This is a genomic window from Rugamonas sp. FW305-51 (genome assembly GCF_058786935.1).
This window is the reverse complement of record NZ_JBYSZG010000027.1, coordinates 1-56,786: the sequence shown is the minus strand read 5'-3', so window position 1 is coordinate 56,786 and position 56,786 is coordinate 1. Positions and strand designations below refer to the sequence as shown.

The 56,786-nt window shown below is 63.9% G+C and carries 50 protein-coding genes and 2 pseudogenes (1 of these 52 running past the window's edge); 16 read left to right on the top strand and 36 right to left on the bottom strand.

Going from position 1 to position 56,786, the window contains the following annotated elements; all coding sequences use genetic code 11:
- The 6 genes from AC3WOS_RS18315 to AC3WOS_RS18290 all read right to left on the bottom strand — a co-directional run.
- Nucleotides 1-33, bottom strand: partial view of a helix-turn-helix domain-containing protein gene (locus tag AC3WOS_RS18315; RefSeq protein WP_492717453.1) — the beginning only. The gene continues 177 nt to the left of window position 1, outside the view; only the first 33 of its 210 coding nucleotides appear in the window; the start codon lies at nucleotides 31-33; the stop codon falls past the left edge of the window.
- Nucleotides 34-125: 92 nt separating this feature from the next.
- A complete protein-coding gene (locus AC3WOS_RS18310; protein ID WP_492717452.1) occupies nucleotides 126-581 on the bottom strand; it encodes a DUF2846 domain-containing protein in 456 nt (151 codons plus the stop codon).
- A 178-nt stretch (nucleotides 582-759) separates the two neighbouring features.
- On the bottom strand, nucleotides 760-1,608 hold the full coding sequence (locus AC3WOS_RS18305; RefSeq protein WP_492717451.1) for an alpha/beta fold hydrolase: 849 nt from the start codon (nucleotides 1,606-1,608) through the stop codon (nucleotides 760-762).
- 19 nt (nucleotides 1,609-1,627) lie between these two features.
- Nucleotides 1,628-1,849 carry a SlyX family protein gene (locus AC3WOS_RS18300; protein WP_492717476.1) on the bottom strand — a complete coding sequence of 74 codons (222 nt, stop codon included), beginning with the start codon at nucleotides 1,847-1,849 and terminating at the stop codon, nucleotides 1,628-1,630.
- A gap of 29 nt (nucleotides 1,850-1,878) precedes the next feature.
- The gene (locus tag AC3WOS_RS18295; RefSeq protein ID WP_492717450.1) at nucleotides 1,879-2,343 is read right to left on the bottom strand and encodes a cache domain-containing protein; all 465 of its coding nucleotides are present in this window, start codon (nucleotides 2,341-2,343) and stop codon (nucleotides 1,879-1,881) included.
- A 123-nt stretch (nucleotides 2,344-2,466) separates the two neighbouring features.
- The gene (locus tag AC3WOS_RS18290; RefSeq protein ID WP_492717449.1) at nucleotides 2,467-4,527 is read right to left on the bottom strand and encodes a UvrD-helicase domain-containing protein; all 2,061 of its coding nucleotides are present in this window, start codon (nucleotides 4,525-4,527) and stop codon (nucleotides 2,467-2,469) included.
- Between the two features lie 142 nt (nucleotides 4,528-4,669).
- Here AC3WOS_RS18290 and AC3WOS_RS18285 point away from each other — a divergent pair, with 142 nt between their 5' ends.
- A complete protein-coding gene (locus tag AC3WOS_RS18285) occupies nucleotides 4,670-5,152 on the top strand; it encodes an SRPBCC family protein (RefSeq protein WP_492717448.1) in 483 nt (160 codons plus the stop codon).
- Nucleotides 5,153-5,239: 87 nt separating this feature from the next.
- Here the strand turns inward: AC3WOS_RS18285 and AC3WOS_RS18280 are convergent, their stop codons facing one another.
- Nucleotides 5,240-6,376: an HD-GYP domain-containing protein gene (locus AC3WOS_RS18280; protein WP_492717447.1), complete on the bottom strand. Its 1,137-nt coding sequence runs from the start codon at nucleotides 6,374-6,376 to the stop codon at nucleotides 5,240-5,242.
- A gap of 209 nt (nucleotides 6,377-6,585) precedes the next feature.
- Nucleotides 6,586-8,028, bottom strand: coding sequence for a dihydrolipoyl dehydrogenase (locus AC3WOS_RS18275; RefSeq protein WP_492717446.1), 1,443 nt, complete (start codon nucleotides 8,026-8,028; stop codon nucleotides 6,586-6,588).
- Between the two features lie 177 nt (nucleotides 8,029-8,205).
- Between AC3WOS_RS18275 and AC3WOS_RS18270 the strand changes: the two genes are divergently transcribed.
- A complete protein-coding gene (locus AC3WOS_RS18270) occupies nucleotides 8,206-9,105 on the top strand; it encodes an ArgP/LysG family DNA-binding transcriptional regulator (protein ID WP_492717445.1) in 900 nt (299 codons plus the stop codon).
- A 169-nt stretch (nucleotides 9,106-9,274) separates the two neighbouring features.
- On the opposite strand, the gene AC3WOS_RS18265 is transcribed toward AC3WOS_RS18270, so the two are convergent.
- Nucleotides 9,275-11,314, bottom strand: a complete 2,040-nt coding sequence (locus tag AC3WOS_RS18265) for a primosomal protein N' (RefSeq protein WP_492717444.1) — start codon at nucleotides 11,312-11,314, stop codon at nucleotides 9,275-9,277.
- 799 nt (nucleotides 11,315-12,113) lie between these two features.
- Complete coding sequence (hemE, locus tag AC3WOS_RS18260; RefSeq protein WP_492717443.1) at nucleotides 12,114-13,193, bottom strand: uroporphyrinogen decarboxylase; 1,080 nt, start codon at nucleotides 13,191-13,193, stop codon at nucleotides 12,114-12,116.
- 194 nt (nucleotides 13,194-13,387) lie between these two features.
- On the opposite strand from hemE, the gene AC3WOS_RS18255 reads away from it, so the two are divergent.
- The 4 genes from AC3WOS_RS18255 to AC3WOS_RS18240 all read left to right on the top strand — a co-directional run bounded on the left by AC3WOS_RS18255 (nucleotide 13,388) and on the right by AC3WOS_RS18240 (nucleotide 22,514).
- Nucleotides 13,388-15,337 (top strand): dipeptidyl-peptidase 5, encoded by a 1,950-nt coding sequence (locus tag AC3WOS_RS18255; RefSeq protein WP_492717442.1) that lies wholly within the window; start codon nucleotides 13,388-13,390, stop codon nucleotides 15,335-15,337.
- On the top strand, nucleotides 15,334-19,500 hold the full coding sequence (locus AC3WOS_RS18250; protein ID WP_492717441.1) for an SNF2-related protein: 4,167 nt from the start codon (nucleotides 15,334-15,336) through the stop codon (nucleotides 19,498-19,500). Before AC3WOS_RS18255 ends, AC3WOS_RS18250 begins: the two co-directional genes overlap by 4 nt.
- A 132-nt stretch (nucleotides 19,501-19,632) precedes the next feature.
- Nucleotides 19,633-21,627 carry a DUF885 domain-containing protein gene (locus AC3WOS_RS18245; protein ID WP_492717440.1) on the top strand — a complete coding sequence of 665 codons (1,995 nt, stop codon included), beginning with the start codon at nucleotides 19,633-19,635 and terminating at the stop codon, nucleotides 21,625-21,627.
- Nucleotides 21,628-21,833: 206 nt separating this feature from the next.
- Nucleotides 21,834-22,514 (top strand): hypothetical protein, encoded by a 681-nt coding sequence (locus AC3WOS_RS18240; protein WP_492717439.1) that lies wholly within the window; start codon nucleotides 21,834-21,836, stop codon nucleotides 22,512-22,514.
- A gap of 129 nt (nucleotides 22,515-22,643) precedes the next feature.
- Here the strand turns inward: AC3WOS_RS18240 and tatC are convergent, their stop codons facing one another.
- From tatC to AC3WOS_RS18120, 24 genes are all read right to left on the bottom strand, one after another.
- Nucleotides 22,644-23,399 carry a twin-arginine translocase subunit TatC gene (gene tatC / locus AC3WOS_RS18235; protein ID WP_492717438.1) on the bottom strand — a complete coding sequence of 252 codons (756 nt, stop codon included), beginning with the start codon at nucleotides 23,397-23,399 and terminating at the stop codon, nucleotides 22,644-22,646.
- Nucleotides 23,400-23,897 (bottom strand): Sec-independent protein translocase protein TatB, encoded by a 498-nt coding sequence (gene tatB / locus AC3WOS_RS18230; protein ID WP_492717437.1) that lies wholly within the window; start codon nucleotides 23,895-23,897, stop codon nucleotides 23,400-23,402.
- A gap of 42 nt (nucleotides 23,898-23,939) precedes the next feature.
- Nucleotides 23,940-24,149 carry a Sec-independent protein translocase subunit TatA gene (tatA, locus tag AC3WOS_RS18225; protein ID WP_492717436.1) on the bottom strand — a complete coding sequence of 70 codons (210 nt, stop codon included), beginning with the start codon at nucleotides 24,147-24,149 and terminating at the stop codon, nucleotides 23,940-23,942.
- 145 nt (nucleotides 24,150-24,294) lie between these two features.
- On the bottom strand, nucleotides 24,295-24,666 hold the full coding sequence (locus AC3WOS_RS18220; RefSeq protein WP_492717435.1) for a histidine triad nucleotide-binding protein: 372 nt from the start codon (nucleotides 24,664-24,666) through the stop codon (nucleotides 24,295-24,297).
- A gap of 12 nt (nucleotides 24,667-24,678) precedes the next feature.
- Nucleotides 24,679-25,053, bottom strand: a complete 375-nt coding sequence (locus tag AC3WOS_RS18215) for a phosphoribosyl-ATP diphosphatase (RefSeq protein WP_492717434.1) — start codon at nucleotides 25,051-25,053, stop codon at nucleotides 24,679-24,681.
- Nucleotides 25,050-25,532 carry a phosphoribosyl-AMP cyclohydrolase gene (gene hisI, locus AC3WOS_RS18210; RefSeq protein ID WP_492717475.1) on the bottom strand — a complete coding sequence of 161 codons (483 nt, stop codon included), beginning with the start codon at nucleotides 25,530-25,532 and terminating at the stop codon, nucleotides 25,050-25,052. The genes AC3WOS_RS18215 and hisI overlap by 4 nt, the downstream gene beginning before the upstream one ends.
- A gap of 14 nt (nucleotides 25,533-25,546) precedes the next feature.
- Nucleotides 25,547-26,308, bottom strand: a complete 762-nt coding sequence (gene hisF, locus AC3WOS_RS18205) for an imidazole glycerol phosphate synthase subunit HisF (RefSeq protein ID WP_492717433.1) — start codon at nucleotides 26,306-26,308, stop codon at nucleotides 25,547-25,549.
- A 48-nt stretch (nucleotides 26,309-26,356) separates the two neighbouring features.
- A complete protein-coding gene (gene hisA, locus AC3WOS_RS18200) occupies nucleotides 26,357-27,133 on the bottom strand; it encodes a 1-(5-phosphoribosyl)-5-[(5-phosphoribosylamino)methylideneamino]imidazole-4-carboxamide isomerase (RefSeq protein WP_492717432.1) in 777 nt (258 codons plus the stop codon).
- 37 nt (nucleotides 27,134-27,170) lie between these two features.
- Nucleotides 27,171-27,809, bottom strand: a complete 639-nt coding sequence (gene hisH, locus AC3WOS_RS18195) for an imidazole glycerol phosphate synthase subunit HisH (protein ID WP_492717431.1) — start codon at nucleotides 27,807-27,809, stop codon at nucleotides 27,171-27,173.
- A 51-nt stretch (nucleotides 27,810-27,860) separates the two neighbouring features.
- A complete protein-coding gene (hisB, locus tag AC3WOS_RS18190; protein ID WP_492717430.1) occupies nucleotides 27,861-28,451 on the bottom strand; it encodes an imidazoleglycerol-phosphate dehydratase HisB in 591 nt (196 codons plus the stop codon).
- Between the two features lie 19 nt (nucleotides 28,452-28,470).
- Entirely contained in the window at nucleotides 28,471-29,565 is a 1,095-nt protein-coding gene (hisC, locus tag AC3WOS_RS18185) for a histidinol-phosphate transaminase (protein WP_492717429.1), read from the bottom strand.
- A 26-nt stretch (nucleotides 29,566-29,591) separates the two neighbouring features.
- A complete protein-coding gene (locus tag AC3WOS_RS18180) occupies nucleotides 29,592-30,500 on the bottom strand; it encodes a DNA-methyltransferase (protein ID WP_492717428.1) in 909 nt (302 codons plus the stop codon).
- A gap of 8 nt (nucleotides 30,501-30,508) precedes the next feature.
- Complete coding sequence (gene hisD, locus AC3WOS_RS18175; RefSeq protein ID WP_492717427.1) at nucleotides 30,509-31,834, bottom strand: histidinol dehydrogenase; 1,326 nt, start codon at nucleotides 31,832-31,834, stop codon at nucleotides 30,509-30,511.
- Between the two features lie 22 nt (nucleotides 31,835-31,856).
- Complete coding sequence (gene hisG, locus AC3WOS_RS18170; protein ID WP_182151758.1) at nucleotides 31,857-32,534, bottom strand: ATP phosphoribosyltransferase; 678 nt, start codon at nucleotides 32,532-32,534, stop codon at nucleotides 31,857-31,859.
- A gap of 11 nt (nucleotides 32,535-32,545) precedes the next feature.
- A complete protein-coding gene (gene murA / locus AC3WOS_RS18165) occupies nucleotides 32,546-33,796 on the bottom strand; it encodes a UDP-N-acetylglucosamine 1-carboxyvinyltransferase (protein ID WP_492717426.1) in 1,251 nt (416 codons plus the stop codon).
- A gap of 2 nt (nucleotides 33,797-33,798) precedes the next feature.
- Nucleotides 33,799-34,035: a BolA family protein gene (locus tag AC3WOS_RS18160; RefSeq protein WP_182151756.1), complete on the bottom strand. Its 237-nt coding sequence runs from the start codon at nucleotides 34,033-34,035 to the stop codon at nucleotides 33,799-33,801.
- A gap of 43 nt (nucleotides 34,036-34,078) precedes the next feature.
- A complete protein-coding gene (locus AC3WOS_RS18155) occupies nucleotides 34,079-34,846 on the bottom strand; it encodes an ABC transporter permease (protein ID WP_492717425.1) in 768 nt (255 codons plus the stop codon).
- Nucleotides 34,846-35,754 carry an ABC transporter ATP-binding protein gene (locus AC3WOS_RS18150; RefSeq protein WP_492717424.1) on the bottom strand — a complete coding sequence of 303 codons (909 nt, stop codon included), beginning with the start codon at nucleotides 35,752-35,754 and terminating at the stop codon, nucleotides 34,846-34,848. Before AC3WOS_RS18150 ends, AC3WOS_RS18155 begins: the two co-directional genes overlap by 1 nt.
- 170 nt (nucleotides 35,755-35,924) lie before the next feature.
- Entirely contained in the window at nucleotides 35,925-36,326 is a 402-nt protein-coding gene (locus AC3WOS_RS18145) for an STAS domain-containing protein (RefSeq protein ID WP_492717423.1), read from the bottom strand.
- A 17-nt stretch (nucleotides 36,327-36,343) separates the two neighbouring features.
- Nucleotides 36,344-37,015 (bottom strand): MlaC/ttg2D family ABC transporter substrate-binding protein, encoded by a 672-nt coding sequence (locus tag AC3WOS_RS18140; RefSeq protein ID WP_492717422.1) that lies wholly within the window; start codon nucleotides 37,013-37,015, stop codon nucleotides 36,344-36,346.
- Nucleotides 37,016-37,046: 31 nt separating this feature from the next.
- On the bottom strand, nucleotides 37,047-37,877 hold the full coding sequence (locus AC3WOS_RS18135) for an MlaA family lipoprotein (protein WP_492717421.1): 831 nt from the start codon (nucleotides 37,875-37,877) through the stop codon (nucleotides 37,047-37,049).
- Nucleotides 37,874-38,344, bottom strand: a complete 471-nt coding sequence (gene mlaD / locus AC3WOS_RS18130; protein ID WP_492717420.1) for an outer membrane lipid asymmetry maintenance protein MlaD — start codon at nucleotides 38,342-38,344, stop codon at nucleotides 37,874-37,876. Before mlaD ends, AC3WOS_RS18135 begins: the two co-directional genes overlap by 4 nt.
- A gap of 80 nt (nucleotides 38,345-38,424) precedes the next feature.
- Nucleotides 38,425-39,210: a lipid asymmetry maintenance ABC transporter permease subunit MlaE gene (gene mlaE / locus AC3WOS_RS18125; protein ID WP_492717419.1), complete on the bottom strand. Its 786-nt coding sequence runs from the start codon at nucleotides 39,208-39,210 to the stop codon at nucleotides 38,425-38,427.
- Nucleotides 39,207-40,010 carry an ABC transporter ATP-binding protein gene (locus tag AC3WOS_RS18120; RefSeq protein ID WP_492717418.1) on the bottom strand — a complete coding sequence of 268 codons (804 nt, stop codon included), beginning with the start codon at nucleotides 40,008-40,010 and terminating at the stop codon, nucleotides 39,207-39,209. Before AC3WOS_RS18120 ends, mlaE begins: the two co-directional genes overlap by 4 nt.
- 646 nt (nucleotides 40,011-40,656) lie before the next feature.
- Here AC3WOS_RS18120 and AC3WOS_RS18115 point away from each other — a divergent pair.
- The 10 genes and pseudogenes from AC3WOS_RS18115 to AC3WOS_RS18070 form a co-directional block, all read left to right on the top strand.
- Nucleotides 40,657-40,938 (top strand): annotated as a pseudogene (locus tag AC3WOS_RS18115) (DUF6531 domain-containing protein); the annotation flags it as partial.
- 390 nt (nucleotides 40,939-41,328) lie between these two features.
- On the top strand, nucleotides 41,329-42,645 hold the full coding sequence (locus tag AC3WOS_RS18110; RefSeq protein WP_492717417.1) for an RHS repeat protein: 1,317 nt from the start codon (nucleotides 41,329-41,331) through the stop codon (nucleotides 42,643-42,645).
- A complete protein-coding gene (locus AC3WOS_RS18105; RefSeq protein ID WP_492717416.1) occupies nucleotides 42,642-44,834 on the top strand; it encodes an RHS repeat domain-containing protein in 2,193 nt (730 codons plus the stop codon). Before AC3WOS_RS18110 ends, AC3WOS_RS18105 begins: the two co-directional genes overlap by 4 nt.
- Entirely contained in the window at nucleotides 44,825-45,166 is a 342-nt protein-coding gene (locus AC3WOS_RS18100) for an ankyrin repeat domain-containing protein (protein WP_492717415.1), read from the top strand. Before AC3WOS_RS18105 ends, AC3WOS_RS18100 begins: the two co-directional genes overlap by 10 nt.
- 9 nt (nucleotides 45,167-45,175) lie before the next feature.
- A complete protein-coding gene (locus AC3WOS_RS18095; RefSeq protein ID WP_492717474.1) occupies nucleotides 45,176-45,790 on the top strand; it encodes a hypothetical protein in 615 nt (204 codons plus the stop codon).
- Nucleotides 45,787-48,084 carry an RHS repeat-associated core domain-containing protein gene (locus tag AC3WOS_RS18090; protein ID WP_492717414.1) on the top strand — a complete coding sequence of 766 codons (2,298 nt, stop codon included), beginning with the start codon at nucleotides 45,787-45,789 and terminating at the stop codon, nucleotides 48,082-48,084. The genes AC3WOS_RS18095 and AC3WOS_RS18090 overlap by 4 nt, the downstream gene beginning before the upstream one ends.
- Nucleotides 48,085-48,095: 11 nt before the next feature.
- On the top strand, nucleotides 48,096-48,542 hold the full coding sequence (locus AC3WOS_RS18085; protein WP_492717413.1) for a hypothetical protein: 447 nt from the start codon (nucleotides 48,096-48,098) through the stop codon (nucleotides 48,540-48,542).
- A 187-nt stretch (nucleotides 48,543-48,729) separates the two neighbouring features.
- Nucleotides 48,730-49,170 (top strand): annotated as a pseudogene (locus AC3WOS_RS18080) (IS5 family transposase); the annotation flags it as partial.
- 30 nt (nucleotides 49,171-49,200) lie between these two features.
- Nucleotides 49,201-49,626: a DUF4279 domain-containing protein gene (locus AC3WOS_RS18075; protein ID WP_492717412.1), complete on the top strand. Its 426-nt coding sequence runs from the start codon at nucleotides 49,201-49,203 to the stop codon at nucleotides 49,624-49,626.
- 229 nt (nucleotides 49,627-49,855) lie between these two features.
- Nucleotides 49,856-50,071, top strand: coding sequence for a hypothetical protein (locus AC3WOS_RS18070; RefSeq protein ID WP_492717411.1), 216 nt, complete (start codon nucleotides 49,856-49,858; stop codon nucleotides 50,069-50,071).
- 205 nt (nucleotides 50,072-50,276) lie between these two features.
- On the opposite strand, the gene AC3WOS_RS18065 is transcribed toward AC3WOS_RS18070, so the two are convergent.
- Nucleotides 50,277-51,740 (bottom strand): glutamate synthase subunit beta, encoded by a 1,464-nt coding sequence (locus AC3WOS_RS18065; protein ID WP_492717410.1) that lies wholly within the window; start codon nucleotides 51,738-51,740, stop codon nucleotides 50,277-50,279.
- 92 nt (nucleotides 51,741-51,832) lie between these two features.
- On the bottom strand, nucleotides 51,833-56,557 hold the full coding sequence (locus AC3WOS_RS18060) for a glutamate synthase-related protein (protein WP_492717409.1): 4,725 nt from the start codon (nucleotides 56,555-56,557) through the stop codon (nucleotides 51,833-51,835).
- Nucleotides 56,558-56,786 lie beyond the last annotated feature (229 nt).

Genomic DNA, 56,786 nt, shown 5'->3' with positions numbered 1-56,786 from the left:
GTGCGGAACCGGTTGGAATTTCGTGTCACCCATGTATCCCTCCACTCCGAAATGAACGCGCCTGGCAGTTAGCCCACAGGAAGGAAGCGGGGGAAAACGGGCCCGCGTCGGGACCCGCTTCATTGTTACTGCAGGGCCGACTGGATCTGCGCGCACTCCGCGACGGCTTTCTTGCCGACTTCTTCCATCACAGTTTGCAGCTTCGAGCCACCGGACATCACACCCATTTTGACTTCCTGCCAAATGTAATAGAGCTTGCCGACTTCAGTGTTGATGGTCAACTGGGATTCGGTGCCCTGGGAAGTAAATTTGTGTTCGCCTGCTGGCAGATCGAATTTGAAGAAGGAATTGGGTCCCGTGTTACCGGCCAGTTTACCGTCAACAGTCACGGGCATGGACAATGCCGCGCCCATGGTTTCGTTGCGATACACATAGACTTGCGAGACCGCCGGATTCGGCTTGAACAGTTTCGATTCCGCATCCACGCTCGCTGGCGCCTTGTTGATGCTGGCACAGCCGGTCATGACGAGGACCGAAACGACGAGCGCGGCCTTCTTTGCGAAACTAAAAGTAGTAGACATTTGATTCCCTTAAGTTGAAATTGACATTGAATTAATTGCCGCCATAAAAGCTACCATACAGGCAATCATTCAATTATATCAACGTAATTTTCCAATGCGCTAGAAAAGTTGCCACAGCATTCACCTCAGCCCCCAAGTGACGCGACGTATTGCCTGGCGCCCGCATTGCGAGCGCTGACTACTCAGCAATGAAGGCACGCAGCCTGGCAAACGCGGCATCGGGCGCGTCGCGCCAGACCCCGTGACCGCAATCGTCAAATGGCGCGAACTGCACCAGATGTTGGGGCAAGGCGTCCGCGATATCGCGCGCATCGTCCAGCGGACAGACGGGATCGAGTGTGCCGGCCAATACCAGCACCGGGCACTGCGCGCGCCCCAGGCCGGGCAGCAGATCCATGGTCTGCTGTTCGGATCCGGCCCACGCGAACAGGATTTCCTTGTTGAGCGTGGCGCGGCGGGCCGCATTGCCATCGGCGGCCGGCGTCCGCGCGTACAAGGGCTTGCAGAGGCGCTGGTAGGGCGCATAGGTCGCCGCACTGGGCGCGCGCCAGAAACGTTCGGCCGCCTCCCGTGCTTCCGGACCGCCGAGGCGTTCGAACATGGCCAGCTTGCGCGCCAGCCCCAGCCGCGCCGACGTGCTGGACAGGACCACTTTCGCCGGGTGCGCCGGATGGCGGGCGATGTAGCGCTGGGCCACGAAGCCGCCGAACGACTGGCCCAGGACGATGGGCTTGCTGATGCCGAGCGCATCGCACAGGCGCACCACGTCATCAGCCAGGGTGTCGAGCGTCACTTCGTCCATGGGCCGGGGATCGCTGCGGCCATGGCCGCGGTGGTCGTAATAGATGATCTGGGCCAGGTCGGCCAGACGGGAAAACGCCGGCTTGAAGCTCACATGGTCGTAGCCGGGGCCGCCGTGCAGCAGCACCAGGGCCGGCTTGTCACGCATCGCCGGCCCGTCCGGCACGAGGCCGGCACCTTCAATGTCGACGAACAGGCGCACACCGGGCGCGACACTGATTCGCATCGTTGCCTGACCGCGGCTATCAGTAGTGCGGCGGCCGCTCGTGCGGCATGCTGCCCCCGTTGCCTTGCGGCTGCTCGCGCACGCGCTGGGCCAGCGCAGCGCAGATCTGCTCCAGCTTGTCGATCTGCTTTTGCTGCTCGTAGACGCGCTGGTTCAGCGATTCCACCAGGTCTTCCTGGTGCGCCAGTTTGATTTCGATATCGATGAAGCGGTCTTCGGTACTCACGGCATACTCCTGCATGAAAGCACGCATTCTACCGCCCGCCGCCCCTATTTCAGGTAAATGCCGCCGCACACGATCAACACTTCCTCCGGCACGCAGTACATGGACTTCGGTTCGATCTTGCCGCTGACGGGGTTGGTGAACTTGTAATCCTGCCAGAACGGCACTTTCTTCTTGGCCAGTTCGACCCGCTCCTTGATGAAGGCCTTGCCGTCCACGTCCTTAATTTCCATCAGGTTCTTGCCTATCATCTTGGCGTTGGCGCCATGGGCGTGCACCACGCCGTCCAGGCCATAGATCACCAGATACAGGTCGCGGTCGACGAACTGGCCGTCGTGCCGGTCGATCTCGGCATAGGTCTTGTCCTTGCCGTTGGCTTTCAAAAAAGCCAGGCCCTTGCGTACCATCGCTTCCGCTTCCGGCCTGGTGGCAAATTCCGCCGCCTGCACCTGGCCCAGCAAGCCGGCCAGCGCCAGCGCCCAGGGCGCCGCATCCTTCCAACGTAGTGACATGACCACCTCCAACGGTAGATGCCGAATTGGCATGATTGGATGCTAGCACCTCCGCCAGATCAAGGTACACGATTTTCTTGCACTGGACAAAACGCAGTGACCAGCCCGCCAACCGCTGCCAGATCAAGCCTTGGGGGTGTTGAGCAATTCCTTCATGCGGGCCAGCCGTTCCTTGGGCGTGAGCACTTCGGACTCGGTGGGCACGGCCGTGCCCACATCGAGTTCCATTTCCTTGATGAAGCGCGACGGGTCGCAATGGACTTGCTCGCCGGCCCGCTTGCGCTTCTTGCACCAGGTGATCTGCAAGGTGCGCTGGGCCCGCGTGATGCCCACGTACATCAGGCGCCGTTCTTCCTGCACCCGGGCCGCGATGCTCTCGGCCGGCGCATCCGGATCGCCCTTGTGCGGCAGGATGCCTTCCTCGCACCCCACCAGGAACACGTGCGGATATTCCAGCCCCTTGGACGCGTGCAGGGTGGACATGCGCACCGCGTCCGGATCTTCGTCCTGGCCTTCCAGCATGGACATCAGGGCCACCATCTGGGTCAGTTCCAGCACGTTCTTTTCGTCGCCGTCGCGTTCCTTGCCGCCGCGGCCACGCTCCTTGAGCCAGTTGGTAAATTCGAGCACGTTCTGCCATTTGCCCTGGGCCGCCCGCTCCTCGAACATGTCGTACAGATAGGACTCGTAGTTGATCGCTTCCAGCAAATCATCGAGCACCTGGGCCGCGTTGTCGCCGCTGCCGGACGGGCCGGGGCGGCTGGCGCGCGCCTCCAGGTTGTTGATGAAGTTGCAGAAGTCGCGCAGCGGATTCAATTGACGGTCGTTGAGCTTGCCCTCGATGCCGCCCTTGAACACGGCCTCGAACAGCGAGCACTGCCACTGTCCCGAGAACGTGCCCAGCACTTCCAGCGTGGACTGGCCCACCCCGCGCCGCGGCGTGGTGACGGCGCGGATGAAGGCCGGGTCGTCGTCCGTGTTGGCCAGCAGGCGCAGATAGCTGATGATGTCCTTGATCTCGGCCTTGTCGAAGAAGCTCTGGCCGCCCGAAATCGTGTACGGGATGCGTTCCTTGCGCAGCGCCTGCTCGATCACGCGGGCCTGGTGGTTGCCGCGGTACAGGATGGCGTAGTCGGACCACTTGTTCTTGCGCTCGAAGCGGTCGGCCGAAATCATGATGGCCACCTGCTCCGCTTCCTGGTCGTCGTTGGCCATGCCCAGCACCTTGATCGGCTCGCCCAGCCCGTGCTCGGACCACAGCGACTTTTCGAACAGCTTGGGATTGTTGCCGATCACGGCGTTGGCCGCCTGCAGGATGCGGGTGGTGGAGCGGTAGTTCTGCTCCAGCTTGATCACTTCCAGGTTGGGGAAGTCGGTCTGCAGCGTCTTCAGGTTTTCCACCGACGCGCCGCGCCAGGCGTAGATGGCCTGGTCGTCGTCGCCCACGGCCGTGAACATGGGCTTCTTGCCGATGCCCGTCACCAGCAGCTTGACCAGCTCGTACTGGCAGGTGTTGGTGTCCTGGTACTCGTCCATGAGCAGGTAGCGCAGGCGGCGCTGCCACTTGTCGCGGATCGGCTCGTTGGTGCGGAACAGTTCCACGGGCAAGCGGATCAGGTCGTCGAAATCGACCGCCTGGTAGGCCGACAGCGTGGCCACGTAGCTGCGGTAGATGCGGGCCGACTGGGCCTCGTCCTCGTCCTTGGCCTGCTGCAGCGCCACCTCGGGCTCGACCAGGCCGTTCTTCCACAGCGAAATATCGGTCTGGATGCGGCGGATCAGCTGCTTGTCGGTGGTGATGGCCAGGTCCTGCACCAGCGAGGCGCAGTCGTCGCTGTCCATGATGGAAAAGCGGTCCTTCAAGCCCACGCCGTTCGCTTCCTGGCGCAGGATCTTCACCCCCAGCGAGTGGAAGGTGGACACGGTCAGCTGCTTGGCCTGGCGCGGCTGCTTGAGCAGCTTGGCGATGCGCTCCTGCATCTCCAGCGCCGCCTTGTTGGTAAAGGTGAGGGCGGCGATGGTGCGCGGATCGTAGCCGCGGTCCTCGATCAGGTGGGCGATCTTTTGCGTGATCACGCGCGTCTTGCCGGAACCGGCGCCGGCCAGCACCAGGCACGGACCGTCGAGATAGGTGACGGCGGCGCTTTGCGGGACGTTAAGGCCGAATTGTGGTGCTTTGGACATCGGAGTGGCAGACAGGCAGAGGTGAGCCAGTCATTGTAGCAGCCCGGCGCGCGGCTGACGCGGCGCATGAAGGCGGTGGCCATTTGCGTTACCATGCACGGATAGCGGCGCACCACGCGCCCGAACTGAAAATGGCAGCGCTATGAAATTTGAACATTTAATTGAAATTAACGATCCCCTCAACCCGCTGATCGATACCCTGAGCGCGGACCAGCTGTGGCGCGGCCTGGTGCTGCGGGCCGAGGCGCCCAAGCTGTTCGTGCCCCACCTGGACGATTGCGTGATCATCGAACGCGGCGAGCATATGTTCCGCCGCCGCCTGCGCTACGGCGAGCTGGTGATCGAGGACCAGGTGCTGCTCATGCCCATGCACCAGATCCGCTACGACGTGGCGCCCCAGCAGGACATCGCCGCCTCCAGCCTGACCATGACCATCGAACGGCCCGAGCCGGAAGTACTGTTCGTGCGCTTCCAGTACGAGGACGCGCACGACGCGGCCACCGATGCGGCCAACGCCATGTATGACGAGTTCCGCCGCTCGGCCTACCAGGAGTCGGACATCGACACCATCCGCGTGCTGCGCGACCTGGCCGCCGTCGGCCGGCTGGACGCCATCCTCAACTGACGCGCGGCCCGCGCGGGCAAGGGCCAACCACGCCGCCCGACGGCAGCCGCGCCCTGCCCGGTTCGCGTACGCCACACCGGCCAGCCGTCACGGGCTGGCCAGCCGGCCCCACACCTGTTCCATCCGCAGCGGCTGGCCGCCCAGCGCCAGCACCTGGGCCGCCGCCAGCACTTCGCGGATGGCGTGCAGCTCGCCGCGCGTATCGCGCCGCAGGAACACGTCCAGCGGCGCGCCGCGCGGGCCGATCACCGATTCCACGTGGGGCGTGGTGGTACGCAAGCCCTTGCGCGAGACCACGCCCACCTCCCCGTTCAGCAGCTTGACCCAGGTGCCGACGGGATAAATGCCCAGCTCCCGTATCATGACGGCCGCCAGTTGCCCGTCCAGCACGCTGCGCCCCTCGACCAGGATGTCGCGCAAGGCCGCGTTCGGCAGCAGCGGTTGCAGGTAGTGGCGGCTGACCACGCGCGCGCAATAGCGGTCGGCCAGCGCGATCAGCTTGGCGCCCACGGGAATGTCGGCCCCCTTGCGGCCGGCCGGATAACCGCTGCCATCCTCGTTCTCATGGTGGTGCAGCACGCAGGCCAGCCAGTCCGTATCCGTGATGCCGGCATGGCGCAGCAGGGCCACGCCGCGCTGCGGATGCTGGCGCACCCGCTCCAGGTCCGGCTGGCTCAGCTTGCCACGGCTCTCGTGCAGGCGCAGATACTGCTCCTGCATGCCCACATTCATGGTCAGCGCCGCCAGCGTGGTGGTGAAGATGGACCTGGCGTCATGGCGCAGGGCGCGCGCGGCCAGCTGGGCCAGCACGGCCGTGTCCACGCTGTGGCGCACCGCGTACGGCGCCGCCTGCTGGTTGTGCAGGATGCTGGCCACGGCTACGTCGGCGCTCAGGTCCACGGCCTGGGTCACCAGCAGCGCCACCTGCTCCAGCCGGCGCTGGATGTCGTGCGGCGCCAGCCTGGCCGCCACCAGTTCCAGCGCCTGCTGCAACTCCAGGCAGGCCGTGTTGAGCTTGCGCAGCACGGAGGCCCGCTCGGGCGCCGGCGCCACGTCCTCGTCGCGCTCCTCGTAGGAGCCGCGCTCGACCAGATAGTCGATCTGGTGGGCGCTGGCGATCATGTGCCCCTTGCGCACCAGCAGCATGCCGTTGGCCGCATACACGTCCCATGGCACCAGCATGCCCAGCTTCAGGTCCGCCCGGCTGACTCTGCAAATCCTCACTCATACCCCCGCGCGGGCCGGTTGGCGCCGCCATCGTCTGTTGATAAATTATCACCGGACAATAGCATAACGGCATCGGCCGGACGGGCCGTAGTATTTTCTGGCACGGCACGGTGGAATGGGGCCTCCAGCTGTTGTATTTTTGCTTAATGACACTTATTTTTTCTGGATTGCAATGAAAAACTGCAAGTGTCCGGCATGGCCGCGCCTCACTCGCCGGGGCAGCAGGGCACGCAATCCTGCCCTTGCCCCGCGCCCTGTTCCAGCTGGCGGGCCAGGTCGCGCAGGGCCGTGCGCACGCCTTCCTCCACCACGGGATGGTAGAACGGCATGTCCAGCATGGCCGCCACCGTCAGTTCCGCCTGGCAAGCCCAGGCCAGCAGATGGGCCAGGTGCTCGGCCCGCGGCGCCACCATTTCCGCGCCCAGAAAGCGGCCCGTACCGAATTCCCCGTACACGCGTAGCAAACCCTGGTTCTGCAGCATGACGCGGCTGCGGCCCTGGTCCTCGAAACTCACCTGGCCGATGGCGAAACGGCCCGCATGGGTCGCGCACAGCTCGCGGTAGCTGGCGCCGGCGGCGGCGATCTGCGGTTCGGTAAAGGCCACCGACAGCGGCGTGCGGCGCAGGCCCGGCGCCACCTGCGGATGGCGGGCGGCGTTGTGGCCGGCGATCTTGCCCTGGTCGGCCGCTTCCGGCAACAGCGGGCGCTCGGCGTTGGCGTCGCCGGCGATGAAGATGGCGCTGCCGCCGCACTGCATGGTGTGCTTGTCATACAGGGGGATGCCGTGGCGGTCCAGGGTCAGCCCCGTCAGCTCCAGCCCCAGGTGGTGCACATTGGGCTGGCGGCCGATGGCGCACAGCACATAGTCGTAGCGTTCCTCGCGCAGGGCGCCGTCGCCGTCGCGGCTGCGCAGCAGCAGCTGGTCGCCCTCGGGCACGATGGCCTTGACGGCCGTATGGAAGCGGATGTCGAGCTCGCGCGCCAGGGCCTGCGCGGCGGCGCTGCGCACATCCGGGTCGCCCAGCTGGGCCATGCTGTCGCCGCGCGCATACAGGGCCACCCGCACGCCCAACCGGTGCAGGGCCTGGCCCAGTTCCAGGCCGACGATGCCGGTGCCCACCACGGCCACCGAGGCCGGCAGGCCGGTCCAGTCGAACACGGCGTCGCTGCCGATCACGCGCGGACCGGCCGCCACCCAGGCCGGCGGCAGGATGGGGCTGGAGCCGGTGGCGATCACGATGCGCGCGGCCTGCACCAGCGTGTGCTGGTCCACTTGCAGCCGGTCCGGCGCCAGGAAGCGGGCATGGCCGCGCAGCTTGTCGGTGGCCGGCATCTGTTCCACCGACTCGAGCACGAAGCCGACAAAACGGTCGCGTTCGCTGCGCACGCGGGCCATCACAGCCGCGCCATCGATGCGCACGGCGCCCGGGTGGATGCCGAACGCGGGCGCGGCCGCCAGCCCGTGGGCCGCCTCCGCCGCCGCGATCAGCAGCTTGCTGGGCATGCAACCGACGCGGGCGCAGGTGGTGCCGTACGGCCCGCCTTCGATCAGTACCGCCCGGCTGCCGGCCGCGCGGGCCGCCCGGTAAGCGCTGAGGCCGGCCGTGCCGGCGCCGATCACGGCCACATCCGTCTCTATGGTCTGCATGGTGTCCTCCCTGATCGGCGGCTAGCCGGCATGGGCCGATGTTACGCCAGTTTGCGCTGGTGCACAGGGCGCGCGCCCGGTGTGGCGCGGGCCGCCGCACGGCACACTTTGCGTTTTACTTTGCGGCAAAACAGCATTAGTATTACTTATCCTTCCTAACTTTTATAAGTGCAGCTTATGGGAAACCTGGACTACCGCGCCCTGGCCGTACTCGACGCTGTCGCCAGCCATGGCAGTTTTGAAAAGGCGGCACTGGCCCTGGGCATCAGCCAGTCGGCCGTGTCGCAGCGTATCAAGGCACTGGAAGACGCCAGCGGCCGCCTGCTGATCGTGCGCGGCCAGCCGGCCGTGCCCACGGGGCTGGGCCAGCGCCTCGTTTCCCACCACCGCAACGTCAAGCTGATGGAAGCGGCGCTCGACATCGACCTGGGCAACCCGGTCAGCATGCCGGAAATCGCGCTGGCCGTGGACGCGGCCAGCCTGGCCACCTGGTTTCCCCTCAGTTTGCAGCCGCTGCTGTCGCCACCGCGCTGCCAGCTGCACGTGCAGGCGGCGGCGCCGGAGCTGGCCCTGCACCTGGTACATGAAGGCAGCGTGTTCGGCTGTGTGGCGGCCAGCGCCGACCCGGGCGCCGACCAGCCCAACGGCCCCAACGTCACGCCGCTGGGCCTGATGCGCTACGTATGCGTGGCCACGCCCGTGTTTGCCGGCCACTGGTTCGGCGACGGCTTTTCCGCCGAGGCGGTGGCGCTGGCGCCGGCCGTGGTCAGCGATCCCGAGCTGATGGCCCGCTACCTGGCCCAGACGGTCAAGGTGGAAGGGGCCTATCCCCATCACCGCATGCCGCTGTCGCCGGCCCACAGCGAATGCCTGCACGGCGGGCTGGCCTACGGCCTGGCGCCGCTGCCCCAGGTCCGTTCGGCGCTGGCGCAGGAGCGGCTGGTGGACCTGGTGCCGGGCCAGTACGTGGACGTAGCCCTGACCTGGCACGCCTGGAACCTGGACACGCCGTTTACGCGCGCGCTGTCGGAACAGGTGGTGACCACGGCCCGCCGTTACCTGGTGCAGCCGGGGTAGAAAGGCTGGGGTCAGTGCCTAATGCCGTTAAGTTAAAGGACCGCTAAGCCGGCCGCGGGGACAAAAATGGGGACGTACCCCTTTTTCAAAAATGGGGACGTACCCCTTTTTTGTACCCCTTTTTTGTACAGCTCAGTTCGTGTATGAATGTTGGCACTGCCCCCGCTGGTCAGATGTCGAGCGGGTCCACTTCCAGCGACCATTTGACGCGGCTCTTCAGCTCGCGCAGGGTCGCCATCCAATACTTGAGGAAAGCTTGCAGGGCCGGCCGTGACGGCGATTCCACCAGCAACTGGGCCCGGTCCACGTTGTGCACCCGCGTCATGCTCATGGGGATGGGATCGTTGATGGTGATGCCGGGATGCTCGACGCAGTCGCGCGCCGTCTGCAGGAACTCGATGGCCGTGGCCAGTTCCGGCGCCTCGGCCCGCAGCAGGGCCTGGAACAGATAGGGCGGCAAGGCGGCCTGCTCGCGCTCCTCCAGCAGGGCTGTGGCAAAGTGGTCGTAATCGTGGTTGACCACGGCGCCGTACAGCGGATGCTGGGGATAACGGGTCTGGATCAGCACTTCGCTGGCGCTGCCCCCTTCCGTCTGGGCCGCCCGGCCCGCGCGGCCGGCCACTTGCATCAGCTGCGCGAACAGGCGCTCGCTGGCCCGGTAGTCCTGCGAGAACAGGGCCGTGTCGGGATTCAGGATACCCACCAGCGTGAGCTTTTTGAAGTCGTGGCCCTTGGCCACCATCTGGGTCCCGATCAGGATGTCGACCTCGCCCCGGTGCACGGTGTCGAACGCTTCCTGCGCGCTGCCTTTCTTGCGGGTGGAATCGGCGTCGATGCGCAGGATGCGCGCCTCGGGGAACAGCTGCTGCAAGCCTTCCTCCACGCGCTGCGTGCCCCGCCCCAGCGGCTGCAGGTCGACGTTGCCGCAAGTGGGGCAGTGGCGCGGGATGCGCATCTCCAGGCTGCAGTGGTGGCAGCGCAACCGGTGCTCGGGCTTGTGCAGCACCATGAACGAGGTGCAGCGCACGCAGTTGCTGATCCAGCCGCAGGACTCGCAGCAGATCACGGGCGCATAGCCGCGCCGGTTCAGGAACAGCAGCGACTGTTCGCCCCGCTCCATGCGCAGCCGGAGGGCGGCCACCAGCTGCGACGTCAGGCCATCCTTCGGTTTGTCGCGCTCCATGTCGAGCAGCTTCACCTGGGGCAGGGTGGCGTTCTTGACGGCCCGCTCGCGCAGCTCCAGCTTGCGGTAGCGGCCGCACTGGGCGTGGTGCCAGCTCTCCAGCGACGGCGTGGCCGACCCCAGCACGATGGGAATACCGAGCTGCCAGGCGCGCCACACGGCCAGGTCGCGCGCCGAGTAGCGCAAGCCTTCCTGCTGCTTGTACGACGGGTCGTGTTCTTCGTCGATCACGATCAGTTTCAGTTGCGGCAGCGAGGCCAGGATGGCCAGCCGCGTGCCCAGCACAATGCGGGCCTTGCCTTCGTGCGCGGCCAGCCAGTGCAGCATGCGCTCGCCTTCGGACAGGCTGCTGTGCAAGGTGGCCAGCATCACGCCGGGGAAGCGGGCCCGGATGTTGCCTTCCAGCTGGGGCGTGAGGTTAATTTCCGGCACCAGGATCAGGATCTGGCCATCCTGCTCGCGCGCCAGCACCTGGGCGCACGCTTGCAGGTAGACTTCCGTCTTGCCGCTGCCCGTCACGCCGTACAGCAGGGTGGGCGCAAAGCCCCGGGCGCCGCCGATGGCGTCCGCTGCCTGCTGCTGGGCAGGATTGAGGCGGGGCATGTCGAGCGGCGTGCCGTCGTGCGGCGCGTCATGCTTGGCCAGTTTCTTGAGCGCCCGGTCCAGCGCCACCGTGGTCAGCACGCGCAGGTTTTTCGGCAAACCGGGCAGCGCCACTTCGCCCAGCGGACGCTGGTAGTAGTCGGCCGCGAAGCCGGCCAGCGCCAGCCACTGGCGCGACAGGGGCGCCAGCTGGCTGCGCACGGCCAGTACATCCTTGAGCTTGGCTTCGGGCACGTCCGTGCGCTCCGCGATGCCCACGATCAGGCCCATCACTTCGCGCCGGGCGAACGGCACCAGCGCCAGCTGGCCGACCTGGGGCGGATTTGCGGGATCGCAAGCCCAGCGGTAATCGAAGACGGCATTCAGTGGCGTATCCAGCACAATCTGCAGGATGCAATGGGAAAGTTGCTCCTGCGCGCTCATGGTGTGGCTGCACAATTCACGCTGTTTTCCCCGCGCTGCGCGCCACGGCCGGGGCGGCTGAAAGTATCCACAGTTTTTGTGGATAACTTTGTGGACAAGGGAAAATTAATTCACGGAAACCGATGACTTCCGCCTTGCCAGCGTCGTAAACCGGGCAAAAAATCAAAATTTATTCCCTTATAAATCAATGACTTGAAAAATGCTCCCTAGGGGAGGAAAAAACCGCGCCGGTTACGCGCCGCTGTGTATAAGTGAAGTATTTAGAGTGCTTTCTGGCACGAAATCAAGCACTTTTTTGGCCTGATCATCACCTAAATCATGTTTGCGGCAGGGCAGCATCGGCTGGAAGCCGGCGCCAAGACGCAGCGCATTCTACACAGACTGCAACGGCAACGTTTGCGCCCGAACAAGGCCGTTATCAGGCTAAAAACATTGCCCATTTTTCGTGCAGTGCAACATGCACTTGAGCCGGAATGGCGGCAAACGGGCTAAGTTACGGTTTACTAAGTACTTTTCATTTTTATCCACAGTTTTAGTGGATAACTTTGTGGACAATGAACTGACAAGCCCGTTTCACGGTTGGGATAAGGTTTACCTAACGTCAACCTTGTCACTGGGGAGGACAAAATAAATCTATAATAATCAACGACTTAAAGAACCGTCCCCAGCAAGGAAAAAGGCACTGCCTGATATTTCAGCAGCAAATAAAATTGTGCATAAGTCGGTATCGGGCGAACGCCGGCAGCATGAAAAAAGGGGGCGTTTCGCGCGAAACGCCCCCTTTATGCCCTGGACTACATCAGGCGCGCAGGGCGCGGCTGTGGCTGTGTACCGCTTCCACCATGGCCGCCACATGCTCCGGCTGGGTGAACTGGGAAATGCCGTGGCCCAAGTTGAAGACGTGGCCGCTGTTGGCGCCGGGCTTGCCGAACGCATCCAGCACCTTGTGCACTTCGGCGCGGATCTGGTCCGGGCTGGCGAACAGGATGGCCGGGTCCAGGTTGCCCTGCAGGGCCACCTTGTCGCCCACCAAGGCGCGCGCCTGGCGCAGGTTGACGGTCCAGTCCAGGCCCACGGCATCGGCGCCGATGCCGGCGATGTCCTCGATCCACTGGCCGCCGCCCTTGGTGAACACGATGGCGGGAATGCGTACGCCATCCTTTTCACGCTTGAGCTGGGAGACCACCTGCTGCATGTAGGCCAGCGAGAATTCCTGGTAGGCGCCGTCGGCCAGCGCACCACCCCAGGAATCGAAGATCATCACGGCCTGGGCGCCGGCGTCGATCTGGGCGTTCAGGTATTCGGCCACGGCACGGGCGTTGGTCGCCAGCACGTGGTGCATCAGGTCCGGACGGTTGTACAGCATCTTCTTGATGGTGTGGAATTCGCGCGAACCCTGGCCTTCCACCATGTAACAGGCCAGCGTCCACGGGCTGCCGGAAAAGCCGATCAGGGGCACGCGGCCGTTGAGCTCGGTGCGAATCTGGGTCACGGCCTTGAACACATAGTCCAGCGAACCCGGTTCCGGGATGCGCAGGGCCAGCACGTCTTCTTCCGTTTTCAACGGACGCTCGAACTTGGGGCCTTCGCCTTCGACGAAGTACAGGCCCAGGCCCATCGCGTCGGGCACGGTCAGGATGTCGGAAAACAGGATGGCCGCGTCCAGCGGGAAGCGGTCCAGCGGCTGTATCGTCACCTCGGTGGCGTAGTCGGGATTGGTGGCCAGGCCCATGAAGGAACCGGCCTTCTGGCGCGTGGCGCGGTATTCCGGCAAATATCGCCCGGCCTGGCGCATCAGCCACACGGGGGTGTAGTCGGTCGGCTGGCGCAGCAACGCGCGCAAGAAGGTGTCGTTCTGGAGCGGGGCGAATTGTGGCATGAAAGGCAATCGATGGCGGGAATAAAGACGCTATTATCGCATCCCGCGCCCCGTTTTTACGCATCGTCCTGAGTCCGGCATGATGAAACGTAGGCCCGGCACGACGCCATTTTGTGCTGGAACATTGTCCGTCCTTTCACTATGATGCTTAGCTGCCCGCCGGCAGCCCGACCCCGACCATTTTTGGAGCGACCATGAACCCATCCACGCCACTGCCCACCGCACCGTTCGGCGCCTGGCCATCGACCATCAGCGCCGCGCGCGTGGCGGCCGGCGCCACGCCGCTGTCGCAGCTGGCCGTGGGCGGGGCCGACGGCGGCGACATCTACTGGCTGGCCGGGCGCGCGGCCGAGGCGGGCCGCAACAGCCTGCTGCGCCACCGCGGCGCGGCAATCACCGAACTGACCCCGCTGCCCTACAACGTGCGCAGCCGGGTACACGAATACGGCGGCGGCGCCTACCTGGTGGACGGCGATACCGTGTATTTCTCCCATTTCGCCGACAACCTGCTGTACCGCCAGGATGGCGACGGCCCGGCCGTGGCCCTGACCCGGCCCGGCCAGCAGCGCCACGCCGACTTCGTGGCCGACCGCGCCCGCGCGCGCCTGCTGAGCGTGCGCGAGCTGCACGGCGACGCTCTGCACACCCAGCCCGTCAACACCCTGTGCGCCATCGGCGCCGACGGCAGCGAGACGGTGCTGGTGCAGGGCGCCGACTTCTACGCCGCGCCGCGCCTGTCGCCGGACGGCCGCCAGCTGGCCTGGCTCAGCTGGGACCACCCGCGCATGCCGTGGCAGGGTACGGAACTGTGGCTGGCGCCCGTGCTGGACGACGGCAGCCTCGGTGCGGCGCGCCGCATCGCCGGCGGCGCCGAGGAAGCCGTGTGCCAGCCCGAGTGGTCGCCCGACGGCCGGCTGCACTTCGTGTCCGACCGCAGCGGCTGGTGGAACCTGTACTGCCTGGAGCAGGACCAGATCCGCGCCCTGTGCCCGATGGCAGCCGAATTCGCCACCCCGCACTGGACCTTCGGCGGCTCCATGTATGGTTTCCGCTCGGCCGACGAGATCATTTGCACCTACATCGTGCAGGGCGTGAGCCGGCTGGCGCGGCTGCGCACGGACAGCGGCCGGCTCGAGGAAATCGCCAACCCCTACCAGGAAATCCGCGAACTGCGGGTCGGCCCCGGCTTTGTTGCCCTGATGGGCGGCAGCCCTACCATCGCGCTGGAACTGGCCCGCATCGAATTCACCGGCGACGAGGTGGAAGTGCTGGCCCGCTCGATCGAGACGCTGCCGGCCGTGGCCGAGCTGTCCGTGCCAGAGTCCATCAGCTACCCCAGCGCGGGCGGCCGCACGGCACACGCCTTCTTCTACCCGCCCTGCAATCCGGCCGTGCAGGCGCCGGTAGGCAGCCTGCCGCCCGTGATCGTCATCAGCCACGGCGGCCCCACCAGCATGACCACCAGCACGCTCAAGCTGGCCACCCAGTACTGGACCAGCCGTGGCTTCGGCGTGCTGGACGTGAACTATGGCGGCAGCGCCGGCTTCGGCCGCGCCTACCGCGACGCGCTCAAGGGCCAGTGGGGCATCGTCGACGTCGAGGACTGCATCGCCGGCGCGCGCGCCCTGGTGGAACGGGGCCTGGCCGACGGCGAGCGGCTCATCATCCGCGGCGGCAGCGCCGGCGGCCTGACCACGCTGTGCGCGCTGACCTTCCACGACGTGTTCAAGCTGGGCGCCAGCTACTACGGCGTGTCCGACCTCAAGGGCCTGGACCAGGATTCGCACAAGTTCGAATCGCACTACAACGAATACCTGATCGCGCCCCAGCCGGCGGCCGAGGCGCTGTACCAGGCCCGTTCGCCCATCAACCACACGGACCGCCTGGCGCGGCCCATGATCTTCTTCCAGGGCCTGGACGACAAGGTGGTGCCGCCGCAGCAATCGGAAACCATGGTGGCGGCGCTGCGCGCGCGCGGCGTGCCGGTGGCCTACGTGCCGCTGGAAGGCGAAGGCCACGGCTTCCGCAAGGCCGAGAACATCGTGCGCACGCTGGAGGCGGAGCTGTACTTCTACCAGCGCCTGTTCGGCCTGCACCCGGGCGATGCGCCGGGATCGGTCCACATCGATAACCTGCCCGCATGAGTGAACCGCAGCTGCAGGCCGAATTCGACGCGCTGGCCTACCACGAGAAAATGGTGCTGGCCCTGCTCGCGCTGGTGGGCGAGCCCACGGGCCGCGCCGCCATCCTCGACCATCTGAAAACGGCACGCATCGAGGATGCGGACGGCAACAAGCTGACCGTCGTCACGCTGGACGACGCGCTGCGCAAGCTGGAACGGCTGGCCTTCACCAGCGTCGTGCTGGGCCGCGGCCACGTCTGCAATCCCAAGCTGCGCTGGCCCGCCATCCGCGCCGCCATCGGCACCCATGCACTCGACGACCTGAGCCAGGCACACGACCTACTGGTGCCGCTGCGCCAGACCTGGAACAGCGTGGAACCGCGCAGCTACCGGGCCGGCGTGGCGCGCCTGCGCATGGCGTTGCTGCGCGGCCAGGACCCGCAGCGCGTGCTGCCGCTGCTGGCGTTCTGCCAGGGCTGCTACGAGGCGGCCCAGCTCCATCCCATCATCGACATCTTCGGCCGGCCGTTCGAAGCGGGCATGATCGCCCGCGTCCACCCGCTGCTGCAGGACGACATCCTGACGCTGCTGCTGCAGAACGCCCAGCGCGAATACACGGGCGCGCCCATGCTGCGCGAGTACACGGAACAGCACTTCCAGCGCCGCCGCGAAGCCGGCAACGAGATCGCCCCCGCCCTGCGCCTGGCGCTGGCGGAAGACGCCATCCTGTGCGGCCGGCTGGACGACGCGGGCCGCTACCTGGAAGGCACGGGCGGCGCCGTGAGCCAATGCTTGGCCAGCATGATCGTGCTGCTGCGCGGCGCCAGCTCGGCCGCCATCACCGGCTTCGACGCGGCGCTCAAGATGCTGCGGCGCGAATCGGGCAAGCGCAAGCAGCTGTTCCACGGCATGGGCGGCCACCTGTACGTGCTGGCCATGCTGCGCCAGGGCGACGCCAAACTGGCCAAGGCGGCCGAAGCCTACCTCGATGCGGCCCTGCGCGCGCCGCACAACCACGACAGCGCCGTCTACCAGCAGCTGGACCTGCTGCGCCAGGTGCGCGCCGGCACGCTGCAGGCCGATACGATGACCAAGCGGGCCTGGGAAACGGGGCTGCAGGCCCAGATGTTCCAGGGCTTGCTGTACTTCTGGCTGTCGCAGCCGCAGCTGGCCGACTACCGTCCCCAGTTGCAGGAACTGGCGCAGCTGGCCGGCCAGGCGGGCTTTCACTTCATCGCCGGCCAGGCGGCCGGCCTGCTGGGCCACCTGGGCGATGCGGAACAGGCGCGCCACGGGGCCGCGCTGCGCCGCCAGCACGGCTTTGCCGACCTGACGTCGTGGTTCGAGCGGCAGGAAGCGTGGCAGCGCCAGCTGGCCGCCCTGATCAACCTGCAGCAGGACGCCGCGCCCGCGGCCGGCGGCAATGCCCGCCTGGCCTGGGTGCTGGCCTACGACGCGCGCTACGGCCTGACAGGCGTCGAGCCGCGCGAGCAGAAACGCGATGCGCGCGGCATCTGGGGCAAGGGCCGCGCCGTGGCCTTGAAGCGGCTGCGGTTCGAGGCCGAGCAGTTCGACTTCCTCACGCCGCAGGACTTGCGCGCTTCCGAAGCGATCAGCGTGGCGCACCGCAACTACCATTCCTCCGGCCTGGCCTACGAGATCGACCCGCAGCGCGCAGCCGCCGCCCTGGTGGGCCACCCGCTGCTGTTCTGGCACGACGCGCCCGACACCCGGGTCGAACTGCTGGCCGGCGAACCGGAACTGCTGATCCGCAAGCAGGGCGACAACCTGACGCTGACGCTGCAGCCGGCCATTCCCGACGACGGCAGCACCGTCATCATCAGCAAGGAGACGCCGACCCGGCTGCGCGTGATCCAGATCCAGGACGAACACCGCCGCATCGGCGCCATCGTCGGCACCGGCCTGACCGTGCCGCGCCACGCGGAACAGCAGGTACTGCAGGCGATCGGCTCGATCTCGTCGCTGGTGACGGTGCAGTCCGAAATCGGCGGTGCCGGCGCCGACATGGAACAGGTGGCGGCCGACGCCCGCCTGCACGTACACCTGCTGCCCTACCAGCACGGCCTGAAGATGCAGCTGCTGGTGCGGCCCCTGCCGGAGGGCGCCTACTACCCGCCCGGCACGGGCGCCGACAGCGTGATCGCCGACGCCGGCGGCAAGCCGGTGCAGGCGCGCCGCGACCTGAACGGCGAACGCGACGCCGAACGCACGCTGGTGGCGCGTTGCCCCATCCTTGAATCGGCCGAGCAGGAACACGGCGAATGGCTGCTGGGCCAGCCCGCGCTGTGCCTGCAGCTGCTGGTGGAACTGCAGGCGCTGGACCCGGACGGCATCGTGCTGGCCTGGCCGGAAGGCGAGAGCTTCCGCGTCACGCCCAAGGTCGACAGCGGCCAGCTGCGCCTGGCCATCAAGAGCCACAAGGACTGGTTTGCCGCCAGCGGCGAACTGCAGGTGGACGAGGGCCAGGTGCTGGACCTGCGCACCCTGCTGGAGCTGATGCACACCAGCCAGGGCCGTTTCGTGGAGCTGGGCGGCAACCGCTTCCTGGCGCTGACGGAGGAACTGCACCGCCGCCTGCGCGAAGTGTCGGCCTACGGCGAGCTGACGGCCGACGGCGTGCGCCTGCATCCGCTGGCCGCGTTCGCGCTGGAAGAACTGGCCGACGATGCGGGCGGCCTGAAGGCGGACAAGCTGTGGCGCGAGCATCTGGCGCGCATGCAGGCGCGCACCGGCTTCGTGCCGCAGCTGCCCAGCACCCTGCAGGCGGAACTGCGCGACTACCAGCGCGAAGGCTACGACTGGCTGGCGCGGCTGGCCCACTGGGGCGTGGGCGCCTGCCTGGCCGACGACATGGGCCTGGGCAAGACGCTGCAGGCGCTGGCCCTGATCCTGGACCGCGCGCCGCAAGGGCCCACGCTGGTGATCGCGCCCACCTCCGTGTGCCTGAACTGGACCAGCGAGGCGGCCCGCTTCGCGCCCACCCTCAACATCAAGCTGTTCGGCGCGGGCGACCGCGGCGAGACACTGGCCACGCTGCAGCCCTACGACGTGGTGGTGGCCAGCTATGGCCTGCTGCAGCTGGAAGCGAAGCTGTTCGCCGGCGTGCGCTGGCGCACCATCGTGCTCGACGAGGCGCAGGCCATCAAGAACGGTGCCACCAAACGTTCGCAGGCCGTGATGGCGCTGCAGGGCGACTTCAAGATGGTGGCCACCGGCACGCCGCTGGAAAACCACCTGGGCGAGCTGTGGAACCTGTTCCGCTTCATCAATCCCGGCCTGCTGGGCAGCATCGAGCAGTTCAACCTGCGCTTCGCGGGGCCGATCGAGAAAGCCCAGGACCACAAGGCGGAAGTGGGCGCGCGCCAGCGGCTGCGGCGCCTGATCCAGCCCTTCATCCTGCGCCGCACCAAGGCCCAGGTGCTGGCCGAACTGCCTTCGCGCACCGAGATTACGCTGGAAGTGGAGCTGTCGAAAGAGGAAACGGCGCTGTACGAATCGCTGCGCCGCGCGGCGCTGGAAAACCTGGAAAAGGTGGAAGGTCCGGCCGAGCGCAAGTCGATCCAGATCCTGGCCGAGATCATGAAGCTGCGCCGCGCCTGCTGCAATCCGCAGCTGGTGGCGCCGGCCCTGGGCCTGGCCAGCAGCAAGCTGGCCGCTTTTGCCCACCTGCTGGAAGGCTTGCTCGACAACCGCCACAAGGTGCTGGTGTTCAGCCAGTTCGTCGATCACTTGAAACTGATCCGCGCGCACCTGGACGCCAACGGCATCCGCTACCAGTACCTGGACGGCGCCACGCCCATGCAGGAGCGCAAGACGCGGGTCGACGCCTTCCAGGCCGGCGACGGCGACGTGTTCCTGATCAGCCTGAAGGCGGGCGGCATGGGCATCAACCTGACGGCGGCCGACTACGTGATCCACATGGACCCGTGGTGGAATCCGGCCGTGGAAGACCAGGCCTCGGACCGGGCCCACCGCATGGGCCAGCTGCGTCCCGTCACCATCTACCGGCTGGTGGCGCGCCACACCATCGAGGAAGGCATCGTGGCCCTGCACCAGCACAAGCGCGACCTGGCCGACAGCCTGCTCGAGGGCAGCGACCTGGCGGCGCGCATGTCGGCCGGCGACATGCTGGCCATGCTGGCCGAAGGCATGCAGCGGCGATGACGCATGTTGCGGTGTGTAACGGGCGCCCTTGTGCGCCCCGTTTAGTGATAATCTCCCACGCTTGACCTTGGCGCGCCCGCATTAAGCTGCGAACATGCGCGTCTTGCCCAAACATACACGAGGCTGCTTTTTATGATGAAGACCCCCATCGCGCTGGCTGCACTGCTGGCGTCGATCGCCATGGCGCCGGCCGGCGCCAGCACCCATAAACACCATGCCAAAGCGAGCGAATCGAGCTCGGCCAAGTCGGGAACCAAGAGCGCGTCCCACGGCAAGCACGCCAAGAGCGATAGCGCCAAGGGCGGCAGCAAGCATGCCGGCAAAGGCGACAGCAAGGGTGGCAACAACAGCGGCGGCAAACACAGCAAGGGCAAGTCCCATGCGGCCGCGCCGGTAGCGGCGGCCGCCGCCGTGGCCGCCGCCGTTCCCCATGCCCAGCCGGCACCGTCGGAACGGCGCCAGGACAAGGCGCTCGATACGCTCAGCGTGCAATTCCTGAACGCCCTGTGGCGCATCGATCCGGAAAGTGCAATCTACGCCGGCAAGTACGATACGGCCGCCGCCATGACCGTCTATGACCCGGCCACGCTGGCCAAACAGCAAACGTTTACGGACGACTGGCTAGCCCGCTTCGCCAAGGTCGACACGCGCGCGCTGTCGGCCCGCCAGCGCACCGACCTGGCCCTGCTGGTCAACAAGCTGAATTCGGACCGCTTCAACCTCACCACCTTCCGCGAGTATCAGTGGAATCCCGCGCTGTACAACGTGGCCGGCCCCATCGACCTGATCCTCAACACGGAATACGCGGCCAAGCCGCAGCGCCTGCGCACGCTACTCAAGCGCATCGCCAGCATCCCGGCCTACTACGACGCGGCCCGCGCCAACCTGAACAATCCCACACCGGAGCACACCAGGCTGGCCATCGCGCAGGCCCCCGGCGTGCTCACCATGCTGACCCAGCTGGACAAGGATGCCCAGGCCTCCATCCTCACGCCCGTGGAAAAGCAGCTGTTCACCCAGCGCATCAACGCGGCGCTGACAGCGGTGGACGGCTACGTGGCCTTCCTCAGTGAGCTGGACAAGACCATGGCCAAGAACGGCACGGGCCGCTCCTTCCGCATCGGCAAGGAGCTGTACGAGCAGAAGTTTGCCTACGACATACAGTCCGGCAGCACGGCCGAGCAGACCTACCGCAAGGCGCTGGCCGCCCGCGAGGAATTGCTGACCAATATGGACAAGCTGTCCGACGAGCTTTGGACCAAGGCCATGGGCGACACCGTCAAGCCGGACGACCGCTTTGCCAAGATCGGCATGGTGATCGCCAAGCTGTCGAGCCGCCACGTGGCGCGCGAAGACTTTTTCAACGAGATCCGGCGCCAGGTGCCGTTGCTGCAGGACTGGGTCATCAGCCATGACCTGCTCACGCTCGATCCCAGGAAGCAGCTGGAAGTGCGCGCCACCCCGGCCTACCAGAGCGGCGTGGCCGGCGCCAGCATCGATGCGCCCGGCCCTTACCGTCCGCAGGACCGCACCTATTACAACGTGACCCCGCTCGACGGCGCCACGCCGGAAGCGGCCGAAAGCAGCCTGCGCGAGTACAACTACTGGATACTGCAGATCCTCAACATCCACGAAGCCATCCCCGGCCATTATGCGCAGCTGGTGTATGCCAACCGTTCGCCGTCCATCGTCAAATCCATCTTCGGCAATGGCGCCATGGTGGAAGGCTGGGCCGTGTATGGCGAGCGCATGATGCTCGAGTCGGGCTACGGCGACAACGCACCGGAAATGTGGCTGATGTACTCCAAGTGGAACCTGCGCAGCGTGACCAACACCATCCTCGACTACAGCGTGCACGTGCTGGGCATGACGCAGGAACAGGCCATGGACCTGCTGACGCGCCAGGCGTTCCAGACCCGCAGCGAGGCGGAAGAGAAGTGGCACCGGGTGCAGGTGACGTCGGTGCAGCTGACCAGCTATTTCAGCGGCTACAGCGAGATCATGGAATTGCGCGAGCAGCGCCGGCAAGCCCTGGGCGCCAAGTTTTCGCTCAAGGAATTCCATGAGCAATTCCTCAGCTACGGCAGCGCGCCGGTGCGCGTGATCCGCGAACTGATGACACAATAGGCGCACTGGCAGCACGCAGGCAGCACAGCAACGGGACGCGGCAAGCGTCCCGTTTGCTTTCCGCGCGCCATCAGAGCGGACCCGTTTGCGGCTGCGTCTTGCATCCATTTGCGGGTCCGCAACCGGGGCGAACAATGGTCCGCTACGATAGCCGCAGTGACGCAAGCGCCACGTCTTTTCTGCTACGATCAGATTCGGGAGCGATAATGACCATGCCCATTCAGTTCGACACGCTCGAGTACGCCAGAAAGCTGGCCGAGGGAGGCATCCCCCAGCCGCAGGCCGAAGCGCACGCCCAGGCGCTGAGCGACGTCATGGCCAATGCCATCATGGCGCCTGGCGAACTGGTGCTGCTCAAGACGGACCTGCTGGCCCGCATCGACATCGTCAGGCACGACCTGACGGCCGCCATTGAAAAGGCAAGTCTCGAACACGGCAGGGCCATCGCAGAAACCCACGCCCGCATCGATTTGTCCACACACATCCTCGACGCCAAGATTGATGGCGTGAGACAAGCGCTCGATGCCAAGATTGATGGCATGAAACAAGCGCTCGATGCCAAGATTAATGGGGTAAAACAAGAGCTCGATGGCAATATTGACGGGATGAAACAAGAGCTCAGCGCCAAGATTGAGGCGCTTGACACCAAGATTGATGGTGTGGAGCAAAGGCTCAACGCCAAGTTTGATGGTATGAAGCAAGAGCTGGGCGCCAGGATTCAGGCCGTCGAGGCTACGTTAGACGACATCCGGCAGGATACCGAGCGCAAATTCCAGGCGTTCGATACCAAGGTTGCGCATATGGCCCGGCAGCTGAACGGACTACGTTGGCTGATGTTCGCCACCGTCACCGCCAACGCCGTCATCCTCGTCAAACTGTTTGCCTGACGCGAGCAGCCGCCATTAACGATGGCTCAACAGCGCTGAAGTGCCCTGGCAACCGTTGCGGCATCTGCCGGATCCGGGGCGTGGAAGGCGGCCTCGGCAACGGAAACCAGCGCAATCCCAACTGATTGGTCAGGACGCCTCTTCCGGCGCCTGGGTCACGCGGACGAACACGGGTGCCACCAGCAGGCCCAGCTCGAACAGCAGGCACATGGGCAGCGCCAGCGAGAACTGGCTGACGATGTCGGGTGGGGTGACGATGGCGGCCACCACGAAGGCGCCCACGATGGCATAAGGCCGCACTTCCTTGAGCTTGGCCACGCTCACCAACCCCATGCGTACCAGGATTACGACCACCACGGGGACCTCGAAGGTGGCGCCGAAGGCCAGGCACATCGACATGACGAAATCGAGATAATTCTCGATATCGGGCGTGACGGCGATCGAATGGGGCGAAAATTCGCTGATGAACTTGAACACGCGGCCGAACACGAAGAAGTAGCAGAACGCCACGCCCATCATGAACAGCAGCGAGGACGAGATGACGAGCGGCGCGATCAGCCGCTTTTCATGGGCGTACAGCCCGGGCGCGATGAAGGCCCACAGCTGGTACAGCACCCACGGCAGGGCCAGGATGAAGGCGATCACCAGCGTCACCTTCATCGGCACCAGGAACGGCGAGATGACGCCGGTGGCGATCATCTTCGAACCCACCGGCAGCGAGGCGATCATGGGCATGGCAATGATGTCGTAGATGCGCGAGGGACCGGGCCACACCAGCAGCCCGACGCACACCAGCACGATGCCGATCGAGGCCTTGACCAGGCGGTCGCGCAGTTCGATCAGGTGGGAGATAAAGGTCTCTTCGCCCGGCTCAGGTTTAGTCATTTAATAAAACGAGGAGGAGGATTTGCCGCGCGGGCGGAAACGGGCCACGCGCGCCGCGCCCGACGTCACGTGCTGCTTGCCGCCGTGGCGCTGCTTGTACCAGCCGGGAATGGCCGAATTGCGCACCAGCTTCTTGCGGCGGAACTCGCGCGCCTTGCGCGCCAGGTCGTCCGGGGTGGCGCTGATCAGGGGCTGGGCCGTCGTCAGCGACGGCGTGTCGTGCCAGGCGTGCTCGACTTCGGCCAGGTTCTCCGAGATCGAGCTTTCCACGTCCTGCTTGATGTTCTGGGCCGCCTGCTGCACTTCCTTCTGCAGGTTCTTCAATTCCTCCATCTCGATTTCGCGCGAGACTTCGGACTTGACTTCGTTCAGGTAGCGCTGGGCCCGGCCGTACAGCGACCCGGCCATGCGCGCCACCTTCGGCAGCTTTTCAGGACCGATGACGACCAGGGCGACAACGCCGATGATGGCTAGTTTGGAAAGACCGAGATCGATCATAAGGCTCAGGCTATAGCGGACGGGGCCATGGCCCCGCGCCGCTTACAGCTTGTTCTTCTCTTTCGCGTCGACGTCGATGGTGGGCGGCGCGGCCGGAGCGGCCGGCTTGTCTTCCTCGCCGCGCACGCCGTCCTTGAAGCCCTTGACGGCCTTGCCGATGTCCGAACCCATGTTGCCCAGTTTTTTGGTACCGAACACCAGCATCACGACCACCAGCACGATCAGCCAGTGCCAAATACTCATAGAACCCATCTTATTCCCCTTGCAGGGCGCGTACGCCCAAAGAACTCAGTTATACCCAATACACACAGTATAAGCGAAGCGCGTGCTGTCATGTAATTGTCACACGGACTAGCCCGGCCTCGTCCTTAAGACTTAGCGGCCCCGTCGCCTCCGCTTAATGCAGTCGGCGCCACGGGTGCGGCCCGCCCACCAGGTGCAGGTGCAGATGGTACACCTCCTGGCCGCCGTCCGGACCGCTGTTGATGACGGTCTTGTAGCCGCCCGATGGCGTGCCGTCCGCATCGTAGCTGACGGCACAGCCGAATTCCTCGGCCAGACGCGGCACCAGCGCCAGCATCTTGCCCAGCAGGGCGGCCTGGCCGGCCGTGCAGTCGGACAGGGTGGCGAAGTGCTGCTTGGGGATCAGCAGCAGGTGCACCGGCGCGGCCGGATGGATATCCTTAAATGCCAGCAACTCCTCGTCCTCGTAGACGATGGTCGATGGGATCTGCTTTGCTGCAATCTTGCAAAAAATACAGTTGTCCACAAACGCTCCTTGTCAGTCGTGTTTTTGCGATTCGGCCGCATCGCGCAGCTCGTCCTTGCGGGCCGCCTTTTCCTCGATGCCGGACACGCCTTCGCGCCGCGCCAGCTCGTCGAGCACCTGCTGCGGGCTCAGGTCGAACTGGGCCAGCATCACCAGCGTATGGAACCACAGGTCGGCGCACTCGTACAGCACCTTGGAGGCATCGCCGGCCACGCGGGCGTCCTTGGCCGCCATCACGGTCTCGGTGGCTTCCTCGCCGATTTTTTTCAGGATCGCGTCGTCGCCCTTGGCAAACAGGCGCGACACGTAGGAAGTGGCAGGGTCGCCGCCGTTGGCCAGCTTGCGCGACTCGATGATTTCCGCCAGGCGGTCCAGGATAGCACTCATGTTGGTTTGGTACTTTTCGGTTTGGCCACGGCCTTCGGTGCAGGCCTGGCGGGTTCGGGATAAATGATGGCCGGGTCTTTCAGCACCGGCTCGGCGACCTGCCAGTCGCCTTCCAGGGCGTCGCCCTCGAATTTCTGGAAGAAGCAGGAATGGCGCCCCGTGTGGCAGGCGATGCCGCCGGCCTGCTCGATCTTGAGCAGCACCACGTCCTCGTCGCAGTCGAGCCGGATTTCCAGCACCTTCTGCACGTGGCCGGACTCCTCGCCCTTGTGCCACAGCTTCTTGCGCGAACGGCTCCAGTAGACGGCCTCGCCCAGCTCCACCGTGCGCGCCAGCGCCTCACGGTTCATCCAGGCGAACATCAGCACGTCGTTGCTGCCCGCTTCCTGGGCGATCACGGGCACCAGCCCGTTCTCGTCCCATTGCACTTTTTTCAGCCATTTGGCCTTGGCGAGGCCGTTGTTGGGTGGGGTAGCCATCATCGTTCCTCCGCTCATGCCAGCCGCATGGGTATGCCCTGGGCCGCCATGAAGTGCTTGGCTTCCTGCACCGTGTGCTGGCCGTAGTGGAAGATGCTGGCCGCCAGCACGGCGTCGGCCCGGCCCAGCTTGACGCCGTCGGCCAGGTCCTGCAGGCCGCCCACGCCGCCCGAGGCGATCACGGGAATGCCGATGGCGTCGGACACGCCGCGCGTGAGCGCCAGGTCGAAGCCGGATTTGGTGCCGTCGCGGTCCATGCTGGTGAGCAGGATCTCGCCCGCGCCCAGCTGCTCCATCTTCTGCGCCCACTCGATGGCGTCCAGGCCGGTGGCCTTGCGCCCGCCGTGGGTGAACACTTCCCATTTGCCCGGCGCCACCTGCTTGGCGTCGATCGCCACCACGATGCACTGCGAACCGTGCTTCTGCGAGGCGTCGTACACCAGCTGCGGATTGGCCACGGCCGAGGAATTCATGCTGACCTTGTCGGCGCCCGCGTTGAGCAGGCGGCGCACGTCGGCCACTTCGCGCACGCCGCCGCCCACCGTCAGCGGAATGAACACCTGCGACGCCACCGCTTCGATGATGTGCAGGATCAGGCCGCGGTTGTCGCTGGTGGCCGTGATGTCGAGGAAGGTCAGTTCGTCGGCGCCCTGTTCGTCATAGCGGCGCGCGATCTCGACCGGGTCGCCCGCGTCGCGCAGCTCGGTGAAGTTGACGCCCTTGACGACGCGGCCATCGGTCACGTCCAGGCAGGGAATGATACGTTTTGCAAGCATGTTGGAACCCGTCGGCCCGCAGGCCATAATCAAAGAAACTGGAGACGCTTATTCGGCGCCGCCGTCGGTCAGCTCGTCCGCACGCAGCTGGGCCGCGTTCAGGTCCAGCGTGCCTTCGTAGATGGAACGGCCGCAGATCACCCCTTCGATGCCTTCGTCCTGCACCGCGCACAACGCTTCCACGTCGCCGAGGTTGTGCAGGCCGCCGGAGGCGATCACGGGGATCTTGACGGCCTGGGCCAGACGCACGGTCGCTTCGATGTTGACGCCGCCCATCATGCCGTCGCGGCCGATGTCGGTGTAGATGATGGACTCCACGCCGTAGGCTTCGAACTTCTGCGCCAGGTCGATCACTTCATGGCCGGACATCTTGCTCCAGCCATCCGTGGCCACCTTGCCGTCCTTGGCGTCCAGGCCGACGATGATGTGGCCGGGGAAGGCGCCGCAGGCGTCGTGCAGGAAGCCGGGGCTCTTGACGGCGGCCGTGCCGATGATGACGTAGCTGATGCCGGCGTCCAGGTAGCGCTCGATGGTGTCGAGGTCGCGGATGCCGCCGCCCAGCTGGACGGGGATCTCGTCGATATCGTTTTCCAGCGCAAAGTCCTGTACCACCTTGAGGATGGCCTTGATGGCGCCTTCGTTCTTGGGCTTGCCGGCAAAGGCACCGTTCAGGTCGACCAGGTGCAGCCGGCGGGCGCCCTGCTTGAGCCAGTGCAGCGCCATGTCGGCCGGTTCTTCGGAAAATACGGTGGCAAGTTCCATATCGCCTTGTTTCAGGCGCACGCAGTGACCGTCTTTGAGGTCGATGGCAGGAATGAGCAGCATGGTCGTGTCAGAGTTGAAAGAGTAAAAGGGATGGAACTCAAGGTTGCCAGTGAACGAAATTCTTGTACAGCTGCAGGCCCATGGCCGCGCTCTTCTCCGGGTGGAACTGGGTGGCGAAGATGTTGTCGCGCGCCACGGCGCAGGCAAACGGCGCGCCGTACACGGTCTCGCCCACCACATGGGCGGCCTGTTCCGGCAGGGCGAAATAGCTGTGCACGAAATAGAAATAGCTGTTGTCCGGGATGCCCTGCCACATCGGGTGAGACGCCGTCTGGCGCACTTGGTTCCATCCCATCTGCGGCACCTTGAAGCGGGAACCGTCTTCCTGCAGCATGCCGTCGAGCTGGAAGCGTACCACCTTGCCGGGCAGCAGGCCCAGGCCGGCCGCATTGCCTTCCTCGCTCACGTCGAACAGCATCTGTTCGCCGATGCACACGCCCATCAGGGGCTTGCTGTCGGCCGCCCGCAGCAGCGCTTCCTGCAGGCCCGATTCGCGCAGGCTGCGCATGCAGTCCGGCATGGCGCCCTGGCCCGGCAGCACGATGCGGTGCGCGTTCTCGATGTCGGCCACCGCGCCGGAAATTTTCACTTCCGCTTCCGGCGCCACGGCGCGCAGGGCTTGCGCCACCGAGCGCAGGTTACCCATGCCGTAATCCACTACAACAATTTTATTCATATTCCATGCATGCAAAGTGTGACCGGAGCCGCCCGCCCGGCTGGGGCGTGCTTACAGGCTGCCTTTGGTCGAAGGGATGGTGCCGGCGGCGCGCTCGTCCAGTTCCGCCGCCATGCGCAGCGCCCGGCCGAAGGCCTTGAACACGGTTTCGCATTGGTGGTGGGCATTGGTGCCGCGCAGGTTGTCGATATGCAGCGTGACCAGGGCGTGGTTGACGAAGCCGCGGAAAAATTCCAGCGTCAGGTCGACGTCGAAGGTGCCGATCATGGCGCGCGTGAACGGGATATGGTATTCGATGCCGGGCCGGCCCGAGAAATCGAGCACCACGCGCGACAGCGCCTCGTCCAGCGGCACATAGGCGTGGCCGTAGCGGCGGATGCCCTTGCGGTCGCCGATGGCCTTGGCCACGGCCATGCCCAGCGTGATGCCCACGTCTTCCACCGTGTGGTGGTTGTCGATGTGGATGTCGCCCGTCGCTTCGACGTCGAGGTCGATCAGGCCGTGGCGGGCGATCTGGTCCAGCATGTGGTCCAGGAAGGGTACGCCGGTATTGAGCTTTTGCTGGCCCGTGCCGTCCAGGTTGATGGCGACGCGGACTTGCGTCTCGTTGGTGTTGCGCGTGATTTCTGCGGTGCGGTTCATGAAGGGCTCTACGATGATATCAGGCTGCCAACGATGCTTTCAGGGCATCGAGGAAGGCGGCGTTTTCTTCCGGGGTACTGACCGTGATGCGCAAACAATTGGACAGCACACCGTGCATTTTACTCACATTTTTGACTAATACCTTGCGATCAACGAGTTTCGCGTAGGCATCGTCGGCGTTTGGCACCCGTATCAAGATAAAATTCGCCGCCGACGGGAACACCGTCACACCCGGCAGGACGGCCATGGCGCCCGCCAGATCGGCGCGTGCGGCCCGCAACAGGGCCGCCTGCTGGTTCAGCACGTCCAGATGGTCGAGCGCGAATTCGGCCGCTGCCTGGGTCAGCACGTTGATGTTGTAAGGAGGCCGCACTTTGTCGAACTGGGCCAGCAGTTCCGGCGCGGCCGACATGTAGCCGAGGCGGATGCCGGCCAGGCCCAGCTTGGACACGGTGCGCATCACGACCAGGTTGGGGAACTCGGGCAGCCGGGCCATGAAGCTGGCCTGGGCGAACGGCTCGTAAGCTTCGTCCACCACGGCGATGCCCGTCTCGCCCAGGGCATGGAGGATGGCGACGATGGCGTCGGCATCGAACAGGTTGCCCGTCGGGTTGTTCGGGTAGGACAGGTAGACCAGCGACGGCCGGTGCCGGGCGATGGCGGCCAGCATGGCCGGCAAGTCCAGCGTCAAGTCGTCCTTGAGCGGCACGCCGACGAAATCCATGCCCGCGAACTGGGCCGAGCGCTGGTACATGACGAACGATGGCGTGGGCGCCAGCACGACGGCGCGCCGTTCCTGCAGCGCGCACGCCATGTCGAGGATAGAGATCAGCTCGTCCGAGCCATTGCCCAGCATCACGTCGTAGCCGGCCGGCACGCCCAGCCGGGCGCAGATGCGCTGCTTGAGCGTGCTGTAGGAGGCGATGGGGTAGCGGTTCAGCACGGCGTCGGCCAGGCGCTGGCCCAGCTCGCGCAGCAGCGGCTCCGGCAACTGGTACGGGTTCTCCATCGCATCGAGCTTGATGTAGCCGCTCGCGTCGGGCACGTGGTAGCTGCCGATGGCGCGCACGTCGGGACGGATGGTGCTGGCGATGAGGTTGTCGAGGGCGGACATCTGGCGGGGGCTCCTGGTGTGGTGGGCTAGGCGGCGAGTTCGTCGTCGGCCATCAAGGCGACGGGCTGATCGGCGCTCTGGCGGGTGGTCTTGCGGGCGCGCTTGGCAGCCGGCGTGAGCGCTGGCTTGACCGCCTTCGCGGCCCGTTTGACGGCCGGCTGCTTCGGCGCCGGCGCGGCCTGTTCCGGCTGCGCCAGGCGCGCGTTGATGATGGCGCAGTATTCAGGGTTCAGCTCGAAGCCGACGAAATTGCGGCCGCAGCGCTTGGCCGCGATGGCCGTGGTGCCGCTGCCCATGAACAGGTCCAGCACCACGCCATCCGGCGGGCACGAAGCCTTGACCATGCGCTCGATGATTTCCAGCGGCTTCTGGGTCGGGTGGTCGGCCCGCTCCGGGTGCTCGCGGTGCAGGCGCGACACGCTCCACAAGTCCTTGGGGTTGTAGCCCACTTCCAGCCACTTGGCGCCCACGAAGATGGAACGCGAGCGGGCCTTCTTGGTGGCCGCGTCATACGGGATGCGCACGGCGTCCAGGTCGAAATAGTAATCCTTGCGGCGCACGAAAAAGCCGATGGTGTCGTGCACCGACGAGTAGCTGCGCACGCTGCCGCCCATGGACGGCACGCGGCGGTCCCAGATGATCTCGTTCATCATCGTCATACGCCGCTTGAGCATGACGAAGATCTCGGGCGAAAAGCGCCACGTGAGGAAGAGGTACAGGCTGCCGTTGGGCTTGAGCTTGGGCAGGGCCAGGTCTATCCACTGCTCGGTCCAGCGCAGGTAGTCGTCCACGCTTTGCTGGTCCGAGGCGTTGCCGTAGTCCTTGCCCAGGTTGTAGGGCGGGTCCGTCAGGATCAGGTCGACGGAACCGTCCGGGATGCGCGCCAGTCCGGCCAGCGCATCCTCGCAAAAGACCTGGTTCAGCCAAGCAGTCATCGGGCCGCTCAGATGGCCGACTTCAGGCGCAGCTCGGCGCTGCGGGCGTGGGCCTGCAAGCCTTCGCCGTAGGCCAGTTCGGCCGCCACCTTGCCCAGCGTCTGGGCCCCGGCCTCGCTCACGTGGATCACGGAGGAGCGCTTCTGGAAGTCATACACGCCCAGCGGCGAGGAGAAGCGCGCCGTGCGCGACGTGGGCAGCACGTGATTGGGACCGCAGCAATAGTCGCCCAGCGATTCGGACGAGAAGCGGCCCAGGAACATGGCGCCCGCGTGGCGGATCTTGTCGGCCCACTGCTGCGGCTGTTCGGCCGAGATTTCCAGGTGTTCGGCCGCGATGCTGTTGGCGATGGCGCAGGCCTCGTCCATGTCGCGCACCTTGACCAGCGCGCCGCGGTCCGTCAGCGACGTGCGGATGGTGGCCTGGCGCGGCATGGACGGCAGCAGCTTGTTCAGGCTCGCTTCCACGCGGGCGATGTAGGCCGCGTCCGGGCACAGGAGGATGGCCTGGGCCAGCTCGTCGTGCTCGGCCTGCGAGAACAGGTCCATGGCTACCCAGTCCGGGTCGGTGGTGCCGTCGCATACGACCAGGATCTCGGACGGGCCGGCGATCATGTCGATGCCCACCACGCCGAACACGCGGCGCTTGGCGGCGGCCACATAGGCGTTGCCGGGGCCGACGATCTTGTCGACGGCGGCGATGGTCTCGGTGCCGTAGGCCAGCGCGGCCACGGCCTGGGCGCCGCCGATGGTGATCACGCGCGTCACGCCGGCGATGGCGGCGGCGGCCAGCACCATCTGGTTCTTCACGCCGTCCGGGGTCGGCACCACCATGATGATCTCGCCCACGCCGGCCACGTGGGCCGGGATCGCGTTCATCAGCACCGACGAAGGATAGGCCGCCTTGCCGCCGGGGACGTAGATGCCCACGCGGTCCAGCGGCGTCACCTTCTGGCCCAGCACCGTGCCATCGGCTTCCGTGTAGGTGAAGCCGTTCAGCTCCTGCTTCTGGCGCTGGTGGAAGGCGCGCACGCGGTCGGCCGCCGTCTGCAGCGCCGCGCGCTGGGCCTCCGGCAGGGCCGCCAGCGCGGCCTGCAGTTCTTCCTGCGACACGTCGAAGGCGGCCATGCTGGCCGCGCCGCCGTAAGGAATGCGGTCGTAACGGTTGGTGTATTCCAGCACGGCGGCGTCGCCGCGCGCCTTGACGTCGGCCAGGATGGCCGTCACGGCCGTTTCGATGGCGTCGTCGGTGCTGGCCTCGAACGCCAGCAGGGCGGACAGGGCGGACTGGAAATCGGCTTGGCTGGAGTCGAGCTTGGTGATCTGAATCGGCATGGTGGCAGTTCCGGCTGGGGTCTTATTGGCTCTTGGACTGGGAAGCGCGTTCGAACGCTTCGATGATCGGCTGCAAGCGCTCGCGCTTGAGCTTTAGGGCGGCCTGGTTGACGATCAGGCGCGACGAGATCGGCATGATCGCTTCCACTTCCACCAGGTCGTTGGCGCGCAGCGTGTTGCCGGTGCTGACCACGTCGACGATGGCGTCCGACAGGCCCACCAGCGGCGCCAGCTCCATCGAGCCGTACAGCTTGATCAGGTCCACGTGCACGCCCTTGGCGGCGAAGTGCTCGCGCGCCGTCTGCACGAACTTGGTGGCCACGCGCAGGCGCGCGCCCTGGCGCACGGCCGTCTCGTAATCGAAACCGTTCTTGACGGCGACCGACATGCGGCAGGCCGCGATGTTCAGGTCGATCGGCTGGTACAGGCCTTCGCCGCCGTGTTCCAGCAGCACGTCCTTGCCGGCCACGCCGAAATCGGCCGCGCCGTGCTGCACATAGGTCGGCACGTCGGTGGCGCGCACGATGATGACGCGCACGTTGGGATCGTTGGTGCCCAGGATCAGCTTGCGCGACGTTTCCGGATTTTCCGTCACGGTGATGCCTGCCGCTTCCAGCAGCGGCAGGGTGTCTTCGAAGATGCGGCCTTTCGACAGCGCCAGGATCAGTTGCGAGTTGGACTGGCCGTTAAATGCACTCATGGTGGTTCCCGTTATTTGATGCGGCGGATATCGGCGCCCACGGCCGACAGCTTCACTTCCATGCGGTCGTAGCCGCGGTCGAGATGGTAGATGCGGTCGACCAGGGTCTCGCCGCGGGCCGCCAGCGCGGCGATCACCAGCGAGGCCGAGGCGCGCAGGTCGGTCGCCATCACGGGCGCCCCCACCAGCTGCTCGACGCCCTTGATGAAGGCCGTGTTGCCGTCCGTCTCGATGGCCGCGCCCAGGCGGTTCATCTCCTGCACGTGCATGAAGCGGTTCTCGAAGATGGTCTCGGTGACGCGGCTGGCGCCGTCGGCCACCGTGTTGACGGCCATGAACTGGGCCTGCATGTCGGTCGGGAAGCCGGGGTATTCGGTGGTGCGGAAGCTGACCGGCGTCGGGCGGCGGTCCATTTTCGCGCGGATCCAGTTGTCGCCGATGGTCATTTCCAGGCCCATTTCGCGCAGCTTGTCGAGCGCCGCGTCCAGGATGTCGGTGCGGGTGTTGCGCAGCGTGATGTCGCCGCCGGCCGCCGCCACCGCGCACAGGAAGGTGGCCGCTTCGATGCGGTCCGAGATCACGGCGTGTTTCGCGCCATGCAGCTCGGGCACGCCCTGGATCACCAGGCGGTCGCTGCCGATGCCTTCGATCTTGGCGCCCATGGCCACCAGCAGGTGGGCCAGGTCCGTCACTTCCGGCTCGCGGGCCGCGTTTTCCAGGATGGTTTCGCCTTCGGCCAGGGTGGCCGCCATCAGCAGGTTCTCGGTGCCGGTGACGGTGATCATGTCGGTGACGATGCGGGTGCCCTTGAGCTTCTTGCACTTGGCGTAGATGTAGCCGCCTTCGATCGAGATCTCGGCGCCCAGCGCCTGCAGGCCCTTGATGTGCTGGTCGACCGGGCGCGAACCGATGGCGCAACCGCCCGGCAACGATACCTTGGCCTCGCCGAAGCGGGCCAGCAGGGGACCGAGCACCAGGATCGAGGCGCGCATGGTCTTCACCATTTCGTACGGCGCTTCCAGCTTGGTGATGGCGCTGCCGTTGAGGGTGACGCGCTCGCCGTCCTGCTCCACCTTGAGGCCGGTCTGGCCCAGCAGCTTGAGCATGGTGGCCACGTCGTGCAGATGCGGCACGTTGGACAGTTCCAGGTCGCCCGCCGTCAGCAGGCCGGCGCACAGGATGGGCAGGGCCGCGTTCTTGGCGCCCGAAATGGCGATCTCGCCGGACAGGCGCTTGCCGCCTTGAATGAGGAGCTTGTCCATGCTTATCCTTGGAATTCTTCTGGGGTCAGGGTCTTCATCGACAGCGCGTGGATTTCCTCGCGCATGCGGTCGCCCAGGGCGGCATACACCAGCTGGTGGCGCTGGATCAGGCGCTTGCCGGCGAAGGCCGGCGAGACGATCACAGCCTGGAAGTGCTGGCCGTCGCCGTCCACTTCGAGGTGGGTGCATTCAAGACCGGCGGCGATGTAGCTGTGGATCAGTTCTGGAGTAGTGGACACGATAATTCCTTGGTATGCGATTCGGTATAAACGGTATCAATGATTAATGGCGCAGCCGGTAGCCGCTGCGCAGCAGGCGGATCGCCGCCAGCGCCAGCACCACCAGGAAGCTCGACACGATGGCCAGGCTGACCACCGGGTTGACGTCGGACTGGCCGAAGAAGCCGTAGCGGAAGCCGTCGATCATGTAGAAGAACGGGTTCAGGTGCGACACCGTCAGCCAGAAGGCGGGCAGCGAATGGATCGAGTAGAACACGCCGGACAGGAAGGTCAGCGGCATGATCAGGAAGTTCTGGAACGCGGCCAGCTGGTCGAATTTCTCGGCCCAGATGCCGGCGATCAGGCCCATGGTGCCCAGGATGGCCGCGCCCAGCAGGGCGAACACGGCGATCCACAGCGGCGCCGTGAACGACAGGTGGGCGAACCAGGCCGTGACGACGAACACGCCCAGGCCGACCACGATGCCGCGCACCATGGAGGCCAGCACGTAGGCCGAGAAGATCTCCCAGTGCGACAAGGGCGTAAGCAGCACGAACACCAGGTTGCCCGTGATCTTGGACTGGATCAGCGAGGACGAGGAATTGGCGAACGCATTCTGCAGCACGCTCATCATCACCAGGCCGGGGATCAGGAAAGCCGTGTAGGTCACGCCCGCGTAGACCTGGACCCGGCCTTCGAGCACGTGGCCGAAGATCAGCAGGTACAGCATGGCCGTCAGGATGGGCGCGGCCACGGTCTGGGTCGCCACTTTCCAGAAGCGCAGGGTTTCCTTGTACACCAGGGTACGGAAGCCGGTCGAAATGAAATTCATCAAACGGTCCCCTTGTCCATGATTTGCAGGAAGATGTCTTCCAGGTCGGCCTGCTGCAACTGCATCTCGTCGATCACGGCGCCGCTTTCGCGCACGCGCGCCAGGATGGTTTCCACTTCCGCGTAGTCGTTGATGCGCAGGTTGTACTCGCCCGGCACGGTCAGCTCGGCGTGGGTGATCAGGTGCTGCAGCTGGGGCGGCAGGGCGCCCTTCAGGTGCAGGTTGAGCTGGGAGCCGGAAATGCGCCGGATCAGGGCGCTCATGGTATCGAGCGCCACGATCTTGCCGCTTTTGAGCATGGCGACCCGCTTGCACATGGCTTGCGCCTCTTCCAGGTAGTGGGTGGTCAGCACCACCGTGTGGCCTTCGCGGTTCAGGCGCGAGATGAACTTCCACAGGGTCTGGCGCAGTTCCACGTCGACCCCGGCCGTCGGTTCGTCGAGCACGATCACGGGCGGCTTGTGCACCAGGGCCTGGGCCACCAGCACGCGCCGCTTCATGCCGCCCGACAGGGCGCGCATATTGGTGTCGGCCTTGTTGGTCAGGTCGAGGTTGAACATCACCTCGTCGATCCAGTCGTCGTTGTTGGACAGGCCGAAATAGCCCGACTGCAGGCGCAGCGTCTCGCGCACCGTGAAGAAGGGGTCGAACACCAGTTCCTGCGGCACCACGCCCAGCTTGCGGCGCGCGGCGCGGAAATCGCCCGTCACGTCGTGGCCGTGGATGGTGACGCTGCCCGCGTCGGGCCGGATCAGGCCGGCGATGATGGAGATCAGGGTGGTCTTGCCGGCGCCGTTGGGCCCCAGCAGGCCGAAGAATTCGCCCTCTTCGATGGCCAGGGAAACGCCGCCCAGGGCCTGCAGCGACTTGTAGCGCTTCTGGACGTTGTTGATTTGGATAGCTGTCATGCTTGACTTGTCAGTTGTTGCCGCGGCGCAAGGTCACGGCAGGGATGCTCGTTGGCGGAAGGTCGTACCAGGCGCCGCGGCGCTGGTGTTGGCAGCGGCAACGTTCAATTATAGGGGAAATTTGATCCGGCAGAGCCGGACCGGGCAATTCGGGGGAGGCGGGGAAAGGGTCAATGGTGATGCAGGTCGGCCGGCGTGGTGGCCAGGCCGAGGGCGGCGGACGCGGGCGCGCCTGCCACGGCGACGAATTCGGCATGGGCCGGATTATCGTCGGCCGCCGCCGCGGCCGGGGCCGCGTCGGGGAACAACAGCGTGCACACGCCGTACAGCTTGGTCAAGCTTTGCAGGGCGGGCGGCAGGTTGCGCAGCTCCAGCGCGAAGCCGGCCTGGCGCGCGGCCCGCTGCCACGCCAGCATGACGGCCACGGCCACCGAATCGACCGTCAGCACGTGGCGCAGGTCAAACACGGTCTGCCCGGCACGGATGGCCGCCAGGCCGCGCTCGAGCGCCGCAGTGGCGTTGAGCACGGTCAGCGACGACAGCGACTGCAGGTTGTCGAGAGGATCGGCCATGGTCGTCGCTTGCCTTCTTATTTGGCGCTGGAGCCGGCGTTGGAAGCGGCCTTGATGGGCTTGCTGGCCAGCTTCTTGTTCTTCTCGGACAGGGCCTTGATCAGGCCGTCGATGCCGCCCTTGCTGATCTCGGAGGCGAAGGTGCCCTTGTAGGTTTCCACCAGCCAGGCGCCCAGCACGTTGATGTCGTAGATCTTCCAGCCGTTGGTGGCCGACTTGGCCACGCGGTAGTTGAGGGGAATCGGCTCGCCGCGGGCCACGTTGACCTGGGACCGCACTTCCACTTCCGTGTCCGACGGGTCGGCGCGCAGCGGCTTGAACTCCACCGTTTCATTCTTGATCTGGGACAGGGCGCCCGAGTAGGTGAAGATCAGCAGCGTACGGAACTCGGCCGACAGGGCCTTTTGCTGTTCCGGCGTGGCGTCGCGCCAGAAGCGGCCCGAGGCCAGCGCCGTCATGCGCTGGAAGTCCACGTACGGCAGGATCTTCGTTTCCACCAGTTCCATGACCTTTTTCTGGTCGCCGGCCTGGATCGACTTGTCGGCCTTGGCCGTGTCGATCACGTCCTGGGAGATGCGTTTGACGAGCACGTCCGGCGCCTCGACGGCGGCCGGGGCGGCGGTGGCGGCGCCGGCATAAGCTGCCAGGGCGACGGTGGCTAAAGCGATCAGTTGTTTAATGTATTTCATATTTTTTAACCTATGTTTAGTTCGCGACGGGTCACAGGCTGTCTTTTTTTGCAGCCGGTGTGTCCGAGTTTAACTCTTTTGCTGCCGGTTCGGATGACACGGGTGCGGAAGTTTCTCCGTCATCAACATTTTTCACCCCATCTTCGTCGCCTTTTGGGCGGCGCTTGCGGGGCGGGGCCTCGCCATCGTAGACCTTGCTTTCGCGCCGCTGCAGGAAGCCGTCGCGCACGAACTCATAGCGGTCCAGGGCCGCATCTTCCAGCAGCGAGGACGCGTCCAGCAGATTGGCGCGCTGGTCCACGGCGCGGGTGGCCGTGCCGATGTTGCGCAGGTAGATAGGTTCCTTGTAGCGCCAGATGTCGCCGTTGAAGTCCAGCGGCAGGGCGGCCGTGTCGCGCACGGTGGAGGCGCCGAACAGGGGCAGCATCAGGTAGGGACCGGACGGCACGCCCCAGTAGCCGAGCGTCTGGCCGAAGTCTTCATTATGCTTGGGCAAGCCGGCCTCGGACGCGATGTCGAGCAGGCCCAGCAGGCCGAAGGTGGAGTTCAGCGTGACCCGGGTGACGTCCGACATGCCGGCCTCGCCCTTACCCTGCAGCAAGTTGTTGACGGCGCTCCAGGCGTCGGCCAGGTTGCCGAAGAAGTTGTTGACGCCCGTCTGCACGAACGACGGCAGCACGGCGCGGTAGGCCGTGGCGGCCGGTTTCAGGGCCACCTGGTCCACCGTGTCGTTGAACTTGAACATGGCGCGGTTGAAGCCTTCGTACGGGTCGCGCGGGTTGGTGCCGGCGCAACCGCTCAGTGCGGCGGCCGCAGCCACCGTCAGCGCGGCGCGGCGCCATTGACCGGGGATGGGATTCATTTGCTGTCCTTTCCTTCCGCTGCCTTGCTGTAGATGAACTGGTTGATCAAGTCCTCCAGCACGGCGGCCGACTGGGTGCGGGCGATCTTGTCGCCGCCGACCAGGTTGTTGGTGTCGCCGCCGGCCTCGAGGCCCACGTACTGCTCGCCCAGCAGGCCGGCCGTGAGGATCTTGGCCGAACTATCCTTGGGGAACTTGTAGCCTTCGTCCATGTCCAGCTTGACCAGCGCCTGGTAACTCTTGTCGTCGAACTGGATCTGGCCCACCCGGCCCACCACCACGCCGGCCGCCTTGACGGGCGCCTGGGGCCGCAGGCTGCCGATGTTGTCGAACTTGGCCACGATAGTATAGGTCTTGCCGAACGACAGCGAGCTCATATTTCCCGCCTTGAGGGCCAGGAACATCAGCGCCGCCACGCCGATCACGATGAACAGACCTACCCACACATCCAGAGATTTACGTTGCATAACATCATCCTAAAGAATTTTTCGCGCGGCGGCGCACGCCGCCAGCCACTGCATTGCATTTATCGGCACAGAAACAACGCCTATTTGCTGAACATCAAGGCCGTCAGCATGAAGTCCAGCCACCAGATCATCAGCGACGACAGCACCACGGTACGGGTGGTGGCGCGCGCCACGTCTTCCGGCGTCGGCTGCGACTCATAGCCCTGGTACAGGGCGATGAAGGTGATGGCGATGCCGAACACCACGCTCTTGACGAAGCCGTTGAAGATGTCTTTCCAGATATCGACCCCGCCCTGCATCTGCGACCAGAAAGCGCCGTCGTCCACCCCGATCAGCTGCACGCCCACCAGGTAGCCGCCGAACACGCCCACGGCGCTGAAGATGGAAGCCAGCAGGGGCACGGCCAGCACGCCGGCCCAGAAACGGGGCGCCAGCACGCGCTGGATGGGGTTGACGGCCATCATTTCCATGGCCGACAGCTGCTCGCCCGCCTTCATCAGGCCGATCTCGGCCGTGAGCGAGGTGCCGGCGCGGCCGGCGAACAGCAGGGCCGTGATGACGGGCCCCAGTTCGCGCGTCAGGCCCAGGGCCACCAGCAGGCCCAGCGACTGCTCGGCGCCGTATTTGTTGAGCGTGTAATAGCCCTGCAGGCCCAGCACCATGCCCACAAACAGGCCGGACAGGGTGATGATCAGCAGCGAATAGTTGCCGATGAAATGCAGCTGCTCGACCACCAGGCGGGGCCGCTTGAGCATGCCGGGCGACACACCCAGCATATTGCAGAACATGCGGGCGCCATAACCGAGGCTCTCGATCTGGTCGCGCGCCGTGGCGCCCAGCCGGGACAGCAGGTTTTCGCCGATCATGGGCGCGCTCCCAGGCCCAGGTCGTCGGCCAGCGACTTGCCCGGGTAATGGAACGGCACCGGGCCGTCCGCCTCCGCGTGGACAAACTGTTTCACATAAGGGTCGGTCGACACCAGCATGTCGTCCGGCGTGCCGTGGGCGACGATCTTGCCCTGCGACAGGAAATAAACGTAATCGGCAATGGCGAAGCACTCCTTGACGTCGTGCGACACCAGAATGGTGGTCGAACCGAGCGCCGTATTGAGGTTGCGGATCAGGTTGGCCGTCACGCCCATGGAGATGGGGTCGAGGCCGGCGAACGGCTCGTCGTACATGATCAGTTCCGGGTCCAGCGCGATGGAACGGGCCAGCGCCACGCGGCGCGCCATGCCACCCGAGATTTCGGCCGGCTTGAGCTTGGCCGCGTTGCGCAGGCCCACCGCGTGCAGCTTCATCAGCACCAGGTTGCGGATCAGCTCTTCCGGCAAGTCCGTATGCTCGCGCAGGGGGAAGGCCACGTTCTCGAACACGGTCAAGTCCGTAAACAGGGCGCCGTGCTGGAACAGCATGCCCATCTTGCGGCGCAGCAGATACAGGTCGTTGGTCTTGAGCTGATGCACCACCTGGCCATGCACGGTCACCTGCCCCTTCTGGGGCCGCAACTGGCCGCCGATCAGGCGCAGGACGGTGGTCTTGCCGCTGCCCGAACCGCCCATGACGGCCACCACTTTCCCGCGCGGGAAGTCCATCTGGAGGCCCGACAGAATGGGGCGCTTTCCATAGGAGAAATGTAGATCGCGGATTTCGACTAGATTGGGCACGACTGAACTCATTTTTTGGGATGCCGTATTGTAGTGCAGAAAGACTAATCTCTGCTGGCAGCGCCCCGAATCGGGACGGGAAATGGCAAATGATACAACACTAATGAACGAAAAGTCAGCAAGTTACATTCGGAAACCAGATTGATTTGTTGCATTGCAACCAAAAAACGGAGATGACGGTACTTCCGTCCTGACGCATAGGTGTATAGCCGCGCAAATGCAATTATTTGTGTTCGTGACGTTCGGATAGTTTTCCTGTGGCAACATTTTGATATCCTCCTGGCTTTCACTTAATGACCTTGGCAATTCTGTTCGGGATTGCCAATAGGAGGATCCTCATGGTTAGTATCATTAGCAAGCCTTGGAAACATTTGCGCACGCAGATCGGACTGCTGTTTTGTCTTATGCTTGTTTCGACTTTCAGCTTCGCGCAGAACGTCGCTCGGGAGCCAGTGCATGGTTACTGGGTAGCTTTTGGTCCATCGTTCACTATGCCCGTTCATACACTGTTTCCCGATTGGTATAGTGCGGCAATTGCCCAGTGTGGGGGCATAGGATACATCCATCCCAATACGACACCGCCAGTGGCCGACCAAGCCCCGGCTAATCTCTATTGCTACTACTGGCCTAACAAAGATGGCTACCACTGGGTCGGGGGGCCTATTATTCCGATGCTTGTCCCGAGACTATAAACCCTCAGCCCCACGACGCTACTCGAAAATGCTACGGCGCACCGGAAACGCCGCCTGATTGTCCGTGCCATGGTGACCCGGTCAAATTCGGCAATAAAGAAGAAGTCCTGTTCGAAAAAGACTACACCTCGCCGAAGGGCCTGGAGTTCGTTCGATACTACTCAAGCAAGCTGCAGGCCGATCAAGGTGCGCTGGGCTACTCATGGCGCCATACGTACGCCAAAACGCTCACGCTGAAAAAATACGATCCGCAGAAGACGTACACCTATCAGTGGCATGCAAAACCGGACGGCACGGGAAGTTGGACCGACGACTGGGGACCTTTCAGCGCAGGTCAGCAGGCGGTCAATATTGTTAACCCGGATGGCTATGGTTTCTACTTTGCTTCCACGGACGGGGGGAATACCTGGGCCACAGACGGTGTTACCAGGCCAAAGCTGCTTGTCGGTGCTCGCGATGCGGCCAATAACCCTACACAATGGCTACTGACCCTGGAAAATGGAGACATCGAAGTCTATGATGCCAGCGGTCGGCTGGCAGAGATTCGCTATCTGCGGGGCCGCAAGATCACGCTGACCTACAGCACGCCAGCGACCATAGATGGCCGATCGGGGGTTCTCACGGACGTGGCAAACGATCTGGGCCAATCGCTGCACTTCACATATGACGAGGCGGCGCGTATCACCACCATGACGGACCCTGCCGGGAACATCTATCAGTACACCTACGGCGGAAAATTCGCCGCGGTGAACACCGTGACTTACCCGGGTGGTGGGCATCGTGAGTATTATTATGACGAGACAGATTCCGTCAATTCGAAAACGTCAGCGTGGCAATACCTGACCGGGATAGCCGATGAAATCACGCCGGGAAATGTTGTGCGTACCGGAAGCATTAAGTACAACGACAAGGGCTGGCCTATATCCGCCGCGCGGGCGAACAACATTGAGCAATACACGTTTGATTACGCCGCCAATACCGTTACCGATCCACTCGGAGCGGTCCGCACCTACGGGTTCTCGACTGTCAATGGAAAAGTTGTCGTCGGTGCCTTGACGCAAACTTACGGCACAGTGTCCAACACTGTCAGCTACTCATACGATGCAAATGGAAATCGCAATTCCGACTACGACTTCAAAGGCAACAGGGTCTATAAGACCTTCGACCTGACCCGTAATCTTGAGCTAACGAGCACAGAGGCGTTCAACGACACATCCGTTAAACGCACGACAACGACCAGTTGGCATCCGTCGCTACCTCTCCCATTAAAGGCCGCGGAGGCATTGCGCATCACAACGTACACTTATGACGCCGTCGGCAACATGCTGACTAAGTCGATCCAGGCCACGACGGACGCCAACGGCTCTCTAGGCCTTAACGCGGCTGTCGTCGGCCCAGTGCAAACCTGGACCTACACGTATAACGCCGCCAGCCAGGTACTGACCATCAAAGGTCCGCGTACTGACGTCAACGACACCACCACCTTCACCTACGATGCCGCAGGCAATCTGACCAGCATCGTCAACGCAGCTGGCCACACGACCACCATGTCGAACTACGACGTCAGCGGCCGCCCCGGCACCATCACCAAGCCGAACGGTGAAACCATTTCCATGACCTATACGCCGCGCGGATGGCTAAGCAGCCTCACCGTTTCTGCCGATGGCCACAGCCAGACCACCGGCTACGACTACGACGGCGTAGGCAATATGACCAAGGTCACACTACCCGACGGCAGCGCCATCAACTACGGTTACGACGACGCCAGCCGCCTGATCTCCCTCAGCGACACGTTGGGCAACCGCATCGACTACACCCTCGATGGCCTCGGCAACCGCACGGCCGAACAAGTGCGCGACCCTAGCGGCACACTGGCTCGCCAAACCTCGCGCATCTTCGACAACCTCGGCCGCATGACCCAACAGACCGGAGGTATGCAATGAACCGCCGCTACCTGAGCGCTGCCGCCTCAGCCCTGCTTATCGCCTTGCATCCAGCAATGGCGCAGACGCAGCAAGACACGATCTACAACTACCAGTACGACTACAACGGCAATCGCACGCAGATCAAAGATCCACTGCAGCAGGTGACCGACATCACCTATGACAGTCTGAACCGGGTGACCAAGCAGCTGCAGCCGCCCCCCGTCGCGGGCGCTACGCGCCCAGCAATCAATTACACGCTCGACGCCCGCGACCAAATGGCCAGCGTGCGCGACCCGCGCGGCCTGACGACCAGCTACACGGTCGATGGCCTGGGCCTGCAGTCCGCGATGACCAGCCCGGATACCGGTAGCGCGGCACAAACCTACGACACCGCAGGCAACCTGCTCACGTCCACCGACGCGCGCGGCAAAGTCACGACCTACACCTACGACGTGCTCTCGCGCGTAACGCGCGTCTCCTACGGCGGCGGCGTGCCAACGCAGTTCGAATACGACGGCGGTGCATCGGGCGCGCCGAACGCCATCGGCCGCCTGACCAAGATGATCGACGAGTCTGGCCAGACCAGCTACAGCTACGACCAGGCCGGTCGCCTGCTGAGCAAAACGCAGCTGACCATTGCCGGCGGCACGACGTTCACCCGCACGACCAGCTACGCGTACCGCGCCGACGGCAAGCTGCAAAGCCTGACCTACCCGAGCGGCAATCGCATCGACTACGACTACGACGCCAACGGCCGTGTGCTTAGGATGACTTTGAACGCGCCAACCGGCGAAGTGAAGGTCCTGCTGGACAATATCCAGTATGCCCCATTCGGCGGCGTGCAATCCTGGCAGTGGGGGAATGGCGCCTTGGCCGCACGTACCTTCGACCTCGATGGCCGCATCAAGACGTACCCGATGGGGAGCGGCCTTGCCCGTACCCTGACCTATGATGCAGCCAGCCGCATCACTGCCATGACACATACCGGCGATGCGAGCGCGCCGGCCTACAATCAGAGTTTCGGCTACGACGCGCTCGATCGACTCACCAGTTACACAACCCCGACGACGTCACAGGGCTACAGCTACGATGCCAATGGCAATCGAACGCAATTCACCATCGGCGCCAATACTTACGCAAATACGATCAGCACGACGAGCAATCGCCTGACGGGTACCAATGGCCCTCTGCCCGCGAAGACCAATGCCTTCGACGCCGCCGGCAATCTGACCGGCGACGGCAATCTGACCTATACGTACAGTAATCGTGGGCGCATGACGAGTGCCACGAACGCGGGTATCAGCACGACTTACCTGTACAACGGCATGGGTGAACGCGTCAGCAAGGCGGGCGGCTACGTGCCAAGTGGCGTGAACTTTTACGCATATGACGGTTCCGGCCATTTGCTCGGCGAATATGACACGAGCAACGCACCTATCGAGGAGACTGTTTACCTCGACGGCATGCCTGTTGCTGTGCTGAAATCGATCGATGTCTACAACGTCTACCCTGACCACCTCGGCACGCCGCGCGTGATCGAGTCCGCCGGGGCCGGTGCCGTTGTCTGGCGCTGGGATACTTCCGATTCGTTCGGCATTGATAGCCCTAACGAAAACCCATCCGGCGCGGGTGCCTTCACTTATAATCAGCGCTTCCCTGGTCAGCTGTATGATAAGGAGACAAATAACCTTTACAACTACTTCAGGGATTATGATCCGCAGACCGGGCGGTATATTCAAAGCGATCCGATCGGGCTGGGCGGTGGTATCAACACCTACGGATATGTAGCAGCAAACCCGCTAAAATACTCGGACCCGACTGGCCAGTGCATCGAGGACTTTTGCATCGGCGAATCGATCGTGGCAGCGTCTTGGTGTGCCGCGAATCCGGCATGTGCTGCTGGCGTGGTGGCTTTCGTTGGTGGCGGTGTCTATGCAAGCACGATTAAGCCGCCACGCGTTAACGACCCGGAAGCAGCGGCGGAGCACCAGGCGTATAAGGATGCATATAGGCAGCCGCCACCGCCCAACATGGACGAATGCGAACGCTTGAAGTGGCAACTGAAGCGAGAGCAAGACCTCTTGGCGGCAAGGATGGTTTGGGATGCCAAGTGGGGTAGTCACCACGCAGACGCGATTGCTCAATCCCAGCGTGCAATAAATAACCTTCAAGAGAAAATTAAAAAGGCAGGATGTAAATGTCCCTGATGCTAAGTGCAGAGGCGAAAGCCGAACTTCAACAGAAGTACTTCTATCTGACAAACTACGAGTCCGATGATCCAACCGATCCGATCGATCCGTTGACCTACGTTGATTCCAACGGTGATTCACTTTTGCATATCGCCGCCCAAAATGGGGATGCCAGGACAATCGAACTTCTCCTGAATGCGGGGCTCGATATCGACCAACTGGGCGACATGGAGTCCACGCCACTCCACTATGCGTATCAAGGTGGGCATCGCCAAGTAATCGAATTGCTGTTGAGCCGAGGAGCTGCCGCTAGCATTCGCAATTTATTTGGCAAAGCTCCTGGCGAGTAGGCGGGACGCATTCGACGCAAACTCAGGCACATCCACTGCCTGTCGAACCCTCGCTGGCCGAGCGCACCGGCCAGCGAGGGGCATACCTGGACCTACACATATAACGCCGCCAGCCAGGTACTGACCATCAAAGGTCCGCGTACTGACGTCAACGACACCACCACCTTCACCTACGATGCCGCAGGTAATCTGGCCAGCATCGTCAACGCGGCTGGCCACACGACCGCCATGTCGAACTACGACGTCAGCGGCCACCCCGGCACCATCACCAAACCGAACGGTGAAACCATTTCCATGACCTATACGCCGCGCGGATGGCTAAGCAGCCGCACCGTATCTGCTGATGGCCACAGCCAGACCACCAGCTACGACTACGACGGCGTAGGCAATATGACCAAGGTCACACTACCCGACGGCAGTGCCATCAACTACGGTTACGACGACGCCAGCCGCCGGACCTCCATCAGCGACACGTTGGGCAACCGCATCGACTATACCCTCGATGGCCTCGGCAACCGCACCGCCGAACAAGTGCGCGACCCCAACGGTACGCTGGCGCGCCAGACCTCGCGCATCTTCGACAACCTCGGCCGCATGACCCAACAGACCGGAGGTATGCAATGAGCCACCGCCACCTGGCCGCAGTCGCGGCAGCCCTGATTGCAGTGTCGCATCCTGTAATGGCACAGACGCAGGATACGATCTACAACTACCAGTACGACTACAACGGCAATCGCACCCAGATCAAGGATCCGCTGCAGCAAGTGACCGACATCACCTACGACAGCCTGAACCGGGTGACGAAACAGCTGCAACCGCCACCCGTCGCCGGCGCGGCACGTCCTGCTGTTAATTACACGCTCGATGCACGCGACCAGATGGCCGGCGTGCGCGATCCACGTGGTCTGACGACCAGCTACACGGTCGATGGCCTGGGCCTGCAGTCCTCGATGACGAGCCCGGATACGGGAAGCGCGACAAAAACCTATGACAACGCTGGCAATCTACTCACGTCCACCGACGCGCGCGGCAAAGTCACGACCTACACCTACGACGTGCTCTCGCGCGTAACGAGCATCTCCTACGGCGGCGGCGTGCCAACGCAGTTCGAATACGACGGCGGTGCATCGGGCGCGCCGAACGCCATCGGCCGCCTGACCAAGATGATCGACGAGTCAGGCCAGACCAGCTACGGCTACGACCAGGCCGGTCGCCTGCTGAACAAAACACAGACGACCATTGCCGGGGGCACGACGTTCACCCGCACGACCAGCTACGCGTACCGCGCCGACGGCAAGCTGCAAAGCCTGACCTATCCAAGCGGCAATCGCATCGACTACGACTACGACGCCAACGGCCGCGTACTGCGCATGACGTTGACCGCAGCAACCGGCGAAGCGAAAGTCCTGCTGGACAACATCCAGTACGCACCATTCGGCGCCGTGCAGTCCTGGCAGTGGGGCAATGGCGGCATCGTCGCACGTACCTTCGACATCGACGGCCGCGTCAAGACCTACCCGATGGGGAGCGGCCTTACCCGTACCCTGACCTACGACGCCGCCAGCCGCATCACGGCCATGGCGCACAGCGGCGATGCAACCGCGGCAGCCTACAACCAAAGCTTCGGCTACGACGCGCTCAATCGACTCACGAGCTACACGACCGCCACGACGTCACAAAGCTACAGCTACGATGCCAACGGCAATCGAACGCAAGTCAGCCTGGGCGCCAATACCTACTCGAACACGATCAGCGCGACGAGCAATCGCCTGGCGAGCACCAGCGGCCCTGTGCCTGCGAAGACCAACAATTTCGACGCCGCTGGCAATCTGACCGGCGACGGTACGCTGAACTATACTTACAGCAATCGTGGGCGCATGACGAGTGTCACGAACGCCGGTGTCGTAACGACTTACCTATACAACGGCGCAGGCGAACGTGTAAGCAAGGCTGGCGGCTACGTGCCAAGTGGGGTGAACGTTTACGCGTATGACGGCTCCGGCCAGCTGCTCGGTGAATACGATGCCGGCAGTGCACCTGTCGAGGAGACGGTCTACCTGGAGGGCATGCCGGTCGCCGTAGCGAAATCGGTCGACGTGTACAACGTCTATCCCGATCATCTCGGCACCCCGCGCGTGATCGAGTCCGCCGCGACAGGCGCCGTTGTCTGGCGTTGGGATACTTCCGATCCATTTGGCATGGATAGCCCCAACGAAAACCCGTCCGGCGCGGGCGCTTTCACCTATAACCAGCGCTTCCCCGGCCAGTATTACGATAAAGAGACCAACCTCTTCTACAACTACTATCGGGATTTTGATCCGCAGACGGGGCGGTATGTTCAAAGCGATCCGATCGGGCTGGACGGAGGCATCAATACTTACGGCTATGCACTCGGGAACCCAATAACCTACTACGATCCCACTGGGCTTCAGGTTCCGATTCCCGCGCCACCTCTGCCAGTACCCGGCGTCCCCAATCCCGCCGCAGACGCTAATTTGGCTATGGCTAAGGCGTTAACACGCGCCATGTCACGCAATCAAGACGAGAAGACTTATCAAACATACACTCGGTGGAACCCGACTACAAAACTCTGCTACACAGGGCGAACTTCTGGAACGGGAACGCCGGAAGAGAACGTTCGAGAAAGGGGCCGCCAACAAGGCACCCTAAATGCAGAAGGTTACGATCCGCCGATCCTGGACCGGTCGAGTTCCAATTCCGATTCGATCCGAGGTCGTGAACAACACATGATCGATTTTAATGGCGGTGCCAGGAGCGATGGCGGCGGTTCGAGAAACGCAATCCGGGGCGTGTCACGAGCAAATTTGTTTGGGCCGTTTATTTACTATCCGGCTGCGGAGCTCGAATTTGGGCTTCCGCACTTTAGAAATGGCAGCGAATGTGGTTGCCCGCTATAAGGAGCATGGGAATGTTAGCTGCTGAATATGCGGAACTTAAAGGCTTTCTATTGTTCTTCACTACGCATGTGAAGAATGTGCGGCCTACGCCTACTGGGAATATTTTGGTCGACGAGTTGAATCGGATGGAGGCTCGATCACCTAGCAAAGCCCGGCAAAGCTTAAGAATGATGATCAATGATTCTCTTGAGATGGCAGGAGACTGGCCTTTGGAAAAAGTCAAGGCTTTTGATCACGAACTGCATGCGGCAGGTGTTATAACGTTAAGTGAGTTACGTCATCGATACTCCCGTCAGTACGCGAAAATTTTGAGCCGCGGGAGTATTGGAAATCAAGTCGAATACTATCTTTTGAAGGGCATACTGGATGGTTTAACATCCTCATTGGATAAATCTGAACAAGCGCTTCTAATGCGGATTATCTCAGAGTATGAGGACGAGGTCGGGCGCGCAATTTGAACGACGCACAGGGCTCCGAAGCCTCGGGGTCACGAGGGCTGAGGGTCCTTCGTTGAGGGCGTAGGGAGGCGTTGTTGCATAAATCCGCTCGCGGCCAGGTTGACTGACGTTTACGCGCCACAAGCGGCACGTCGGGACTGTTAACTTTTGAGGAACTTGCGTAGATTCTGATCTTTTGCCTGAAACGATGCGCAAGGACAAACAGCAACGACAAGAGCCCAAGGGCAAGTACCGCGTTAAAAACTGGCCGGCCTACAATGCCGGGCTGATCGCGAGAGACGACGTGACGATCTGGATGGAGCGGGGCATATGGCAGCAGGGCGCGCAGGCCGCGACGGCCAAACGCGGCCGGCCCTGCGTCTACGCCGATGCGGTGATCCAGATGTTGCTCGGGCTCAAGCAGGTGTTTCGCCTGCCGCTGCGCGCGCTGCAGGGTTTCGCGGGGAGTATGAACAAGCTTGCCTTCGCCGATTTGCCGGTGCCCAACTACACGACGCTGTGTCGCCGCGCCCGCGATCTCGACGTCGTTCTGCCGACCTTGCGCAGCGGCGAGCCGCTGCATCTAGTGGTCGACAGCACCGGCCTGAAGGTGTTTGGTGAGGGCGAATGGAAGGTGCGCAAGCACGGTCGTGGGCAACCTTGAGGACTCGAAACGGAAATGAGCGATACTAAGGCAAAGTTGATTTTAGCGATCTACATCAAGGGCGTATCGCTGGACCCAACCGAAATCACTCGTCTACTTGGAATAGACCCTTCGAAGTCTCAACGTTTTGGGCAACAGCGGCTTACCTCAACAATGCTTCCAATAGCCGCAAAGACTGGCCTTTGGGCCTATTTTGTTGAATCTGACACTGCCACCGTTGCAGACCTCGTTCATCAGTTTGTTGAGCGCTTTAAGAATTGCACTCAAAAGCTAAACATGCTGCCGAATGCTGACGAAGCGTATTTAGATCTATTTATTGCGCACGATGATGATCTCGATGGCGGTGGCGAATATTTCTTTGAATTGGCGCACCAAGACCTATTGTTATTAGGACAGTTTGGCTTGCCGGTTCGCTTCACAGTTGCATCGGTCAGACCGTGACAGATGCACACGAGCGGGTACGCGGCAAGAATGGCAGTGGGGCTCGGGGTCAGATCCGACATCCTGGCACGGGCTGATGCGTAGTTAGTTCGGCCCGCCTGCAGCCATTCTTCTTCAATAAGAAAAGCCATCTCCAACCCGCTGCATCGCGCGCGGGTTCCGCAACGGCTCTTATTTCTTAGCGGCTAAAGAAGGTTAATGCCCCGGCTGCCCAAATACCGTGCTGAGCATGTCCGACACAAAGCACTATCTGGTCTTGGGTGGCTGGTCGCTTGCTCTTGGCAGTGATGCCGTACTGCTGCCGCTGAGGAAAAACGCGCTTGTGCAAACGTCGGCGCGCTGCCAGAAGATGCACCTAGAAAATCATTCAAAATTCGGGAACGGCCTCGTCTGTGCCAGCGCGACAGCCAATCGCGGCACCATGGCGGGCAAGTCGACGCAGTGATTGAAGCGATAGGGTACCTCGGCGACGTATCGCCGAGCATGCTTCGCAAACTTAAACGCGATGCGTTCCTGAGCAAATCTCCGGCGGCCAGCAACAAGTGCAACCCGCTACATGTCAGAGGCACGAAAAAAAACCGGAAGCGGCGGGTGTCGCACCCGTCGGCTTCCGGCCGGGAAAAATCAGTACAGCGGCTGAGCCGGTCGGCTTAGCGCGGCAGGACGGACGAACCCATCAGGAATTCATCGACGGCGCGCGCGCACTGGCGGCCTTCGCGGATGGCCCACACCACCAGCGACTGGCCGCGGCGTACGTCGCCGGCCGCGAACACCTTGGGCACGGACGTCTGGTAGCAGCCTTCGCCGTCCGTGGTGGCCTTGGCGTTGCCGCGGCCATCCTTGTCCACGCCGAACGCTTCCAGCACTTGCTGCACGGGCGACACGAAGCCCATGGCCAGCAGCACCAGGTCGGCCTTCATTTCGAATTCCGTGTTCGGCACTTCCGACATCTTGCCGTCCTTCCACTCGACGCGGCAGGCGATCAGCTTTTCCACCTTGCCGTTCTTGCCTTCCAGGCGCTTGGTGGCCACGGCCCAGTCGCGCTGGCAGCCTTCCTCGTGCGAGGACGAGGTGCGCAGCTTGGTCGGCCAGTACGGCCACACCAGCGGCTTGTTTTCCTGCTCGGGCGGCATGGGCATCAGTTCGAACTGGGCCACGGACGCGGCGCCGTGGCGGTTGGAGGTGCCCACGCAGTCGGAACCGGTGTCGCCGCCGCCGATCACGACCACGTGCTTGCCGGTGGCCTTGAGCTGGTCCTTGACCTTGTCGCCGGCGTTGATCTTGTTCTGCTGGGGCAGGAAGTCCATGGCGAAGTGCACGCCCTTCAGTTCGCGGCCCGGCACGGGCAGGTCACGGGGCTGCTCGGCGCCGCCGGCCAGCACCACGGCGTCGAATTCCTTTTCCAGGTCTTCCGGGAAGATGGTTTCCTTGGCCCAGTTGTTGACGTTGGCGGGGAAATCCTTGCCCACCAGCACGCTGGTGCGGAACACCACGCCTTCCGCTTCCATCTGCTTGATGCGGCGGTCGATGTGCGACTTTTCCATCTTGAAGTCGGGGATACCGTAGCGCAGCAGGCCACCCACGCGGTCGCTCTTCTCGAACACGGTCACGGCGTGGCCGGCGCGGGCCAGCTGCTGGGCCGCTGCCAGGCCGGCAGGACCGGAACCGACCACGGCCACTTTCTTGCCCGTCTGCTGGGCGGCCGGCTGCGGCACCACCCAACCGTGTTCCCAGCCTTCGTCGATGATCTTGTGCTCGATCGACTTGATGCCCACCGGGTCTTCGCTGATGCCCAGCGTGCAGGCCGACTCGCATGGCGCGGGGCAGATGCGGCCCGTGAACTCGGGGAAGTTGTTGGTCGAATGGAGCACGTCCAGCGCTTCGCGGTAGTTGCCGCGGTACACCAGGTCGTTCCAGTCGGGGATGATGTTGTTGACGGGGCAGCCGTTGTTGCAGAACGGGATGCCGCAATCCATGCAGCGCGCGCCCTGTACCTTGGCTTGCTCGTTCGTCAGCGTGATGACGAATTCCTGATAGTTCTTGACGCGCGTGGCGGTGGGCAGGTATGCCTCTTCCTGACGCTTGAATTCCATGAAACCGGTGATTTTACCCACGATAATTCCTCAATATTGTGTGCTGTGCTAGTCGGTCGGGCGCGCTGGCCCGCCCTTCCCGCCGCGGCGGAAAGGGCGCCGTCTGTCCTGTCTTATGCTGCGATCGGCTGCACCACGGCGGCCTCGTTCGCCATGTCCTCGGCCATTTCGGCCAGGGCCCGCTTGTACTCGCTCGGGAAGACCTTGACGAACTTGCTGCGGCCTTCGGCCCAGTTGTCCAGCAGGTAGCGCGCGCGGGTGCTGCCCGTGTGCTTGAAGTGACGCTCGATCAGGCGCTTGAGGATCACTTCGTCCGCTTCCGGCTCGCCGTCGCGATGCTGGGTGTGCCAGGTGGCGCGGTCCACGTGCTGCTCGGCTGCCGTCAGCACCGACTCCAGGCTGACCATGGCCGTGTTGCACTTGCCGGCGAAGTCGCCATCCGGGTCGTACACGTAGGCGATACCGCCCGACATGCCGGCCGCGAAGTTGCGTCCCGTGGCGCCCAGCACCACCACCGTGCCGCCCGTCATGTATTCGCAACCGTGGTCGCCCAGGCCTTCCACCACCGTGGTGGCGCCCGAGTTACGCACAGCGAAACGCTCGCCGGCCACGCCGTTGAAGAACGCTTCACCCGAGATGGCGCCGTACAGCACGGTGTTGCCGATGATGATGTTATCGACGGCCCAGCCGCGGAATTCCGTGTTCGGCCGCACGATGATGCGGCCGCCCGACAGGCCCTTGCCCACGTAGTCGTTGCCTTCGCCCACCAGGTCCAGCGTGATGCCATGCGCCAGGAAGGCGGCGGCCGACTGGCCCGCCGTGCCTTGCAGCTGGATGTGGATGGTGTCGTCCGGCAGGCCGGCGTGGCCGTAGCGCTTGGCCACTTCGCCCGACAGCATGGTGCCCACCGTACGGTTGACGTTGCGCACCGGCGAGATGAACGACACGCGCTCGCCTTTTTCCAGGGCCGCCTTGGCTTGCGCGATCAGCTTGTGGTCGAGCGCCTTGTCCAGGCAGTGGTCCTGCTCTTCCGTGTGGAACACGGACTGGTTGTTCTGCACTTCCGGCTGGTGGAAGATGGCCGAGAAGTCCAGGCCGCGAGCCTTCCAGTGCGAGATCGCCTTCGACTTGTCGAGCAGGTCGACGCGGCCGATCAGCTCGTCGTAGGTGCGGATGCCCAGTTGCGCCATCAGCTGGCGGGCTTCCTCGGCCACGAAGAAGAAGTAGTTGACCACGTACTCTGGCTTGCCGGAGAACTTGGCGCGCAGCACAGGGTCTTGCGTGGCCACGCCCACCGGGCAGGTGTTCAGGTGGCACTTGCGCATCATGATGCAGCCTTCCACCACCAGCGGCGCCGTGGCGAAACCGATCTCGTCGGCGCCCAGCATGGCGGCGATCACGACGTCGCGGCCGGTGCGCATCTGGCCGTCGGCCTGGACCCGGATGCGGCTGCGCAGGCCGTTCAGCACCAGGGTCTGCTGCGTTTCAGCCAGGCCCAGTTCCCACGGCGTACCGGCGTGCTTGACGGACGACAGGGGCGAGGCGCCCGTGCCGCCGTCATGGCCGGCCACCACCACGTGGTCGGCCTTGGCCTTGGTGACGCCGGCGGCCACGGTACCGATACCGACTTCCGACACCAGCTTGACCGAGATGGAAGCGCGCGGATTGGCGTTCTTCAGGTCGTGGATCAGCTGTGCCAGGTCTTCGATCGAGTAGATGTCGTGGTGCGGCGGCGGCGAAATCAGGCCCACGCCCGGCACCGAGAAGCGCAGGGTGGCGATGTATTCGGACACCTTGTGGCCCGGCAGCTGGCCGCCTTCGCCCGGCTTGGCGCCTTGCGCCATCTTGATCTGGATCTGGTCGGCCGAGTTCAGGTAGGCCGCCGTCACGCCGAAGCGGCCCGAGGCCACCTGCTTGATGCGCGAACGCATGGAATCGCCTTCCAACAGGGGAATATCGACCACCACCTGCTCCTTGCCGATCACGGAGGCCATGGTTTCGCCCTGCTTGATCTTGATGCCCTTCAGCTCCATCGTGTAGCGGGCCGGATCTTCACCGCCTTCGCCCGTGTTGGACTTGCCGCCGATGCGGTTCATGGCGATGGCCAGCGTGGCGTGTGCTTCGGTCGAGATCGAGCCGAGCGACATGGCGCCGGTGGCGAAGCGCTTGACGATTTCCTTGGCCGGTTCCACTTCATCGAGCGGGATGGCCTTGGCCGGGTCGAGCTTGAACTCGAACAGGCCGCGCAGGGTCAGGTGACGCTTGCTCTGGTCGTTGATGATCTGCGCGTATTCCTTGTAGCTGGAATAGTTGTTGGCGCGGGTCGAGTGCTGCAGCTTGGCGATCGCGTCCGGGGTCCACAGGTGGTCTTCGCCGCGCACGCGGAAGGCGTATTCGCCGCCGGCGTCGAGGTTGTGGGCCAGCAGGGGATCGTTGCCGAAGGCCAGGTTATGCAGGCGCAGCGCTTCTTCCGCCACTTCGAACACGCCGATGCCTTCCACGTTGGAGGCAGTGCCCTTGAAGTACTTGTCCACCAGCGACTTGTTGAGGCCGATCGCTTCGAAGATCTGGGCGCCGCAGTACGACATGTAGGTCGAGATGCCCATCTTGGACATCACCTTCATCAAGCCCTTGCCGATGGCCTTGGTGTAGTTGTAGATCGCCGTTTCGCCCGACAGCTCGCCCGGCATGCCGTGCGCCAGCTCGACCAGGGTTTCCATGGCCAGGTAGGGGTGGACCGCTTCCGCGCCGTAGCCGGCCAGCAGGGCGAAGTGGTGGGTCTCGCGGGCCGAACCGGTTTCCACCACCAGGCCGGTGGAGGCGCGCAGGCCCTTGCTCACCAGGTGCTGGTGGATGGTGGAGGTGGCCAGCAGGGCCGGAATGGCAACGCGGTCGGCGCAGACGGAACGGTCCGACACGATCAGGATGTTGTGGCCGGACTTGACGGCGTCCACCGCCTCGGCGCACAGCGAGGCCAGGCACGCTTCCACGCCTTCCTTGCCCCAGGCCAGCGGGTAGCAGATGTTCAGTTCATAGGACTTGAACTTGCCGCCCGTGTGCAGGCTGATGCCGCGCAGGCGGGCCATGTCGTCGAAGCCCAGGATGGGCTGCGCCACTTCCAGGCGCATCGGCGGGTTGACGTTGTTGGTGTCGAGCAGGTTCGGTTTCGGGCCGATGAAGGACACCAGCGACATCACCATCGCTTCGCGGATCGGGTCGATCGGCGGGTTGGTCACCTGGGCGAACAACTGCTTGAAGTAGTTGTACAGCGGCTTGAGCTTGTTGGACATGACGGCCAGCGGCGAGTCGTTGCCCATCGAGCCGGTGGCTTCTTCGCCGGCCACGGCCATTGGCGCCATCAGGAACTTCAAGTCTTCCTGGGTGTAGCCGAACGCCTGCTGGCGGTCCAGCACGGAGGCCACGGCTCTTTCGCCGGGGGCGGCCGTGTACTTGATGCGGTTGTGGGCCAGCTGGCTCTCGCTCAGCTTGATCGCGTCGAGCTTGATGCGCACGGCGTTGATCCAGGCCTTGTAAGGCTTGGCGTTGGCGTAGGTGTCCTTGAGCTCCTTGTCGCCGATGATGCGGCCCGCTTCCAGGTCGATCAGGAACATCTTGCCCGGCTGCAGGCGCCATTTCTGGATGATTTTCGATTCAGGGATGGGCAGCACGCCCGATTCGGACGCCATCACCACCAGGTCGTCGTCGGTGACGATGTAGCGGGCAGGCCGCAGGCCATTCCTGTCCAGCGTACCGCCGATGTAGCGGCCGTCCGTGAAGGCCATGGCGGCCGGGCCGTCCCATGGTTCCATCATGGCGGCGTGGTATTCGTAGAAGGCGCGGCGGTTGTCGTCCATCAGGCCATGGTTTTCCCATGCTTCCGGGATCATCATCATCATGGCCTGGGCGATCGGGTAGCCGGCCATCAGCAGCAGTTCCAGCGCGTTGTCGAAGCAAGCCGTGTCCGACTGGCCTTCGTAGATCAGCGGGAACAGCTTTTGCAGGTCGTCGCCCAGCACGGCCGACTTCATCACGCCTTCGCGGGCGCGCATCCAGTTGAAGTTGCCCTTGACGGTGTTGATCTCGCCGTTGTGGGCGATCAGGCGGTACGGGTGGGCCAGCGGCCACTCGGGGAAGGTGTTGGTGGAGAAGCGCTGGTGCACCAGTGCCAGGGCCGACACGCAGCGCGCATCCTGCAGGTCCTTGTAATAGACGCCCACCTGGTCGGCCAGCAGCAGGCCCTTGTAGACGATGGTACGGGCCGACATCGAGGCCACGAAGAATTCCTTGCCGTGGATCAGCTTGAGGGCCTGGATCGCGTGGCCCGACGATTTGCGGATCACGTACAGCTTACGCTCGAGCGCGTCGGTCACCATGATGTCGGCGCCGCGGCCGATGAAGATCTGGCGGATCACGGGTTCCTTGGCGCGCACGGTGGGCGACATCGGCATGTCGCAGTCGACCGGCACGTTGCGCCAGCCCAGCACGACCTGGCCTTCGGCGCGCACGGCCCGTTCGATTTCCTGTTCGCAAGCGATGCGGGAAGCGTTTTCCTTCGGCAGGAACACCATGCCCACGCCGTATTCGCCGGGTGGCGGCAGTTCCACGCCCTGCTTGGCCATTTCGTCGCGGTAGTACTGGTCGGGAATCTGGATCAGGATACCGGCGCCATCGCCCATCAGCGCGTCGGCGCCCACGGCGCCCCGGTGATCGAGGTTTTTCAGGATCAGCAGACCCTGTTCAATGATCGAATGGCTCTTGTTGCCCTTGATGTGGGCGACGAAACCGACGCCGCAGGCATCGTGTTCATTGGACGGATCGTACAGACCTTGGGCTTTCATGGGGGTTCTCCGCTGCATTTTGAAAATCGAAAAGCTAGAGTAGTGCAATGCAACAGAAAATTCAACCATAACAATTAGGGTCGGAGTCGAATTAAATTTTCAAATGACGTCCAAAAAATTAATTAGGGACAGAGTGATGCGGGCGAAAAAATGGGGACGTAACCGTTCATGAGGAAGGATTTCTCGCCCCCGTGCATGAAAGCTCGATCGAGAGCAAGATGGAGTGGCG

What these genes read in the sequence shown, in the direction of transcription:
- AC3WOS_RS18310 (WP_492717452.1), bottom strand. Translation starts at nt 581, where the DNA reads ATGTCTACTACTTTTAGTTTCGCAAAGAAGGCCGCGCTCGTCGTTTCG.
- AC3WOS_RS18305 (WP_492717451.1), bottom strand. Translation starts at nt 1,608, where the DNA reads ATGCGAATCAGTGTCGCGCCCGGTGTGCGCCTGTTCGTCGACATTGAA.
- AC3WOS_RS18300 (WP_492717476.1), bottom strand. Translation starts at nt 1,849, where the DNA reads ATGCAGGAGTATGCCGTGAGTACCGAAGACCGCTTCATCGATATCGAA.
- AC3WOS_RS18295 (WP_492717450.1), bottom strand. Translation starts at nt 2,343, where the DNA reads ATGTCACTACGTTGGAAGGATGCGGCGCCCTGGGCGCTGGCGCTGGCC.
- AC3WOS_RS18290 (WP_492717449.1), bottom strand. Translation starts at nt 4,527, where the DNA reads ATGTCCAAAGCACCACAATTCGGCCTTAACGTCCCGCAAAGCGCCGCC.
- AC3WOS_RS18285 (WP_492717448.1), top strand. Translation starts at nt 4,670, where the DNA reads ATGAAATTTGAACATTTAATTGAAATTAACGATCCCCTCAACCCGCTG.
- AC3WOS_RS18275 (WP_492717446.1), bottom strand. Translation starts at nt 8,028, where the DNA reads ATGCAGACCATAGAGACGGATGTGGCCGTGATCGGCGCCGGCACGGCC.
- AC3WOS_RS18270 (WP_492717445.1), top strand. Translation starts at nt 8,206, where the DNA reads ATGGGAAACCTGGACTACCGCGCCCTGGCCGTACTCGACGCTGTCGCC.
- AC3WOS_RS18265 (WP_492717444.1), bottom strand. Translation starts at nt 11,314, where the DNA reads ATGAGCGCGCAGGAGCAACTTTCCCATTGCATCCTGCAGATTGTGCTG.
- hemE (WP_492717443.1), bottom strand. Translation starts at nt 13,193, where the DNA reads ATGCCACAATTCGCCCCGCTCCAGAACGACACCTTCTTGCGCGCGTTG.
- AC3WOS_RS18255 (WP_492717442.1), top strand. Translation starts at nt 13,388, where the DNA reads ATGAACCCATCCACGCCACTGCCCACCGCACCGTTCGGCGCCTGGCCA.
- AC3WOS_RS18250 (WP_492717441.1), top strand. Translation starts at nt 15,334, where the DNA reads ATGAGTGAACCGCAGCTGCAGGCCGAATTCGACGCGCTGGCCTACCAC.
- AC3WOS_RS18245 (WP_492717440.1), top strand. Translation starts at nt 19,633, where the DNA reads ATGATGAAGACCCCCATCGCGCTGGCTGCACTGCTGGCGTCGATCGCC.
- AC3WOS_RS18240 (WP_492717439.1), top strand. Translation starts at nt 21,834, where the DNA reads ATGACCATGCCCATTCAGTTCGACACGCTCGAGTACGCCAGAAAGCTG.
- tatC (WP_492717438.1), bottom strand. Translation starts at nt 23,399, where the DNA reads ATGACTAAACCTGAGCCGGGCGAAGAGACCTTTATCTCCCACCTGATC.
- tatB (WP_492717437.1), bottom strand. Translation starts at nt 23,897, where the DNA reads ATGATCGATCTCGGTCTTTCCAAACTAGCCATCATCGGCGTTGTCGCC.
- tatA (WP_492717436.1), bottom strand. Translation starts at nt 24,149, where the DNA reads ATGGGTTCTATGAGTATTTGGCACTGGCTGATCGTGCTGGTGGTCGTG.
- AC3WOS_RS18215 (WP_492717434.1), bottom strand. Translation starts at nt 25,053, where the DNA reads ATGAGTGCTATCCTGGACCGCCTGGCGGAAATCATCGAGTCGCGCAAG.
- hisI (WP_492717475.1), bottom strand. Translation starts at nt 25,532, where the DNA reads ATGGCTACCCCACCCAACAACGGCCTCGCCAAGGCCAAATGGCTGAAA.
- hisF (WP_492717433.1), bottom strand. Translation starts at nt 26,308, where the DNA reads ATGCTTGCAAAACGTATCATTCCCTGCCTGGACGTGACCGATGGCCGC.
- hisA (WP_492717432.1), bottom strand. Translation starts at nt 27,133, where the DNA reads ATGCTGCTCATTCCTGCCATCGACCTCAAAGACGGTCACTGCGTGCGC.
- hisH (WP_492717431.1), bottom strand. Translation starts at nt 27,809, where the DNA reads ATGAATAAAATTGTTGTAGTGGATTACGGCATGGGTAACCTGCGCTCG.
- hisB (WP_492717430.1), bottom strand. Translation starts at nt 28,451, where the DNA reads ATGAACCGCACCGCAGAAATCACGCGCAACACCAACGAGACGCAAGTC.
- hisC (WP_492717429.1), bottom strand. Translation starts at nt 29,565, where the DNA reads ATGTCCGCCCTCGACAACCTCATCGCCAGCACCATCCGTCCCGACGTG.
- AC3WOS_RS18180 (WP_492717428.1), bottom strand. Translation starts at nt 30,500, where the DNA reads ATGACTGCTTGGCTGAACCAGGTCTTTTGCGAGGATGCGCTGGCCGGA.
- hisD (WP_492717427.1), bottom strand. Translation starts at nt 31,834, where the DNA reads ATGCCGATTCAGATCACCAAGCTCGACTCCAGCCAAGCCGATTTCCAG.
- hisG (WP_182151758.1), bottom strand. Translation starts at nt 32,534, where the DNA reads ATGAGTGCATTTAACGGCCAGTCCAACTCGCAACTGATCCTGGCGCTG.
- murA (WP_492717426.1), bottom strand. Translation starts at nt 33,796, where the DNA reads ATGGACAAGCTCCTCATTCAAGGCGGCAAGCGCCTGTCCGGCGAGATC.
- AC3WOS_RS18155 (WP_492717425.1), bottom strand. Translation starts at nt 34,846, where the DNA reads ATGAATTTCATTTCGACCGGCTTCCGTACCCTGGTGTACAAGGAAACC.
- AC3WOS_RS18150 (WP_492717424.1), bottom strand. Translation starts at nt 35,754, where the DNA reads ATGACAGCTATCCAAATCAACAACGTCCAGAAGCGCTACAAGTCGCTG.
- AC3WOS_RS18145 (WP_492717423.1), bottom strand. Translation starts at nt 36,326, where the DNA reads ATGGCCGATCCTCTCGACAACCTGCAGTCGCTGTCGTCGCTGACCGTG.
- AC3WOS_RS18140 (WP_492717422.1), bottom strand. Translation starts at nt 37,015, where the DNA reads ATGAAATACATTAAACAACTGATCGCTTTAGCCACCGTCGCCCTGGCA.
- AC3WOS_RS18135 (WP_492717421.1), bottom strand. Translation starts at nt 37,877, where the DNA reads ATGAATCCCATCCCCGGTCAATGGCGCCGCGCCGCGCTGACGGTGGCT.
- mlaD (WP_492717420.1), bottom strand. Translation starts at nt 38,344, where the DNA reads ATGCAACGTAAATCTCTGGATGTGTGGGTAGGTCTGTTCATCGTGATC.
- mlaE (WP_492717419.1), bottom strand. Translation starts at nt 39,210, where the DNA reads ATGATCGGCGAAAACCTGCTGTCCCGGCTGGGCGCCACGGCGCGCGAC.
- AC3WOS_RS18105 (WP_492717416.1), top strand. Translation starts at nt 42,642, where the DNA reads ATGAACCGCCGCTACCTGAGCGCTGCCGCCTCAGCCCTGCTTATCGCC.
- AC3WOS_RS18100 (WP_492717415.1), top strand. Translation starts at nt 44,825, where the DNA reads ATGTCCCTGATGCTAAGTGCAGAGGCGAAAGCCGAACTTCAACAGAAG.
- AC3WOS_RS18090 (WP_492717414.1), top strand. Translation starts at nt 45,787, where the DNA reads ATGAGCCACCGCCACCTGGCCGCAGTCGCGGCAGCCCTGATTGCAGTG.
- AC3WOS_RS18085 (WP_492717413.1), top strand. Translation starts at nt 48,096, where the DNA reads ATGTTAGCTGCTGAATATGCGGAACTTAAAGGCTTTCTATTGTTCTTC.
- AC3WOS_RS18075 (WP_492717412.1), top strand. Translation starts at nt 49,201, where the DNA reads ATGAGCGATACTAAGGCAAAGTTGATTTTAGCGATCTACATCAAGGGC.
- AC3WOS_RS18070 (WP_492717411.1), top strand. Translation starts at nt 49,856, where the DNA reads ATGTCCGACACAAAGCACTATCTGGTCTTGGGTGGCTGGTCGCTTGCT.
- AC3WOS_RS18060 (WP_492717409.1), bottom strand. Translation starts at nt 56,557, where the DNA reads ATGAAAGCCCAAGGTCTGTACGATCCGTCCAATGAACACGATGCCTGC.